This window comes from Pseudomonas sp. LBUM1645, from assembly GCF_059716185.1.
Map to the genome: position 1 here is coordinate 5,689,883 of NZ_CP166811.1, position 56,069 is coordinate 5,745,951.

At 58.4% G+C, this 56,069-nt stretch carries 56 protein-coding genes and 1 pseudogene (2 of these 57 running past the window's edge); 15 read left to right on the forward strand and 42 right to left on the reverse strand.

The genetic code is table 11. The features are described from left to right. Both mprF and ACA079_RS25810 read left to right on the forward strand, forming a co-directional pair. On the forward strand, positions 1–1,284 hold the 3' portion of the coding sequence (gene mprF, locus ACA079_RS25805; RefSeq protein WP_497701422.1) for a bifunctional lysylphosphatidylglycerol flippase/synthetase MprF. The gene continues 1,359 nt to the left of window position 1, outside the view; the window shows 1,284 of its 2,643 coding nt (coding positions 1,360–2,643); the start codon falls outside the window, past its left edge; it ends in the stop codon at positions 1,282–1,284. Beyond that, on the forward strand, positions 1,284–2,579 hold the full coding sequence (locus tag ACA079_RS25810; RefSeq protein WP_497701423.1) for a virulence factor family protein: 1,296 nt from the start codon (positions 1,284–1,286) through the stop codon (positions 2,577–2,579). Before mprF ends, ACA079_RS25810 begins: the two co-directional genes overlap by 1 nt. Before the next feature lie 58 nt (positions 2,580–2,637). Here ACA079_RS25810 and ACA079_RS25815 read toward each other — a convergent pair whose 3' ends face one another. Both ACA079_RS25815 and ACA079_RS25820 read right to left on the reverse strand, forming a co-directional pair. Continuing rightward, a complete protein-coding gene (locus ACA079_RS25815; protein WP_447788580.1) occupies positions 2,638–2,925 on the reverse strand; it encodes a type II toxin-antitoxin system RelE family toxin in 288 nt (95 codons plus the stop codon). A gap of 11 nt (positions 2,926–2,936) precedes the next feature. Next, on the reverse strand, positions 2,937–3,227 hold the full coding sequence (locus ACA079_RS25820; RefSeq protein ID WP_056739231.1) for a Phd-YefM: 291 nt from the start codon (positions 3,225–3,227) through the stop codon (positions 2,937–2,939). Positions 3,228–3,380: 153 nt separating this feature from the next. On the opposite strand from ACA079_RS25820, the pseudogene ACA079_RS25825 reads away from it, so the two are divergent. Then, a pseudogene (locus ACA079_RS25825) lies at positions 3,381–3,461 on the forward strand (DUF3077 domain-containing protein); the annotation flags it as partial. 87 nt (positions 3,462–3,548) lie between these two features. On the opposite strand, the gene ACA079_RS25830 reads toward ACA079_RS25825, so the two are convergent. Then, positions 3,549–5,450 carry a potassium transporter Kup gene (locus ACA079_RS25830; RefSeq protein WP_497701424.1) on the reverse strand — a complete coding sequence of 634 codons (1,902 nt, stop codon included), beginning with the start codon at positions 5,448–5,450 and terminating at the stop codon, positions 3,549–3,551. A gap of 290 nt (positions 5,451–5,740) precedes the next feature. Between ACA079_RS25830 and rimO the strand changes: the two genes are divergently transcribed. The 6 genes from rimO to tsaA all read left to right on the forward strand — a co-directional run bounded on the left by rimO (position 5,741) and on the right by tsaA (position 10,985). Next, positions 5,741–7,078, forward strand: coding sequence for a 30S ribosomal protein S12 methylthiotransferase RimO (gene rimO / locus ACA079_RS25835; protein ID WP_008153968.1), 1,338 nt, complete (start codon positions 5,741–5,743; stop codon positions 7,076–7,078). Between the two features lie 112 nt (positions 7,079–7,190). Then, positions 7,191–7,664, forward strand: a complete 474-nt coding sequence (locus tag ACA079_RS25840) for a GNAT family N-acetyltransferase (RefSeq protein ID WP_497701425.1) — start codon at positions 7,191–7,193, stop codon at positions 7,662–7,664. Positions 7,665–7,855: 191 nt separating this feature from the next. After that, the gene (locus ACA079_RS25845; RefSeq protein ID WP_497701426.1) at positions 7,856–8,566 is read left to right on the forward strand and encodes an rRNA pseudouridine synthase; all 711 of its coding nucleotides are present in this window, start codon (positions 7,856–7,858) and stop codon (positions 8,564–8,566) included. Between the two features lie 75 nt (positions 8,567–8,641). Continuing rightward, positions 8,642–9,112 carry a YehS family protein gene (locus tag ACA079_RS25850; protein WP_497701427.1) on the forward strand — a complete coding sequence of 157 codons (471 nt, stop codon included), beginning with the start codon at positions 8,642–8,644 and terminating at the stop codon, positions 9,110–9,112. Between the two features lie 216 nt (positions 9,113–9,328). Further along, entirely contained in the window at positions 9,329–10,099 is a 771-nt protein-coding gene (locus ACA079_RS25855) for an SDR family oxidoreductase (protein WP_497701428.1), read from the forward strand. 184 nt (positions 10,100–10,283) lie between these two features. Continuing rightward, positions 10,284–10,985 (forward strand): tRNA (N6-threonylcarbamoyladenosine(37)-N6)-methyltransferase TrmO, encoded by a 702-nt coding sequence (gene tsaA / locus ACA079_RS25860; RefSeq protein ID WP_497704380.1) that lies wholly within the window; start codon positions 10,284–10,286, stop codon positions 10,983–10,985. Between the two features lie 169 nt (positions 10,986–11,154). On the opposite strand, the gene fpr is transcribed toward tsaA, so the two are convergent. Then, the gene (gene fpr / locus ACA079_RS25865) at positions 11,155–11,934 is read right to left on the reverse strand and encodes a ferredoxin-NADP reductase (protein ID WP_003443014.1); all 780 of its coding nucleotides are present in this window, start codon (positions 11,932–11,934) and stop codon (positions 11,155–11,157) included. A gap of 149 nt (positions 11,935–12,083) precedes the next feature. Here fpr and ACA079_RS25870 point away from each other — a divergent pair, with 149 nt between their 5' ends. Further along, entirely contained in the window at positions 12,084–13,010 is a 927-nt protein-coding gene (locus ACA079_RS25870) for a LysR family transcriptional regulator (protein WP_008153977.1), read from the forward strand. Here the strand turns inward: ACA079_RS25870 and ACA079_RS25875 are convergent. The 3 genes from ACA079_RS25875 to ACA079_RS25885 form a co-directional block, all read right to left on the reverse strand. Then, positions 13,007–13,369 carry a diacylglycerol kinase gene (locus ACA079_RS25875; protein WP_008010143.1) on the reverse strand — a complete coding sequence of 121 codons (363 nt, stop codon included), beginning with the start codon at positions 13,367–13,369 and terminating at the stop codon, positions 13,007–13,009. The genes ACA079_RS25870 and ACA079_RS25875 overlap by 4 nt on opposite strands. Before the next feature lie 80 nt (positions 13,370–13,449). Then, positions 13,450–14,097 carry a response regulator transcription factor ErdR gene (erdR, locus tag ACA079_RS25880; protein ID WP_046046272.1) on the reverse strand — a complete coding sequence of 216 codons (648 nt, stop codon included), beginning with the start codon at positions 14,095–14,097 and terminating at the stop codon, positions 13,450–13,452. 233 nt (positions 14,098–14,330) lie between these two features. After that, on the reverse strand, positions 14,331–15,065 hold the full coding sequence (locus ACA079_RS25885) for a tRNA-uridine aminocarboxypropyltransferase (protein WP_283183243.1): 735 nt from the start codon (positions 15,063–15,065) through the stop codon (positions 14,331–14,333). Between the two features lie 189 nt (positions 15,066–15,254). Here ACA079_RS25885 and ACA079_RS25890 point away from each other — a divergent pair, with 189 nt between their 5' ends. After that, the gene (locus tag ACA079_RS25890) at positions 15,255–15,680 is read left to right on the forward strand and encodes a PA3611 family quorum-sensing-regulated virulence factor (protein WP_415771065.1); all 426 of its coding nucleotides are present in this window, start codon (positions 15,255–15,257) and stop codon (positions 15,678–15,680) included. On the opposite strand, the gene ACA079_RS25895 is transcribed toward ACA079_RS25890, so the two are convergent. Continuing rightward, entirely contained in the window at positions 15,681–15,875 is a 195-nt protein-coding gene (locus ACA079_RS25895) for a hypothetical protein (protein WP_497701429.1), read from the reverse strand. 365 nt (positions 15,876–16,240) lie between these two features. On the opposite strand from ACA079_RS25895, the gene ACA079_RS25900 reads away from it, so the two are divergent. Then, entirely contained in the window at positions 16,241–17,359 is a 1,119-nt protein-coding gene (locus ACA079_RS25900) for an LOG family protein (protein ID WP_056739214.1), read from the forward strand. A 44-nt stretch (positions 17,360–17,403) separates the two neighbouring features. Here the strand turns inward: ACA079_RS25900 and recX are convergent, their stop codons facing one another. From recX to ACA079_RS25945, 9 genes are all read right to left on the reverse strand, one after another. Next, the gene (recX, locus tag ACA079_RS25905; RefSeq protein WP_046046277.1) at positions 17,404–17,871 is read right to left on the reverse strand and encodes a recombination regulator RecX; all 468 of its coding nucleotides are present in this window, start codon (positions 17,869–17,871) and stop codon (positions 17,404–17,406) included. Positions 17,872–17,879: 8 nt separating this feature from the next. Further along, complete coding sequence (gene recA, locus ACA079_RS25910; RefSeq protein ID WP_150709927.1) at positions 17,880–18,932, reverse strand: recombinase RecA; 1,053 nt, start codon at positions 18,930–18,932, stop codon at positions 17,880–17,882. 83 nt (positions 18,933–19,015) lie between these two features. Continuing rightward, positions 19,016–19,516, reverse strand: coding sequence for a CinA family protein (locus ACA079_RS25915; protein ID WP_497701430.1), 501 nt, complete (start codon positions 19,514–19,516; stop codon positions 19,016–19,018). Positions 19,517–19,596: 80 nt separating this feature from the next. Then, positions 19,597–20,133 carry a lysis system i-spanin subunit Rz gene (locus ACA079_RS25920; protein WP_497701431.1) on the reverse strand — a complete coding sequence of 179 codons (537 nt, stop codon included), beginning with the start codon at positions 20,131–20,133 and terminating at the stop codon, positions 19,597–19,599. After that, positions 20,115–20,678, reverse strand: a complete 564-nt coding sequence (locus ACA079_RS25925; RefSeq protein ID WP_497701432.1) for a glycoside hydrolase family 19 protein — start codon at positions 20,676–20,678, stop codon at positions 20,115–20,117. Before ACA079_RS25925 ends, ACA079_RS25920 begins: the two co-directional genes overlap by 19 nt. Before the next feature lie 220 nt (positions 20,679–20,898). Beyond that, entirely contained in the window at positions 20,899–21,246 is a 348-nt protein-coding gene (locus tag ACA079_RS25930) for a phage holin family protein (RefSeq protein ID WP_497701433.1), read from the reverse strand. Positions 21,247–21,407: 161 nt separating this feature from the next. After that, positions 21,408–21,758 (reverse strand): hypothetical protein, encoded by a 351-nt coding sequence (locus ACA079_RS25935; protein ID WP_497701434.1) that lies wholly within the window; start codon positions 21,756–21,758, stop codon positions 21,408–21,410. A gap of 12 nt (positions 21,759–21,770) precedes the next feature. Next, positions 21,771–21,959, reverse strand: a complete 189-nt coding sequence (locus tag ACA079_RS25940; RefSeq protein ID WP_497704381.1) for a Com family DNA-binding transcriptional regulator — start codon at positions 21,957–21,959, stop codon at positions 21,771–21,773. 521 nt (positions 21,960–22,480) lie between these two features. Next, entirely contained in the window at positions 22,481–23,215 is a 735-nt protein-coding gene (locus tag ACA079_RS25945) for a LexA family transcriptional regulator (RefSeq protein ID WP_033053549.1), read from the reverse strand. 211 nt (positions 23,216–23,426) lie between these two features. On the opposite strand from ACA079_RS25945, the gene mutS reads away from it, so the two are divergent. Together mutS and fdxA are read left to right on the forward strand one after the other, a co-directional pair. Then, complete coding sequence (gene mutS, locus ACA079_RS25950) at positions 23,427–26,006, forward strand: DNA mismatch repair protein MutS (RefSeq protein WP_497701435.1); 2,580 nt, start codon at positions 23,427–23,429, stop codon at positions 26,004–26,006. A 142-nt stretch (positions 26,007–26,148) separates the two neighbouring features. Next, positions 26,149–26,472, forward strand: a complete 324-nt coding sequence (fdxA, locus tag ACA079_RS25955) for a ferredoxin FdxA (protein ID WP_093412508.1) — start codon at positions 26,149–26,151, stop codon at positions 26,470–26,472. Positions 26,473–26,957: 485 nt separating this feature from the next. On the opposite strand, the gene rpoS is transcribed toward fdxA, so the two are convergent. From rpoS to ACA079_RS25995, 8 genes are all read right to left on the reverse strand, one after another. After that, the gene (gene rpoS, locus ACA079_RS25960; protein ID WP_008154012.1) at positions 26,958–27,965 is read right to left on the reverse strand and encodes an RNA polymerase sigma factor RpoS; all 1,008 of its coding nucleotides are present in this window, start codon (positions 27,963–27,965) and stop codon (positions 26,958–26,960) included. Between the two features lie 105 nt (positions 27,966–28,070). After that, the gene (locus tag ACA079_RS25965) at positions 28,071–28,928 is read right to left on the reverse strand and encodes a peptidoglycan DD-metalloendopeptidase family protein (protein WP_497704382.1); all 858 of its coding nucleotides are present in this window, start codon (positions 28,926–28,928) and stop codon (positions 28,071–28,073) included. A 212-nt stretch (positions 28,929–29,140) separates the two neighbouring features. Further along, on the reverse strand, positions 29,141–29,776 hold the full coding sequence (locus ACA079_RS25970; RefSeq protein ID WP_274073596.1) for a protein-L-isoaspartate(D-aspartate) O-methyltransferase: 636 nt from the start codon (positions 29,774–29,776) through the stop codon (positions 29,141–29,143). 41 nt (positions 29,777–29,817) lie between these two features. Beyond that, positions 29,818–30,567: a 5'/3'-nucleotidase SurE gene (surE, locus tag ACA079_RS25975; RefSeq protein WP_033059906.1), complete on the reverse strand. Its 750-nt coding sequence runs from the start codon at positions 30,565–30,567 to the stop codon at positions 29,818–29,820. After that, positions 30,555–31,613 carry a tRNA pseudouridine(13) synthase TruD gene (gene truD / locus ACA079_RS25980; RefSeq protein WP_497701436.1) on the reverse strand — a complete coding sequence of 353 codons (1,059 nt, stop codon included), beginning with the start codon at positions 31,611–31,613 and terminating at the stop codon, positions 30,555–30,557. Before truD ends, surE begins: the two co-directional genes overlap by 13 nt. Then, a complete protein-coding gene (ispF, locus tag ACA079_RS25985; protein WP_010462780.1) occupies positions 31,610–32,083 on the reverse strand; it encodes a 2-C-methyl-D-erythritol 2,4-cyclodiphosphate synthase in 474 nt (157 codons plus the stop codon). The genes truD and ispF overlap by 4 nt, the downstream gene beginning before the upstream one ends. Positions 32,084–32,126: 43 nt before the next feature. Further along, positions 32,127–32,972: an S-formylglutathione hydrolase gene (fghA, locus tag ACA079_RS25990; protein WP_033059910.1), complete on the reverse strand. Its 846-nt coding sequence runs from the start codon at positions 32,970–32,972 to the stop codon at positions 32,127–32,129. A gap of 8 nt (positions 32,973–32,980) precedes the next feature. After that, positions 32,981–34,093 (reverse strand): S-(hydroxymethyl)glutathione dehydrogenase/class III alcohol dehydrogenase, encoded by a 1,113-nt coding sequence (locus tag ACA079_RS25995; protein ID WP_033059912.1) that lies wholly within the window; start codon positions 34,091–34,093, stop codon positions 32,981–32,983. A 107-nt stretch (positions 34,094–34,200) separates the two neighbouring features. On the opposite strand from ACA079_RS25995, the gene ACA079_RS26000 reads away from it, so the two are divergent. Then, positions 34,201–35,097 carry a LysR family transcriptional regulator gene (locus ACA079_RS26000; protein ID WP_497701437.1) on the forward strand — a complete coding sequence of 299 codons (897 nt, stop codon included), beginning with the start codon at positions 34,201–34,203 and terminating at the stop codon, positions 35,095–35,097. A gap of 112 nt (positions 35,098–35,209) precedes the next feature. On the opposite strand, the gene ispD is transcribed toward ACA079_RS26000, so the two are convergent. The 17 genes from ispD to ispC form a co-directional block, all read right to left on the reverse strand. Continuing rightward, a complete protein-coding gene (ispD, locus tag ACA079_RS26005) occupies positions 35,210–35,917 on the reverse strand; it encodes a 2-C-methyl-D-erythritol 4-phosphate cytidylyltransferase (RefSeq protein ID WP_497701438.1) in 708 nt (235 codons plus the stop codon). Next, the gene (gene ftsB / locus ACA079_RS26010; protein WP_008028992.1) at positions 35,914–36,192 is read right to left on the reverse strand and encodes a cell division protein FtsB; all 279 of its coding nucleotides are present in this window, start codon (positions 36,190–36,192) and stop codon (positions 35,914–35,916) included. The genes ispD and ftsB overlap by 4 nt, the downstream gene beginning before the upstream one ends. Before the next feature lie 171 nt (positions 36,193–36,363). Next, positions 36,364–37,653 (reverse strand): phosphopyruvate hydratase, encoded by a 1,290-nt coding sequence (eno, locus tag ACA079_RS26015; protein WP_033059918.1) that lies wholly within the window; start codon positions 37,651–37,653, stop codon positions 36,364–36,366. A gap of 163 nt (positions 37,654–37,816) precedes the next feature. Then, a complete protein-coding gene (gene kdsA, locus ACA079_RS26020) occupies positions 37,817–38,662 on the reverse strand; it encodes a 3-deoxy-8-phosphooctulonate synthase (RefSeq protein WP_033059920.1) in 846 nt (281 codons plus the stop codon). Positions 38,663–38,667: 5 nt separating this feature from the next. After that, entirely contained in the window at positions 38,668–40,299 is a 1,632-nt protein-coding gene (gene pyrG / locus ACA079_RS26025) for a CTP synthase (RefSeq protein WP_033059923.1), read from the reverse strand. Between the two features lie 274 nt (positions 40,300–40,573). Next, a complete protein-coding gene (gene tilS, locus ACA079_RS26030; RefSeq protein WP_497701439.1) occupies positions 40,574–41,887 on the reverse strand; it encodes a tRNA lysidine(34) synthetase TilS in 1,314 nt (437 codons plus the stop codon). Between the two features lie 126 nt (positions 41,888–42,013). After that, entirely contained in the window at positions 42,014–42,961 is a 948-nt protein-coding gene (locus ACA079_RS26035) for an acetyl-CoA carboxylase carboxyltransferase subunit alpha (protein ID WP_497643534.1), read from the reverse strand. Positions 42,962–43,111: 150 nt separating this feature from the next. Next, entirely contained in the window at positions 43,112–46,633 is a 3,522-nt protein-coding gene (gene dnaE, locus ACA079_RS26040) for a DNA polymerase III subunit alpha (protein ID WP_497701440.1), read from the reverse strand. A gap of 83 nt (positions 46,634–46,716) precedes the next feature. Next, positions 46,717–47,343 (reverse strand): ribonuclease HII, encoded by a 627-nt coding sequence (gene rnhB, locus ACA079_RS26045; protein ID WP_161990825.1) that lies wholly within the window; start codon positions 47,341–47,343, stop codon positions 46,717–46,719. Between the two features lie 11 nt (positions 47,344–47,354). Beyond that, complete coding sequence (lpxB, locus tag ACA079_RS26050) at positions 47,355–48,485, reverse strand: lipid-A-disaccharide synthase (RefSeq protein WP_497701441.1); 1,131 nt, start codon at positions 48,483–48,485, stop codon at positions 47,355–47,357. 2 nt (positions 48,486–48,487) lie between these two features. Continuing rightward, the gene (gene lpxA, locus ACA079_RS26055; protein ID WP_497701442.1) at positions 48,488–49,264 is read right to left on the reverse strand and encodes an acyl-ACP--UDP-N-acetylglucosamine O-acyltransferase; all 777 of its coding nucleotides are present in this window, start codon (positions 49,262–49,264) and stop codon (positions 48,488–48,490) included. Next, entirely contained in the window at positions 49,261–49,701 is a 441-nt protein-coding gene (gene fabZ / locus ACA079_RS26060; RefSeq protein WP_017336708.1) for a 3-hydroxyacyl-ACP dehydratase FabZ, read from the reverse strand. Before fabZ ends, lpxA begins: the two co-directional genes overlap by 4 nt. 107 nt (positions 49,702–49,808) lie before the next feature. Continuing rightward, the gene (gene lpxD / locus ACA079_RS26065; protein ID WP_223433361.1) at positions 49,809–50,864 is read right to left on the reverse strand and encodes a UDP-3-O-(3-hydroxymyristoyl)glucosamine N-acyltransferase; all 1,056 of its coding nucleotides are present in this window, start codon (positions 50,862–50,864) and stop codon (positions 49,809–49,811) included. A gap of 2 nt (positions 50,865–50,866) precedes the next feature. Next, on the reverse strand, positions 50,867–51,370 hold the full coding sequence (locus ACA079_RS26070; protein ID WP_010462812.1) for an OmpH/Skp family outer membrane protein: 504 nt from the start codon (positions 51,368–51,370) through the stop codon (positions 50,867–50,869). Between the two features lie 45 nt (positions 51,371–51,415). Next, positions 51,416–53,806, reverse strand: coding sequence for an outer membrane protein assembly factor BamA (gene bamA, locus ACA079_RS26075; RefSeq protein WP_497701443.1), 2,391 nt, complete (start codon positions 53,804–53,806; stop codon positions 51,416–51,418). A gap of 74 nt (positions 53,807–53,880) precedes the next feature. Further along, positions 53,881–55,233, reverse strand: coding sequence for a sigma E protease regulator RseP (rseP, locus tag ACA079_RS26080; RefSeq protein WP_497701444.1), 1,353 nt, complete (start codon positions 55,231–55,233; stop codon positions 53,881–53,883). A 53-nt stretch (positions 55,234–55,286) separates the two neighbouring features. Continuing rightward, on the reverse strand, positions 55,287–56,069 hold the 3' portion of the coding sequence (ispC, locus tag ACA079_RS26085) for a 1-deoxy-D-xylulose-5-phosphate reductoisomerase (RefSeq protein WP_497701445.1). The gene runs 408 nt beyond the window's last position; 783 of the gene's 1,191 nt are visible here — the last part of the coding sequence; its start codon lies beyond the right edge, outside the window; it ends in the stop codon at positions 55,287–55,289.

Sequence of the window (56,069 nt, forward strand, 5' to 3'; positions counted from 1 at the left end):
ACTGCGAGCTTGCTGGGGGTTTTCCGCAGCTCGTTCTATCGCCCCAGCCGTCTGACCGAGGTGCCGTTCTCGCCGCTGTATCTGGTGGCGAGCCTGTGCGTACTCGGTGCGTCGATCTGGCTGTTGCTGTTCGCCTATCAGGACGTCCCGTACAGCCATCAGCTCTGGTGGCAATTCACCCTCGACGCCGATGCCCCGCGTGGCTTGCGCTCGCTGCTCGGCGCCGCCGTGTTGCTGGTAGTGGTGTCCCTGACCTGGCTGCTGCGAACTGCACGCCCGGTGATCCATCTGCCAACGCCCGATGAAATGGGCCGCGCGGTAAAGATCCTCATGGCCTCCGCACAACCGGATGGCGGCCTCGCCCTGACCGGTGACAAGGCGCTGCTGTTTCACCCCAATGACGAGGCGTTCCTGATGTACGCCCGCCGTGGTCGCAGCCTGGTGGCCTTGTATGACCCGATCGGCCCGACCCAGCAACGGGCGGAAATGATCTGGCAGTTCCGCGACCTCTGCGACATCCACCACGCTCGCCCCGTGTTCTATCAGGTACGCGCCGAGAACCTGCCGTACTACATGGACATCGGCCTGACCGCGATCAAGCTCGGCGAAGAAGCCCGGGTCGATCTGCTTCGCTTTGATCTCGAGGCCAAAGGCAAAGAGATGAAAGACCTGCGCTACACCTGGAACCGTGGCACTCGCGATGGCCTGTCGCTGGAGATCTTTGATCCGGGGCAAGCGCCGATGGATGAGCTCAAGGTGATTTCCGATGCCTGGCTGACCGGCAAGAACGTGCGCGAGAAAGGCTTCTCGCTCGGCCGTTTCAGCGATGATTACCTCAAGCATTTCCGCGTCGCGGTGATTCGTTTCGAAGGGCGCCCGGTGGCGTTCGCCAACCTGCTCGAGACTTATGGCCATGAACTGGCCAGCCTCGACCTGATGCGCGCGCACCCGGATGCCCCCAAGCTGACCATGGAGTTCATGATGGTCGGCCTGATTCAACATTATAAAAATCATGGATACGCGCGCTTCAGCCTGGGCATGGTGCCGTTGTCGGGGTTGCAACCCCGTCGTGGTGCACCACTGACCCAGCGTCTGGGCTCGATGGTTTTTCGCCGTGGTGAGCAGCTCTACAACTTTCAAGGCTTGCGCCGTTTCAAAGACAAGTTCCAGCCTGACTGGGAACCCCGTTATATGGCCGTGCCCGCCGGACTCGATCCGCTGGTTGCCCTGGCCGACACTGCTGCCCTGATTGCGGGCGGCTTGACTGGATTGGTGAAACGCTGATGATTCAACGCTCCTTGCGGTACGTACTGGCCACACTGGTAGTGCTGGCCCTGATTCTCGGTGGCGGTTACTGGTACCTGAAACGCCCGGCACCCGAACCGACCCTAGAACAGCTGACGCCGGCCGATGGCGCCGCGATGACCCGTGTCATCCCCGGCAACACACCACGCGCCCAGGTGCTGGTGGCGGTCAATGAAGACCAGAAGCTCAGCAACAAACAGTTGATGACCCTGAGCCGCAGCGGCTCGGCGCAGATTGTTCAGGTGATCCTGCCCAAAGACTGCCTGCTACAAAGTCGCGCCCTGCAATCGGCCCTGAGAGAACTCAAAGGCCCGGCGACCCTGGTCAGCGGCATCGGCCCCGGCGCCGTGCTGGCGTGGCGCTGGTTGTCCGAGCAGAAGGACGACAAGGCTCAGGCCGTCTCCGTCGACCTGGCCCTGGAAAAACCCGGCTGCACGCACCTGCTACCGAAAAGCGCCGCCCACGGTCACTGGCTGGTGGCCTGGAACGACAACCCGGACGACACCAGCGCCGGCTTCGTGCGCGATCAACCCAACGCCGAAACCAGCATCAGCGACTACGACATCAACCTGCCGCAAGTGCTGAACAACGAGCTGCGCAAGATCCTCGTGGGTGGCGATAAAGCCGCTGGCGGCTTGCAGATCCCGGTAGTCGAAGTGCCCGCCGGCCAAGCCAAGGACACCGTGACCCTGTTCCTGTCCGGTGACGGCGGCTGGCGCGACCTTGACCGCGACGTAGCGGGCGAGATGGCCAAGATCGGCTACCCGGTCGTCGGCATCGACACCCTGCGCTACTACTGGCAGCACAAGAGCCCGGAGCAAAGCGCCCTGGACCTCGCCGAACTGATGCAGCACTACCGGCAGAAATGGGGCACCAAGCGCTTCGTCCTGACCGGCTACTCGTTCGGCGCCGATGTCCTGCCAGCCATCTACAACCGCCTGGAGCCATCGGAACAGCAACGGGTCGACGCGATCATCCTGCTGGCCTTCGCCCGCACCGGCAGCTTCGAAATCGAAGTCGAAGGCTGGCTCGGCAACGCCGGCAAAGAAGCCGCCACCGGCCCGGAAATGGCCAAGCTGCCGCCGGAAAAAGTGGTGTGCATCTACGGTGAAGAAGAAGTCGACGAGAGCGGCTGCACCGACAAGACTGCGGTTGGTGAGGCGATGAAACTGCCGGGTGGTCACCACTTCGATGAGAACTATCCGAAACTGGCGCAGCGGTTGGTTGATGTGATCGAGAAGCGTCAAGCGAAGGAGACGGCGGCTCAGGAGTGATCTGAGTCCGCCCACAAAAAAAGCCCTCGCTGCCATAAGGTTGCGAGGGCTTTTTTGGTTAGATACGACGCTCTGCCGCGTCGTAGACCTCTTCGTCACGTCGAGCACCAACGGCAACGATCAATACCTGAATCGCCTTGCCATCGACTCGATAAACAATTCGCGTGTCGCCTGTTCGGATCCGTCTACAGCCTGCAAGACTGGCTCTTAGGGGCTTGCCGCTCTTGTCCGGCTCACCATTGATAATCCGCTCTTCGATGACATCAAGAATGCGGTTCGCCGCTACAGCTCCCAGCAGATCCAGATCCTTCTGAACCTCCGGATGATAGATAACGCCCCAAACCATCCACAGCTCCTTTAGTCTTTCCTGGCGTACCGCGCCCGCATATCGTCGTGGCTGACTGCCTTGTTCTGATCAAAACCGATCAGTCGCTCCCGAGCGGCTGCTTCAACCCTCAGATCTTCAAGTTCATCGAGCATTTCCTGATAAGCATCGACATTGATAATGACCGCTGCTGGCTGATTGTCCTTGAAAATGACCAGCCGCTCGGTGGCTCGGCTGGAAATCTCTTTGAGCCTTGCACTGAACCCCCTGACCATTGCGGTCACCGATATCGCTTGGTCAGCACGCTCCAGTAATGCCGTCATACTCACCTCTCTACGCAATCATGCAAATTTGAACACACAGTTCTACGCAGAGTATTGCGTCGAATTCGACATACGGCAAGCAGCAAAAAACGCGAACTGATCAACCTGCGTGTTTCACGCTTACAAAAATGAACCGAACAATTTGTAAATCCTCTGAGCAAGGCCGTGATTGATGATGTGGTGAAGGTACTGACGCCGCCACCTGCTCGGACAAAGGCCGAATCTAAAAAATAGCAGCCTGAGCGCAATAAAAGGCGCCGAGACACCAGACATAAAAAAGCCCCCGCTACCGCAATGGCAACGGGGGCTTTTTGATGTTGCTTACATCTCTACCTGCGTCCCCAGTTCAATCACCCGGTTCAGCGGCAGATTGAAGAAGCGCAAATTGCCGTTGGCGTTCTGCAACATGAAGGCGAACAGCGCCTCACGCCAGCGGGCCATGCCTTCGAGTTTGGAGGCGATGACCGTCTCGCGGCTGAGGAAGTAGGTGGTGCGCATCGGGCTGAAGTCCAGGTCATCGAGATGACACAGCTTCAGCGCTTGCGGCACGTCCGGCTCGTCGACGAAGCCAAAGTGCAGGATCACCCGGAAGAAGCCTTCGCCGTGGGATTCAACCTCGAAACGCCGTGATGCCGGCACCCGCGGGATGTCTTCGTATACCACCGTCAGCAGCACCACTTGCTCGTGCAGCACCTGGTTATGCAGCAGGTTGTGCAACAACGCATGAGGCACGGCGTCTGGGCGCGCGGTCAGAAACACGGCGGTGCCCTGAACGCGATGCGGCGGTTGCACGGCGATGCTGCTGATGAAGATCGGTAGCGGCAAGCCACCCTCGTCGAGGCGATCGACCAGCAATTGCTTGCCGCGTTTCCAGGTGGTCATCAGCACAAACAGCACGATACCGGCAATCACCGGGAACGCCCCGCCCTGAATGATTTTCGGCACGTTGGCCGCAAAGTACAGACCGTCTACCAAGAGGAAACCGAGTAACAGCGGAACCGCGAGGATCGGAGGCCATTTCCACAGCAGCAATATCACCGCCGACACCAGGACGGTGGTCATCAGCATCGTGCCTGTCACGGCCACGCCGTAAGCCGAGGCCAGCGCGCCGGAGGACTCGAAGCCCAGCACCAACAGGATTACGCCAACCATCAGCGCCCAGTTCACCGCGCCGATGTAGATCTGCCCCTGCTCGGCACTGGAGGTGTGCTGAATGTGCATGCGCGGAATGTAGCCGAGCTGAATCGCCTGACGAGTCAGGGAGAACGCACCGGAAATCACCGCCTGAGAAGCAATGACCGTGGCCAGGGTCGACAACCCCACCAACGGAATCAGCGCCCAGCTCGGTGCCAACAAGTAGAACGGGTTGCGCGCGGCTTCCGGATCACCGAGCAGCAGCGCCCCTTGGCCGAAGTAATTCAGCACCAGCGCCGGCAGCACCAGAATGAACCACGCACGGGCAATCGGCTTGCGACCGAAGTGGCCCATGTCGGCGTACAGCGCTTCGGCACCGGTCAATGCCAGCACTACCGCGCCGAGAATCGCCACGCCCATGCCCGGGTGCACAATGAAGAAGCGCACGCCCCACACCGGGTTCATCGCTTTCAACACTTCCGGATGCTGCATGATGCCGTAGACACCCAGCGCCCCCAACACCACAAACCAAGTCACCATGATTGGCCCGAACAGAATGCCGATGCGCGCGGTACCGTGACTCTGGATCAGGAACAGCGCCACCAGCACGATCAGCGACAGTGGCACCACCCAATGGTCGATACCCTCGAAAGCCAGTCCCAGGCCTTCAATCGCCGAGAGCACAGAGATCGCCGGCGTGATCATGCTGTCGCCATAGAACAGCGCCGCGCCGATCAGCCCACAGACCACCAGGAACCCCCTCAACTTCGGATGCCCGGCCGCCGCCCGCCGAGCCAGGGCGGTCAAGGCCATGATCCCGCCTTCGCCCTGGTTGTCGGCGCGCAGGACGAACATCATGTACTTGATCGACACAACCCAGATCAGCGACCAGAAAATCAGCGCCAGAATCCCCAGCACCCCGTCATGATTGACGGGCACGCCATAGCCACCGGAAAACACTTCTTTGAGGGTGTACAGCGGGCTCGTGCCGATATCGCCATAAACCACCCCGACCGCCGCGACCAGCATGCCGATAGGCTTTGCCGCCGAATGCTCGGCGCCTGCCGCCTGACTACTTGCCTGACCCATCCACCACTCCTACTACCCAGACCGGACTTCTTTGGAAGAAGCACTATGCTTTGCCGTGCAGCATGCGCTGTTTTACATCACGTTACAGACGTTTCATTGACTGTAAAAAATCGGTAAAGCCTAAAGGCGCGAAGCATAGCGCAGCACTCGTCGTATTTCCCTGCATAAAGCTGGTCAAGTGCGCCTCTCATCGCTAGAATTGCGCACTTTTTGACCAGAGGCGCAACATAGCGCCCCGTCTGTCGCCTTGCCGTCTTCGGCTGGAGGCGTCACAAATACCGAGGTTAGACATGTCCACCACTCCTGCGCCGGCCAATCCAAAGGTTGGCTTCGTATCCCTGGGTTGCCCCAAAGCACTGGTCGACTCCGAGCGCATCCTTACCCAGCTGCGCATGGAAGGCTATGACGTTGTGTCCACTTACGAGGACGCCGATGTCGTGGTGGTCAACACCTGCGGCTTCATCGACTCGGCCAAGGCTGAGTCTCTGGAAGTGATCGGCGAAGCCATCAAGGAAAACGGCAAGGTCATCGTGACCGGCTGCATGGGCGTCGAAGAAGGCAACATTCGCAAGGTGCACCCAAGCGTGTTGGCCGTGACCGGTCCGCAACAATACGAGCAAGTGGTCAACGCCGTGCACGACGCCGTGCCGCCGCGTCAGGATCACAACCCGTTGATCGACCTGGTGCCGCCGCAAGGCATCAAGCTGACCCCGCGCCACTACGCCTACCTGAAGATTTCCGAAGGCTGCAACCACAGCTGCAGCTTCTGCATCATCCCGTCGATGCGCGGCAAACTGGTCAGCCGCCCGGTCGGCGACGTGCTCGACGAAGCCCAGCGCCTGGTCAAGGCCGGCGTCAAAGAGCTGTTGGTGATCTCGCAAGACACCAGCGCCTACGGCGTCGACGTGAAATACCGCACCGGTTTCTGGAACGGCGCGCCGGTGAAAACCCGCATGACCGAACTCTGTGAAGCCCTGAGCACCCTCGGCGTCTGGGTTCGTCTGCACTATGTTTACCCGTACCCGCACGTCGACGAGCTGATTCCGCTGATGGCCGCCGGGAAAATCCTGCCGTACCTGGACATCCCGTTCCAGCACGCCAGCCCGAAAATCCTGAAAGCCATGAAACGCCCGGCCTTCGAAGACAAGACCCTGGCCCGCATCAAGAACTGGCGCGAAATCTGCCCGGACCTGATCATCCGTTCGACCTTCATCGTCGGCTTCCCTGGCGAAACCGAAGAAGACTTCCAGTACCTGCTGAACTGGTTGACTGAAGCTCAACTCGATCGCGTCGGCTGCTTCCAGTACTCGCCAGTCGAAGGCGCACCGGCCAACCTGCTGGACGCGGCAATCGTGCCGGACGACGTCAAGCAAGACCGCTGGGATCGCTTCATGGCGCACCAGCAGGCCATCAGCTCGGCTCGTCTGCAAATGCGCGTTGGCCGTGAAATCGAAGTATTGGTCGATGAAGTCGACGAGCAAGGCGCGGTTGGCCGCTGCTTCTTCGATGCCCCGGAAATCGACGGCAATGTGTTCATCGACAACGGCAGCAACCTGAAACCAGGCGATAAAGTCTGGTGCAAAGTGACCGACGCCGACGAATACGACCTGTGGGCTGAACAGATCTAAACGCAAAAAATACGAAAAGCCCTGCTCTCTTGACGAGATGCGGGGCTTTTTTACGTCTATCGTTTTGTGAGGAAAGGATTCTCGACATTCATAGGAAAAGGGGCAGCCGGCCATGCGCCAACATTCGGTCATCCACACGCCGAAACAGAGCGACTACGAAGAACTCACTCAGGTCTGGGAGGCCTCGGTGCGCGCCACTCATGACTTTCTGCCGGACAGCTACATCGAACTGCTGAAGAACCTGGTGCTGACGCGCTACCTCGATGCGGTGATGCTGATCTGCACGAAAGACCCGCGCCAGCGCATCACCGGGTTCGCCGGGGTCGCGGCGGGCAAGATCGAAATGCTCTTCATCGACCCGGCTCACCGCGGTCAGGGCTTGGGCAAGCAGTTGCTACGCTACGCCATGGAACACTTGAATGCCGATGAACTGGACGTCAACGAACAGAACCCGCAGGCGCTGGGGTTCTACTTCAAACAGGGCTTCGAGGTGATCGGTCGCTCGGAAGTCGATGGCATGGGCCAGCCTTATCCACTGCTGCACATGCGATTGCGCCAGACACAACAATTGACACGCAATGGCTGACACAACATGAAACCCTTGTGGGAGCGAGCTTGCTCGCGAAAGCGGTGTGTCAGTCGACAGTACTGCTGACTGATCCTCCGCTATCGCGAGCAAGCTCGCTCCCACATTAAAAGCACATGCGGCAAATGGAGCCGGGATTAACCGGCGCCAGGCAGGTACAATGCCCACCCCTTTTTTGTTACGGCCCTGTCATGACTGACCCGATTCGTCTCTCCAAACGCCTCATCGAACTCGTCGGCTGTTCCCGTCGGGAGGCTGAGCTGTTCATCGAGGGCGGCTGGGTCACCGTGGACGGTGAAGTCATCGACGAGCCGCAGTTCAAGGTCGAGGACCAGAAAGTCGAGCTCGACCCGGAGGCCAAGGCCACTGCGCCGGAACCGGTGACCATCCTGCTGAACGTGCCCGTGGGCATGGATGCGGAAACGGCCATGGCAACGATCAGCGCCGAAACCTTGAGCGAAGAACACCGCTTCAGCAAACGTCCGCTCAAGGGCCACTTCCTGCGCCTGACCGCCAGTACCGACCTGCAGGCCAACGCCAGCGGTCTTTTGGTGTTCACCCAGGACTGGAAGATCCTGCGCAAACTCACTGCCGACTCCGCCAAGATCGAGCAAGAGTATGTGGTCGAAGTTGAAGGCGACATGGTGGCTCACGGCCTCAACCGCCTGAACCACGGCCTGACCTACAAGGGCAAGGAACTGCCGCCGGTCAAAGCCAGCTGGCAGAACGAAAACCGCCTGCGTTTTGCGATGAAGAACCCACAACCGGGCGTCATCGCCCTGTTCTGCCAGGCCGTAGGCCTGAAGGTCGTCGCCATCCGCCGCATCCGCATTGGCGGCGTGTCCATCGGCAAAGTGCCGCTGGGCCAATGGCGTTACCTGTCCGGCAAAGAGAAGTTCTAAGACTTTTCACGCCGCCACACATTTTGGCGCCGCTGTTTATGCGGCGCCCACTGCTGAATATCAGGACTGCACACCATGATTCATAACGACGTACTGCGCAGCGTGCGCTACATGCTCGACATCAGCGACAAGAAAGTCATCGAGATCATCAAGCTCGGCGGCATGGACGTGGCCCTGGAAGACCTGGTGACGTACCTCGACAAGAAAGAGGAAGACGAGGAAGGCTTCGTACGCTGCCCGGATGAAGTCATTGCGCATTTCCTCGATGGCCTGGTGATCTTCAAGCGCGGCAAGGACGAAAGCCGTCCGCCGCAGCCGATCGAAACGCCGGTGACTAACAACATCATCCTGAAGAAACTGCGTGTGGCTTTCGAACTGAAAGAAGACGACATGCACGCCATCCTCAAGGCCTCCGAGTTCCCGGTGTCCAAGCCTGAGCTGAGCGCGCTGTTCCGTAAGTTCGGCCACACCAACTACCGTCCGTGCGGCGACCAGTTGCTGCGTAACTTCCTCAAGGGCCTGACCCTGCGCGTGCGCCCGCAATAACGTGCGAGACGGATCTACTGTGTAGGAGCTGTCGAGAGCAACGAGGCTGCGATCTTTTGACTTTGATTTTAAAAAACAAGATCAAAAGATCGCAGCCTCGTTGCACTCGACAGCTCCTACAAGGCTGTATAGACCCTCATTCCTCGCAAAAATAGTGGCTCCGCTTCCGGCGGCTGACGACTAGGGTGTATTGACCCTCAGCTCTCAGGATTCGCCATGCACCCGTACTTTTCCTTGCAAGGCCGCACCGCTCTGGTGACCGGCGGCACCCGTGGTATCGGCAAAATGATCGCCAAGGCTTATGTCGAGGCCGGCGCCACTGTGTACGTGTGTGCCCGGGATGCCGACGCCTGTCAGCAAACGGCTGATGAATTGAGCGCATTCGGTCGTTGCCACGGAGTGGCGGCCAACCTGGCCACCGAAGAAGGCGTACTTAAATTGGCTACGCAACTGGGCGAGCAGATCACTCATCTGGATATTCTGGTGAACAACGCCGGCACCACGTGGGGCGCGCCGCTGGAGAGCTACCCGGTCAAGGGCTGGGAAAAGGTCATGCAGCTGAACGTGACCTCGGTGTTTAACTGCATACAGCAGTTTTTGCCACTGCTGCGTAAGGCCGGTTCGGCAGCGAATCCGGCGCGAATTATCAATATCGGCTCGGTGGCGGGGATTTCTTCCTTTGGTGAACAGGCTTATGCCTACGGACCGAGTAAAGCTGCCCTGCATCAACTGTCGCGGATTCTGGCGCGGGAACTGGTGAGCCAGCACATCAACGTCAACGTCATCGCACCGGGGCGTTTTCCGAGCAAGATGACTCAGCACATCGGCAATGATGAGCAGGCGTTGGCCGACGATACGGCGTTGATCCCAATGAAACGCTGGGGCCGGGAGGAAGAGATGGCGGCGCTGGCGATCAGTCTGGCGAGTACGGCTGGGGCTTATATGACCGGGAATATCATTCCGCTGGATGGCGGGTTCAGTCTCTAAGATCGGCGGTGCGGCCATCGCGAGCAAGCTCGCTCCCACAGGTTTTATGTCGTACACCAATTTTGTGTTCGCCGGAGAACCCTGTGGGAGCGAGCTTGCTCGCGATGGCGGACTCATGGGCGCCACCGGTCCTGAGGTCGATCGGGTTATCATGCCCGCCCTCACCCCGCCTCGACCCCAGACCATGACCTACAGCGTTTCCCCTATCGGCTTTGTGCGCTCCTGCTTCAAGGAGAAGTTCGCCATCCCGCGCCAGCCACAACTGGCTCCGGCCGCTCGCGGCGTACTGGAACTGGTGGCGCCGTTCGATCAGGGCGATGCGGTGCAAGGTCTGGAACAGGTCAGCCATGTGTGGCTGCTGTTCCTGTTTCACCAGGCACTGGAAGAAAAGCCACGCCTGAAAGTCCGCCCTCCTCGTCTCGGCGGTAACAAATCCATGGGCGTGTTCGCCACCCGCGCGACGCATCGGCCCAATGGCATCGGCCAATCCGTGGTGAAGCTGGACAAGGTTGAGGCCAATCGGCTGTGGATATCCGGCATCGACCTGCTGGACGGGACGCCGATTCTCGATATCAAACCCTACGTGCCTTACGCCGACATCATCGATACAGCCTCCAACAGCATCGCCAGCGCTGCGCCGCAGCTGATTCCCGTGCAGTGGACGGACTCAGCGCTGCAACAGGCTCACGGCCATGCTCAGCGCCTTGAAGAACCGCTGGTGGAGCTGATCGAGCAATGCCTCGCACAAGACCCACGTCCGGCGTACCAGATGCCTACACCCGAACGGGAATACGGTGCACAGTTCTGGGACCTGGACGTGCGCTGGCATTACCCGACGCCAGATTCGATCTGCGTTCTGGAAGTCATCCCCGCCTCCAATTTGTAGGAGCTGTCGAGTGAAACGAGGCTGCGATCTTTTGATCTTGTTTTTAAAAGTCAAAATCAAAAGATCGCAGCCTCGTTTCACTCGACAGCTCCTACAGGGATTGTGTCAGGCATAAAAAAGCCCCCATTGCCTGCACAGGCAATGGGGGCTTTTCAGTGATGCGGTGTGCTTACTTCTCGACGAACGCACGCTCGATCAGGTAATCACCCGGCTCGCGCATCCGCGGCGACACTTTCAGGCCGAAGCTGTTCAACACTTCGCTGGTCTCGTCGAGCATGCTCGGGCTGCCGCACAGCATGGCGCGGTCGTCTTGCGGGTTGATCGGTGGCAGACCGATGTCGCTGAACAGCTTGCCGCTGCGCATCAGGTCGGTCAGGCGACCTTCGTTTTCGAACGGCTCGCGGGTCACGGTCGGGTAGTAGATCAACTTGTCACGCAAGGCCTCGCCGAAGAACTCGTTCTGCGGCAAATGCTCGGTGATGAACTCGCGGTAAGCGACTTCGTTGACGTAACGTACGCCGTGGCACAGGATCACTTTTTCGAAACGCTCGTAGGTTTCCGGGTCCTGGATGACGCTCATGAACGGCGCCAGACCGGTACCGGTGCTGAGCAGGTACAAATGTTTGCCAGGCTTCAAGTCATCCAGCACCAGCGTGCCGGTAGGCTTCTTGCTGATGATGATCTCGTCGCCTTCCTTCAAATGCTGCAGCTGGGAAGTCAACGGGCCATCAGGCACCTTGATGCTGAAGAACTCGAGATGCTCTTCCCAGTTCGGGCTGGCAATCGAGTAAGCGCGCATGAGCGGCCGGCCGTTGGGCTGTTGCAGGCCGATCATCACGAACTGACCGTTCTCGAAGCGCAGGCCCGGATCTCGGGTGCACTTGAAGCTGAACAGAGTGTCGTTCCAGTGATGAACACTGAGGACACGCTCGTGGTTCATGTTGCTCATGTACGTGGGACTCCTGGAGATTTTGTCTGCGCGTGCTCTGCGCCTGCTCTGCAAAAATGAGCTGCTGTGCGCAATTGCATCGCATTCTAATGGCAGCGACAATATCTGTTAACTGGATTATTAAGATAAGGGTTATCGGTTATATCGATATGCGATTTACTCTCCGTCAACTTCAAGTATTCGTCGCCGTCGCCCAGCAGGAAAGCGTATCCCGTGCTGCGGGTCTGCTCAACCTCTCGCAATCGGCGGCGAGCACCTCGATCACCGAGCTAGAGCGTCAGTCCAGCTGTCAGCTGTTCGACCGCGCCGGCAAACGGCTGAGCCTCAACGCCCTCGGCAAACAGCTGTTGCCGCAAGCGGTGGCGCTGCTCGACCAGTCCAAAGAAATCGAAGACTTGCTCAATGGCAAGTCGGGATTCGGCTCTCTGGCGGTCGGCGCGACCCTGACCATCGGCAATTACCTGGCCACCTTGCTGATCGGCAGCTTCATGCAGCGCCATCCGGAAAGCCAGGTGAAGCTGCACGTGCAGAACACTGCCAACATTGTGCAGCAGGTCGCCCACTATGAAATTGATCTGGGTCTAATCGAAGGTGACTGCAGCCATCCGGACATCGAAGTGCAGAGTTGGGTCGAGGATGAGCTGGTGGTGTTCTGCGCGCCCCAGCACCCACTGGCCAAGCGCGGCACGGCGACCATGGAAGAGCTGACCCACGAGGCCTGGATTCTGCGTGAACAGGGCTCTGGCACGCGCCTGACCTTTGACCAGGCCATGCGCCACCATCGCAGCTCACTGAATATCCGACTGGAACTGGAACACACCGAAGCGATCAAGCGTGCGGTGGAGTCCGGATTGGGGATTGGCTGCATTTCTCGCCTGGCACTGCGCGATGCATTCCGCCGCGGCAGCCTGGTGCCGGTGGAGACGCCGGATCTGGATCTGGCGCGGCAGTTCTATTTCATCTGGCACAAACAGAAATATCAGACGTCGGCGATGCGTGAATTCCTCGATCTGTGCCGCGCTTTCACCGCTGGGGTTCAGCGCAGCGACGAGATCGTGCTGCCCACCATTGCTTAAAGCAGGATGACTGCCCAGACCAGCGCAATCATGCTCAAGGCTACGAACTGAGCTGCGCTGCCCATGTCCTTGGCGTTTTTGGACAATGGGTGCAATTCAAGGGAAATGCGGTCGATGGCCGCTTCCACTGCCGAATTGAGCAATTCGACAATCAACGCCAGCAGACATACTGCAATCAACAACGCCTGCTCGACGCGGCTGACGTTCAAGAAGAACGACAGCGGGATCAATATGACGTTGAGCAACACCAGTTGCCGAAAGGCCGCTTCACCGGTGAAGGCTGCGCGCAAACCGTCCAGCGAATAACCGGAGGCGTTGAGGATGCGTTTTAGGCCGGTTTGGCCTTTGAAAGGTGACATAAAGTAGGCAACTGACCAAAAAATGAAGTGGGAAGGCTAGATTAAGCACAGTCAAAAAAGCGTGAACGCGCCGCGCCTTATTAGCTCGAAATTGACTCAAGTTGTTGCAGAAGCAACGCCGCCTGAGTCCGGGTCCGCACATTCAGCTTGCGAAAAATCGCCGTCACGTGGGCCTTGATCGTCGCTTCGGAAACGCTCAGCTCGTAGGCAATCTGCTTATTCAACAAGCCTTCACAGACCATGGTCAGCACACGAAACTGCTGAGGCGTCAGGCTAGCAAGACCTTCGCTGGCGGCCTTGGCTTCGGCGGAAACGCTGACTGCCTCGAACGCCTGGGGTGGCCAGAACACATCGCCATCGAGCACCGCGCGTACGGCTTTCTGGATGACGCTCAGATCACTGGACTTGGGGATGAAGCCGCTGGCGCCGAATTCACGGGACTTGACCATGATCGAGGCTTCTTCCTGGGCCGACACCATGACCACCGGAATCTGCGGATACTGGCCGCGCAACAGCACCAGCCCTGAAAAACCGTAGGCCCCCGGCATGTTCAGGTCCAGCAACACCAGATCCCAGTCGGACTTTTCGTCCAGACGGGTTTCCAGCTCGGCAATGCTTGCCACTTCCACCAGACGGACTTCCGGGCCCAGGCCCAGGGTCAACGCTTGATGCAGGGCGCTACGAAAAAGAGGGTGGTCATCGGCAATCAGGATTTCGTATGTGGCCATTTTTCAAATGATCCTGTTTTTCAAACAACTCGAGGTACAGCCACGGAGCTGTACCAACAGGGCACGTTCAACGCCAATCACGTGGCTATCCACGTAAAGAATACGGCGTATCAAACTTGGCCGCGCCCTAATCGGCGCCAAGCATGCCCAGCGAAGTCGGGGTGGTCAAGGTGCATGGCCAGTACAGTTCTTTGCAGTATGGGCGACAATCAGCGCGTGACAGGGGCGCCGATTTACACAAAAGGCATCAGCTCGGCGTGTGCCGGTGTTGAAACATTCATTTCAAGCTGATGTTTGGCATCAAGGTAATGTTGGCTGAACACGTCGAAATAAGCGTCCAGCGCCGACGCCGCCTCGGTATCACCCGCCAGATCGAGACACAACGCCGCCACTTCGGCCGTGCACAAATGCTCACTGCGGGTCGATCGGCGCAACCGGTACCGCGACAACTTCTCGGGCAACAGGCTCAGAATCGGAAGCCGATCAAAGTAGGGGCTTTTGCGGAAAATCTTCCGGGCTTCTGTCCAGGTGGCATCCAGCAGAATGAACAGCGGACGCTTCGAACTATCGGCATCAACGCTGTTTGTGACACGCTCGGGTTCGACGTACTCACCCGGAAACACCAGATAGGGCTGCCATTGCGGGTCTGCCAGCAGCGCCAGCAATTGCTCATCAACTTCCGTACGCGACCAGATGAACGCATGGTTGTCGCGCACCACATCGGCGATCAGCCAACCGGTGTTGCTCGGCTTGAACACTTCCTTGTTGGTCATGATCAGACACACGCCAGAACGGGCCTCGACCTGCGGGCGCCAGGCGCACAGGCAATGGCTCTCGATCACGCGGCAGGCTCGGCAACGCGGTGCCCTCCAACCTCGGGCCTGAATCGGCTTGATGCCCTCTTCCTCTCGCTCATCGCGCAAGCGGGCTACTGCGTTTGCAGCAAAGCGTGGGGTTGCAGGGTTCATCGCAGGCAACGCCGGCAGGGGAAGAAAATCGACACGAAAAACACTCGGCAGGGCAGAAAGTGCCGGCAGTTTATCAGAGCAGCCGGCGCAAGCCTGTACCGTCCAGGCCTCAGCCCCTATAATTCGCCGCCACTGAACGCACAGTCATGTGACGGGTCGAACCACCAGTCACTGAACCAGGAGAGTTTCATGCTGCGCCTTATCGTTCCCACCGCTGCCGTTTTACTGGCGTCGTCCTTCAGCGCTCAGGCTGCATCCTTGAGTGAGCAGAATCTCAACAGAGAACTGCGAAACGTCGCCACACAAAGCAGTGTTGGTACTCCACGGGCGATCAACGAAGACATTCTTGATCAGGGTTACACCGTCGAAGGCAACACGCTGATCAACCATCTAAGCGTACAAAGCAGCCACGCCAACAAGATGCGTGCCGACCCGAAAGCCGTGTATTTCCAGCTTGGCGCCTCTGTATGCAACAACCCATCGTTCCGCAAACTGATGGCCAAGGGCGCGGTCATGCGTTACGACTTCACTGAGGTGAAGACCAACCGCTCAGTCGGCTCCGCCAGTTATCAGGAATCGGACTGCCCGAAAGCGGCTCCGACCAAGAAGAAGTAATCATCGGGAAGTGGCGCGCCGCTGTTCATCCTCGGCGCGCAGTTCTGCCAATAACGCCTGCAAATAACGGGAACGTCGGTCGGAGCCCTCCAGACGCCGGCAACACTCCTCTTCGAGACTCAAATGATTGGTCTCGGCCGATGACTTCAGTAATCGATACAGTTGCGTATCGATCTCCAGAATGACTCTGGCCATAGCTTCCCGCCTCCCTGCACCTCGCCCTTGCTTGAGCGATAAAATCCTTGAACCGCTTGTACCGTACGCCCTGCCTTTGACGCAAAGTTGTCGTGTCGTGTCTGTAATTTAGTAAATCAGACTGTCAGACACTCGCCTTGCGTTCAGACGAGCGGTGAAAGCACCTTGCAAATCGCCAATAAGCGGTTGCCAGGAAAGACTTTGCGGCGCAATGATCAAGTCAGCGGAAACCCCCGCGAGGGTCTAGATTCATAGTGTTCACGTTCACTTATCAGGGCAGGAAAGGGCTGCCCATTGCACGTCTTGTAGTGCGAATGTTTCCTTCAACCAAGGGAAAAACAGAGCCTGTATGGAAGGAGAAGTTGATGCCTTACCAACCGAATGACCTCCTGAGCCGTCATTTTGAAGAAAGCGGCCACGACCTCATCAGCAAGGTCGAAGAGCAACTCAACCTGGTTTCACCCAACAGCCCGAACATCCCGATCTACCGCGACATGATCCTGACCGTGCTACGCATGGCCCAGGAAGATCACAACCGCTGGAATGCCAAGATCACCCTTCAAGCCCTGCGTGAACTGGAGCACGCTTTCCGTGTTCTGGAGCAATTCAGGGGGCGCCGAAAGGTCACCGTTTTTGGCTCGGCCCGAACACCGATAGAACATCCGCTGTATGGTCTGGCCCGGGAACTTGGCGCCGCGCTGGCGCGCTCAGACCTGATGGTCATCACCGGTGCCGGTGGCGGCATCATGGCGGCGGCCCACGAAGGTGCTGGCTTGGCACACAGCCTGGGATTCAACATCACCCTGCCCTTCGAGCAGCATGCCAATCCCACCGTGAATGGCACTACCAACCTGCTGCCCTTCCACTTCTTCTTTACCCGCAAGCTGTTCTTCGTCAAGGAAGCCGATGCGCTGGTCCTGTGCCCTGGCGGTTTCGGTACCCTGGATGAAGCGCTGGAAGTGCTGACACTGATCCAGACTGGCAAAAGCCCGCTGGTGCCCGTGATATTGCTGGACGCTCCCGGCGGCAAGTTCTGGCAAGGTGCGTTGGACTTCATCCACCATCAACTGGAGGAGAATCGCTACATCCTGCCGACCGATATGAAACTCGTCAGTCTGGTCTACAGCGCGGAAGAGGCTGTGGAGCAGATCAACCAGTTCTACAGCAACTTCCACTCCAGCCGCTGGCTCAAGCATCAATTCGTGATCCGCATGAATCACAAGCTCAGCGACCAGGCGCTCGAACACATGCAGGAGGCATTTGCCGACCTGTGTCTGAGCGATCATTTCCATCAACATGCTTACAGCGGAGAGGAACACGACGAACCGCAGTTCAGCCACCTGGCGCGACTCGCCTTCACCTTCAACGCCCGTGATCATGGACGCCTGCGGGAACTGGTGGACTACATCAACCTGCCGGAAAACTGGGCGCAATCCCAACCCCAGGCGCAACAGCGCTCGCGGGAACCGTCCAAGGTTACGTAAGCAAAAAAAAAACGGCCCGCTATCAAAATAGCGAGCCGTTTCAGTCAATCGTCCATCCCTCGGCCACTGAACAAGCGGCTGATCATTTCCATGGAATATCCCCGATAACTCAGGAACCTGCCCTGTTTGGCACGTTCCCGGGCGTCTATCGGTAAATGCCCGGAAAACTTTCGCCGCCAGGTGTCTTCCAGTTGTTCCTGCCAGTTGATACCGCTCTCGCGCAAAGCAAGTTCGATGTCGGTACGTTGCAGGCCGCGCTGGCTCAACTCTTCGCGAATACGCAAAGGGCCATAACCGGAACGGGAACGGTAGGAAACAAAGCTTTCGAGGTAACGGGATTCGGACAGCAGGCCTTCTTCCGTCAAACGGTCGAGTGCCGTGTCGATCATTTCAGGGAGGGCGCCGCGCTGACGCAGTTTACGCGTCAGCTCGACTCGACCATGCTCGCGTCGCGCGAGCAGGTCCATTGCGGTTCGCCGCACCGCGACGAGTGTATCGAGTACGGCGGTCATCGGATCAATCAGATATCAGCGTCAGCCAGGTCATCAGCAGTCTCTTTGACTGGCGATGCTTTAACGTCCGGCGCTGGGGTCAGCAACTTGTCACGCAGTTGCTTCTCGAGTTTCTTGGCGATTTCCGGGTTGTCCGCCAGGAACTTGGCCGAGTTGGCCTTGCCCTGACCGATCTTGGTGCCTTCATAGGCGTACCAGGCGCCGGACTTCTCAACAAAACCGTGCAGCACGCCCAGGTCGATCATCTCACCATTGAGGTAGATGCCTTTGCCGTAAAGAATCTGGAACTCGGCCTGACGGAACGGCGAAGCCACTTTGTTCTTCACAACCTTGACGCGGGTTTCGCTACCGACAACCTCGTCACCTTCTTTCACCGCGCCAGTACGGCGGATGTCCAGACGAACCGAAGCGTAGAACTTCAGCGCGTTACCACCGGTGGTGGTTTCCGGGCTGCCGAACATCACACCGATTTTCATACGGATCTGGTTGATGAAGATCACCAGGCAGTTGGCGTTCTTGATGTTACCTGTGATTTTACGCAGCGCCTGGGACATCAGACGGGCTTGCAGGCCCACGTGCATGTCACCCATTTCGCCTTCGATTTCAGCCTTTGGAACCAGAGCCGCCACGGAGTCGACGATGATCACGTCAACCGCGTTGGAACGCACCAGCATGTCGGTGATTTCCAGGGCTTGCTCGCCGGTGTCCGGCTGCGAAACCAGCAGGTCGTCGACGTTGACGCCCAGTTTGCCGGCGTATTCAGGGTCGAGTGCGTGTTCGGCGTCGACGAATGCGCAGGTCGCGCCAGCTTTTTGAGCCTGGGCGATCACCGACAGTGTCAGCGTGGTTTTACCGGAGGATTCAGGACCGTAGATTTCAACGATACGGCCTTTTGGCAGACCGCCAATGCCGAGCGCGATGTCCAGACCCAGAGAGCCAGTGGAGATAGCCGGGATCGCCTGACGGTCCTGATCGCCCATACGCATTACGGCACCCTTGCCGAATTGACGTTCGATCTGACCCAGGGCCGCAGCCAAGGCTTTCTTCTTGTTGTCGTCCATTAAAGTCCTCACGTAATCAATAAGGCCTGACGGCCAACACCTGTATAAGTAGCCAGTATTATTCCACAGCGTTTCAGGATCGCCTACCCCTGATTTGAGATTTCTCCAGCGGCATGGCGCAGCAGCCCCTCTAGCGCGGCCTTCACCGTTTGTCGGCGGACCTCGTCACGGTTGCCGGGAAAGTACTGCACCTCGCTGAACACCTGTTCACCAACGCCCCAGGCCAGCCACACGGTGCCCACCGGCTTGCTCGGCGAACCGCCATCCGGTCCCGCCACACCGCTGACCGCCACGGCAAAACGCGCCCGACTTTTCTCCTGCGCGCCTCGGACCATGGCCTCGACCACCTCGCGACTGACCGCCCCCACCGTCGCAAACAACTCGACCGGAACATTCAATTGCTCGGTTTTCTGGGAGTTGGAGTAAGTGACATAACCGGCCTCAAACCATGCCGAACTCCCCGGAATCCGGGTGATCGCCTCGCTGATCCCGCCGCCGGTGCAGGATTCTGCGGCGGTGACGTGGGCATTGAGAACCTGCAAGCGCCTGCCAAGTTCAGCGGCCAGTTGGGTGATTTCTTTCACGGTCATCTCCTGAGCAAGCGGAATGAGAACTACCGTACACGAGCGTAACGCGCTTGCAAGGCGCAGGATCGATCAAAATGTTAGCGAGCGAGGGCTCTGATATAAGCCTGACAGGCCTGCAAGGCAATCAGTGCGCGGTCGCCGGCGTCGGTGATGGCGATAATTCGCTGAGCATGCGCCGGGTCAAGTCGGGCGCGCGCGGTTCCATGATCCACGCGGCTGGCTCCGGAGGCGGTTGGCACTCCACAGACAGAGGCAGTGTCATGGGCATCGAGAAGGACTGACAGGCGCACATCAGCAGTGGCAAGACGATCGCGCAGGCGACCTTGATCACGTCGGGCATCGCTAAGCGCTCGGTAATGGGTTTGTTCACTGGCCGACAGCCGCGGCTCCATCGCCAGGCGCTTGTCCTGCTCGGTTTGTTGCTGTGTTGCGACTGCCAGCGTCAGCTGATTCAGTGCCTCGGCGTGCAGCTTGGCCTGCTCCGCCAGTTGCCGGCCATACCGCCAATCCTGAAACTGCCAGGCCAGCGCCGCCGAGCCACCGGCCAACACAGCCAGAAACACAACAATGCCAATGACGCGGTAAGACATCGGCATCAAGCCGGAGGCTGGCATAACACCGCCCTCGCCCGCGCCCAGAGTTGCAAGCGATCCTGCAAACCGTTCAGGCCGCCGTTGATGCGGCGGGTGATGCTGTTGAACTGGTCGCGATCGGCCAGTTCGTTGAAGCCATTTTGCTCCCAGAACCACGCGGCCGATTCGGCGGCCCACCGGGGCTTTTCCAGAAGCCCTGGCAAAAACAGTAAACGATCATCACCGAAGAGTCCGAGACTGCACTGACGGTAATTGTCGCGACCAGTGATCTGAATCAGGCCTCGGCCACAGTACTTTTGACCGTCGCCATCGGGTTCCGGAGTGTTACCCAAACGGGCTGCCAGAGTGCCAGTGTCGTACTTGCTCAAGTATTGAGCGCTCCCCAACTCACGCACGTACTGCAACTGCCCCGATTCGTGACCGACTTGCGCGAGGAAGGCGGCGATGCGTTTGGGGGTGTTGATGTTGTGGTGGGTCATGGCGGTATTGAGTGCAGAAATAAAAACGCCCGCCTGGGTGCGGGCGCTGGGCATAACGATCTGTAGTTGTTGCTGCGTAACGGTCATATAGCCTCCAGAATGCCGGCGGCGACACAATCGGCAAGACCTGGGCAGTGATCACGCAATTGGGTGATCAGTGGGGTGATCTTCATGGTGTTTTCACCGGGTAATAAAAAACCCGCTTGTTGGCGGGTTTGAGTGAAAGGTACTGGCATTGGGAAACCCGCGTCCCTGCGGGTCGGATGCCGGTCGGCACCGCTGCTCGCCATTCCATTGGGCTTTGTGTTCAGTGGTCCTGGTGGGTATCTCGCGGCGGTACTTCGCAAACGCCAATCCGCTTGGCTGCCCAACGTTCATACAGGCCAATGGCAACATCTGCCCCGGCCATCGCCGTCAGGCAACCGAACGCGCAAGCTGTCCAGATCGACACGCCGGCGGCATACAGCAGCATGATTGCCGAGACCCCGCAGACCATGCAGGCCCCGGATCGCAAAGCCAGACGCCGCAGCAATGACCAGCCACAGGCGCCCTCCTTGTCGGCGCGCCACATTTCGCCGGACACCCCGCCCACCAGGGCGAGGACGATGACGAGCCATATCGGCATGTCCAGCAACGCTTGTTGCTCGTTTGTCATGTCACGCCTCCCGGGGTGTCCATATGCTCTCCTCGCCGCAGGTTGCGACATAAAGAATGAGCCCAGCTTGTCGAGCACGCGGTGCACAGAGCCCCCCATGTGCTCGACTACGTGGTCCTTTTTTCTAAACCAGCCTTCTCGAAGGAAAGTGAGTCGAGTTTTTACGCCTGCGGAAGGGGATCCCAAGTCACGTAGACAAGGGCCGTACTGCCAGAACTGTTCGCAGCCCACAAACCTTGACCGGCCGGAATGATTACCGGGAACGGAAGGGTTGCCGATGCTCCAGGAAACCCGGAGCCCGCAGGAGCAGTTCCACGGCAGGAAAGAATGACAGGCACGGTCCCATCGTAGTAACCAGACGGTGCTTTTACCCCGGTACTCAGGATCCCGTAGATGCCAGAGGTGTGCATCGTTGCCGTACGCACAATCATGCCGGTGGTGTTTTGCGCTGGAGTGAAGAAGGGCTCGTTGAACCGAGCGCCGAATTGAGTACCGATGTTTTGTGGTTCCATTTTTTTTACCTGCTAAGACGAATGATCGGATGCGGAGGATTCCGCTCTAATGTCGCTCACAGGCGATCGCTCGAGGCTCGCGGCCTTCACATGATTCAGCGTCCCGCATCGGGAACACTTGATCTGGAGCTCGGTGTACTCACCCACTCGGGCGAGAAGTCTTTTGCAATGTCCACATCTGCAATTTTTCAACATCTGCAATGCCCTTTTGATGTCTGCCGGATCCTTCCTGTTGTTCGGGCGATGCCGAGACGAGGCTTGAGGCTCTTGACGGTAGGCAGGCATTCCAAAAAGCCCGGCGCTTACCGGCGGCGCTCACCGGGCTTTTCAGAATGCGGTCCTTCGCGTTGATCTTTCGGCGCTACTGGCGCGGTACGGATCGATTCAAATTGTTTTTCCGACCGCGGTCCCTGCCCGCCGGATAACTGCTTGTGGTGCTTTACGCTGCACACCCGGGTCAGTTGCCAACCCTCTGAACCGTTGAGGCCGGTTCATCGCTGCCTTTGTAGGTGGAACTAAAAAGCTTCGTTTCGAGCTGCTTTGTTGAGCGGCTTGAGACAAAGAATATGCATGGATGCATATACAGTCAATGCATGAGTGCATTTATTTATGCGCTGAAAATGCATTAACGCATGAAAGTCCCGAAGGCAAAGGCGCTGAAGGCTTTTCCGCAGACGAAAAAAAACCCGCTCGGTGGCGGGTTTTATCTGACAGCGGTGAGGTTAACGGGCGTACATGCCCCACCAGAAGACGTGACCGAGGATGACAATCTGCTCTTCCTGGATTTCCTGGAAGGTATAGTCCTCGTCCGGATGTTCATCGCGATTGAAGCTGCGCAGGCGGATCCCGGTAGGCAGGCGATAAAGCTGTTTCACCCGCAGCTGGCCGTTATGGTTGATGGCATAAAGGTCGCCATCCACGATATCGCCGATCCCGCACTTGCCGGCATTAACGCCGACGGTGGCGCCGTCGCGCAGTACCGGCAACATACTGTTGCCGCGCACCGTCACGCATTTGGCCTGGTCGAACTGAACGCCGTTGTGACGCAGACTCCGCTTGCCGAAGCGCAGGCTAGAGCGTTCGCTCTCTTCGATGACGAACCTTCCTGATCCTGCAGCCAATTCAACCTCGCGAAGAAAGGGGACTGATACCTCGTCATCATCGACGGGCGTATCGTCGTCCCACAGACTTATGTCCTTGAGTTCCGAATGCAATTGATCGCGCCCGGTGCTGGCTGCCGGCGCGACATCCGCACGGCCCCGCAACTGGTCGGTGCTCACGGCGAAGTACTCGGCGATCTTCGAGATGTGTTTATCCGAGGGGTCGACGATCTTCCCGCTGAGAATCCGCGAGAGAGTGGATTGAGGCACGCCGGTGCGACGGTGAAGCTCCGTGGGGGAGATCCCGTGCTGATCGAGCAGCGCTCTTAGTACGGTAGAAACATTGCGTTTTTGCATAAAGCGCATAGTGCTTGTTCTTTTTGCGGAAGACAAATGCCAAATTGCATAAATTGCGCATATATCGTGCATAGACAGAAGAGGTGTATCGCAGGGCTTTCATGCCTGCGTCGGGTGGACCGCCCATGTTAACCTTGCGCCCATCGCGGAAAAGCCGGGCCGATGCCCCTCCTTTGCCCTACACCTTTCAACGAATTTGCCTAATTATCCGATGAATAAAGCGCTCTCCGATCTGTCCTCCCACACGCCAATGATGCAGCAGTACTGGCGCCTGAAAAACCAGCACCCAGACCAGCTGATGTTCTATCGCATGGGCGACTTCTACGAAATCTTCTATGAAGATGCGAAGAAGGCCGCCAAATTGCTGGACATCACCCTGACCGCCCGTGGGCAGTCGGCAGGTCAGGCGATTCCCATGTGTGGGATTCCTTACCACGCCGCGGAAGGTTACCTGGCGAAACTGGTCAAGCTCGGCGAGTCGGTGGTGATCTGTGAGCAGGTCGGCGACCCGGCGACCAGCAAGGGGCCGGTGGATCGTCAGGTGGTGCGGATCATCACGCCCGGCACGGTCAGCGATGAAGCGCTGCTGGATGAGCGTCGGGACAACCTGATTGCGGCAGTGCTGGGTGACGAGCGTCTGTTCGGTCTGGCGGTGCTGGATATCACCAGCGGCAACTTCACCGTGCTGGAGATCAAGGGCTGGGAAAACCTGCTGGCGGAACTGGAGCGGGTCAATCCGGTAGAGCTGATGATCCCGGACGACTGGCCGAAGGATCTGCCGGCGGAGAAACGTCGTGGGGTTCGTCGCCGCGCGCCGTGGGATTTCGAACGTGATTCGGCGCTGAAAAGTCTTTGCCAGCAGTTTTCCACCCAGGACCTGAAAGGTTTCGGTTGCGAGAACCTGACCCTGGCCATCGGTGCCGCGGGCTGCCTGCTCAGCTATGCCAAGGAAACCCAGCGCACTGCCCTGCCCCATTTGCGCAGCCTGCGTCATGAACGCCTGGACGACACCGTGGTGCTGGACGGCGCGAGCCGTCGCAACCTGGAACTGGACACCAACCTGGCTGGCGGTCGCGACAACACGTTGCAATCGGTGGTCGACCGCTGCCAGACCGCCATGGGCAGCCGCCTGTTGACCCGATGGCTGAACCGTCCGCTGCGGGATCTGACCGTATTGCTGTCGCGCCAGACCTCGATCACCTGCCTGCTCGACGGTTACCGCTTCGAGAAACTGCAACCGCAGCTCAAGGAAATCGGCGACATCGAGCGAATCCTGGCGCGGATCGGCCTGCGCAATGCCCGCCCTCGTGACCTGGCTCGCCTGCGCGATGCGCTCGGTGCATTGCCTGAGTTGCAGGTTGCGATGACCGAGCTGGAAGCTCCGCACATTATTCAACTGGCGAAGACCACCAGCACCTACCCGGAACTGGCGGCCCTGCTGGAAAAAGCCATCATCGACAACCCACCAGCCGTCATCCGTGACGGCGGCGTGTTGAAAACCGGTTACGACGCCGAGTTGGACGATCTGCAATCGCTCAGCGAAAACGCCGGGCAGTTCCTGATCGACCTCGAAGCACGCGAGAAGGCCCGTACCGGTCTGTCGCACCTGAAAGTCGGTTACAACCGCATTCATGGCTACTTCATCGAGTTGCCAAGCAAGCAGGCTGAGTCGGCGCCGGCAGACTATATCCGTCGCCAGACGTTGAAAGGTGCCGAACGCTTCATTACGCCGGAACTGAAGGCGTTTGAAGACAAGGCCCTGTCGGCGAAGAGCCGCGCCCTGGCGCGCGAGAAGATGCTCTACGAAGCACTGCTCGAAGACTTGATCGCCCAGTTGCCACCGTTGCAAGACACCGCCGCGGCACTGGCCGAGCTGGACGTGCTGAGCAACCTTGCCGAACGTGCGCTGAACCTCGACCTGAACTGCCCGCGCTTCGTCAGTGAGCCGTGCATGCGCATCAGCCAGGGTCGTCACCCGGTGGTCGAGCAAGTGCTGACCACGCCGTTCGTGGCCAACGACCTGAGCCTCGACGACAACACCCGCATGCTGGTGATCACCGGTCCGAACATGGGCGGTAAATCCACCTACATGCGCCAGACCGCTCTGATCGTGCTGCTGGCACACATCGGCAGCTTCGTACCGGCAGCCAGTTGCGAGTTGTCTCTGGTGGACCGGATCTTTACCCGGATCGGCTCCAGCGATGACCTGGCTGGCGGGCGCTCGACCTTCATGGTTGAAATGAGCGAAACCGCGAACATTCTGCACAACGCCACCGAGCGCAGCCTGGTGCTGATGGACGAAGTCGGTCGCGGCACCAGCACCTTCGACGGTCTGTCCCTGGCGTGGGCTGCGGCCGAACGCCTGGCGTATCTGCGTGCTTATACGCTGTTCGCCACCCACTACTTCGAGCTGACGGTGCTACCGGAGGCGCAACCGCTGGTGGCCAACGTTCACCTTAATGCCACCGAGCACAACGAACGCATCGTGTTCCTGCACCACGTGCTGCCAGGGCCTGCCAGCCAGAGCTACGGCCTTGCGGTTGCACAGTTGGCCGGTGTGCCGAGCGAAGTGATCGTGCGCGCTCGCGAACACCTGGGCCGGTTGGAAGCGACCGCCCTGCCTCATGAAGTTCCCAAGACTGCCAAAGGCAAACCGGCCGCGCCGCAACAGAGCGACATGTTCGCCAGCCTGCCGCACCCGGTGCTGGATGATCTGGCCAAACTTGATCTGGACGACATGACACCGCGTCGGGCGCTCGAAATGCTCTATACACTAAAGACACGGATCTAACGCACTTGCCTGCAAGCTGTTAGAATCTCGCGCGGTTTGGGATGCTGCTGGCTCATAGCCTGACCAGCAGACTATCGCTCCCAAACCTGGCGACCCCAACGTGAAGGGGCTCCGCTGCCGCCGCCTGAGGAGAAAATTAGAAATGACCTTCGTCGTCACCGACAACTGCATCAAGTGCAAGTACACCGACTGCGTAGAAGTCTGTCCGGTGGACTGCTTTTACGAAGGCCCGAACTTCCTGGTGATTCACCCGGATGAGTGCATCGACTGCGCACTGTGCGAACCAGAATGCCCTGCCGTGGCCATCTTCTCCGAAGATGAAGTCCCGGAAGACATGCAGGAATTTATTCAGCTGAACGTTGAGCTGGCGGAAATCTGGCCCAACATCACCGAGAAGAAAGAATCGATGCCCGATGCCGAAGAGTGGGATGGCGTCAAAGGCAAGATCAAAGACCTCGAACGCTGATTACCCCCGCGTTCTCGAAAAGGCCCCTTGTGGGCCTTTTTGCTTTTCTGCAGGTAAAAAAAAGGGGCGGTTTGACCCGCCCACATTTTTTCCCTATTCCCTGTGTTCCTTTTCATCGTCCTGATGAATCGCTTCCTGCGATGTCCTTTCCCCTCATCCTTGAAGGGCGTGTCTGTCCGTCGACACAGTTCAGATACTAGAGAGTTCCCTACCAAGAGCAATCACCCCCTCTCGCTGAAACTGGCTGTCACAAGCTATTAATATTAAAAAATAAGCATATAAATCAATTAGTTAATCATCTCTCACGTAAGAATATGTACGGCTGCTACCCATGAAATTAGCGAACACTTACGAAAGAGTAAGCAAACACTTACAGCGAGAGACTACAAACCAGAGGGATTACGGAGGGAACTCCCAGCCCGTCTCCCAGGCAATAAAAAACCCCGAACCAGTCGGGGCTTTATAGGGCTTACTCAGCAAATTGCTTATTGAAACAGCGACTCGCTCGACAGGCCATTCTTCTCGAGAATCTCCCGAAGACGCTTCAGGCCTTCAACCTGAATCTGTCTGACCCGCTCCCGGGTCAGGCCAATCTCCAGGCCTACATCTTCAAGCGTGCTGCTCTCGTGACCGCGCAGGCCGAAGCGGCGTATCACCACTTCGCGTTGCTTGTCGGTCAGCTCCGAGAGCCATTGATCGATGCTCTGGGACAGGTCGTCATCCTGCAACAGTTCACATGGATCGGTTGGACGGTCATCGGTTAGGGTGTCCAGCAGGGTTTTATCCGAATCCGGACCCAGCGAGACGTCGACCGAAGAAACCCGCTCGTTCAGGCCGAGCATGCGCTTGACCTCTCCCACTGGTTTTTCCAGCAGGTTGGCAATTTCTTCGGGCGAGGGTTCGTGATCGAGTTTTTGCGTCAGCTCCCGTGCAGCCCGCAGGTACACGTTGAGCTCTTTGACCACATGAATCGGCAACCGGATGGTCCGGGTCTGATTCATGATCGCGCGCTCGATGGTCTGACGAATCCACCAGGTCGCGTAGGTCGAAAAGCGGAAGCCGCGTTCGGGGTCGAACTTCTCCACTGCCCGGATAAGCCCGAGGTTGCCCTCTTCGATCAGGTCCAGCAGCGACAGACCACGATTGACGTAACGCCGGGCGATTTTCACCACCAACCGCAGGTTACTTTCAATCATGCGTTTGCGCCCAGCCGGATCTCCACTTTGCGACAAGCGCGCAAAATGAACTTCTTCTTCGGGGGACAGCAGAGGGGAAAAGCCAATCTCATTGAGGTACAGCTGCGTGGCATCGAGTGCACGCGTGTAGTCAATGTACTTGTGTTGCTTTAACGAGGCGGAGTGTTTGGATTTGGCACGAACGGAAGGTGGAGCAGCCCCTTCATCATTCGACATCGAATCCGTACCGATGCCGGTCTCCATCAGGAGAACCTCATCGTCGATGTCAAACTCCGGCACTTCTTTACTGAGAGCCATTGTTATAGTCCTTTGGTGAGTTCGACCTCAGGCTCAAGCGGCGCCTTTATCCTTGGCAACGCTGGAGCCTGTTCCCTCTACGCGACGGAACAGGCTGGAAAGCGATCAACGACGTGGCAGGAATTGCAGCGGATCTACAGGTTTACCTTGTCGGCGAATCTCAAAATGCAGCTTCACCCGGTCTGTACCCGTTGACCCCATTTCGGCAATTGTCTGTCCGACCTTGACCTGCTGCCCCTCCCGAACCAACAGCCTGCGGTTATGTCCGTAGGCACTGACGTAGGTATCGCTGTGTTTGATGATGACTAATTCGCCGTAGCCCCTTAAGCCACTCCCGGCGTATACCACCGTCCCATCAGACGCAGCTAAAACAGGCTGTCCCAAATCCCCGGCGATATCAATTCCTTTATTCAAACTCCCGTTTGAAGAGAATTTCCCAATGAGAATGCCATTAGATGGCCATCCCCAGCCGGTCGGGGCCGGACCGGCAGGAGGCATCGGAGCGGGGGGCGACTTGCTGGCGACGGACGGTGCAACCACTGCTGTGCTGGTGGTTGCGCCATTCGCCTGGCGCCGGATAACCGTGGTTTTCAGCGACGAAGAAGGTGTTGAATCTATGGAGCTGGCAACCGGCGTCGGCGTTGAACCGGTGCGACCGTCAAAGCGAATCGTCTGACCCGGATGGATCGTATAAGGCGTAGGAATGTTGTTGCGTGCCGCGAGGGCTTTGTAGTCCCAGCCGTAGCGAAAGGCAATGGAGAACAAGGTGTCTTTAGGTCGGACGACGTATTGACCCGTGGTCACTGCCGGACGCTGGGCGACGGCGTTGTTGCGATCGACGACGCGTACTTCGCTCGACTTGTTGCTGGAGCAACCGACCAGCAAGGTGCTCAAGACAAGGCCAGTCACCAGGCGCTGAAAGCTCAATTTACCCATTCGCTGCGCAATGACTGTGAGACTCACCCGCCGCTCCCTTTGTGGTGGCTGAAAATGTGGATTGCCGTGTTCCGGCATTGAAATGTCGCAAGTATAACGAGCCGTGCAGGCTTTACCTTTAATGAAGCGTAATGGCTTCGCGCACACGTTTGCTGCCTGACGATGAATCCCGTTTAACTGATCGATCCCGCTGTAAGACAGGAGCAATCGAAGAGAATTCAGCGCGCTGAAACAAATGCTCAGGCCAGTGGGCCGTTGAGCAATGGCACGAAGCGCACCGACCCGAGAACCCGGCGGGAAAAGCCGTGTTCTTCGCGGATGATCAGCATCAATTGCTGCACCTCACCGGATCCGACCGGTATGACCAGCCGCCCGCCCGGGGCCAGTTGATCAAGCAGGGCCTGAGGTACATCAGTCGCCACCGCGGTTACGATAATGCCGTTGTACGGCGCCAGCGCCGGCCAGCCTTCCCAACCATCACCCCAGCGGAACACCACGTTGCGCAGGTTCAGTTCCACCAGGCGTTCCTTGGCCCGGTCCTGCAGAACCTTGATGCGCTCGACGGAAAATACCCGCTCGACCAGTTGCGACAGCACCGCCGTCTGATAGCCCGAGCCGGTGCCGATTTCCATAACCTTGTCGAGAGGACCTGCTTCCAGCAGCAGCTCGCTCATGCGAGCCACCATATAAGGCTGCGAGATGGTCTGGTTATTGCCGATTGGCAGCGCCGTGTCTTCATAGGCACGGTGAGCCAGCGCCTCGTCGACGAACAGGTGACGCGGTGTACGGCGAATGACTTCCAGCACCTTGGCGTTGGAAATCCCCTCTTCATACAGGCGCTGAATAAGGCGCTCACGGGTCCGTTGTGAGGTCATCCCGATGCCACGACGCAGAATATCGTCTTGTTCACGAGCCATTAGTTCAGCCCCTCCAGCCAGCCATCGAGACTTCTGAAGGCATCATTAAAGGTGCGATCCAGTTGCAGTGGGGTGATTGAAACATAGCCTTGCATCACCGCATGAAAATCGGTACCCGGACCGCCATCTTCGGCATCCCCCGCCGCCGCAATCCAGTAACCGGATTTACCGCGCGGATCGACCACTTTCATCGGCGCTGCAGCACGTGCGCGATGTCCGAGGCGGGTCAGCTGAATACCGCGGATGTGATCCAGCGGCAAATTGGGAATGTTCACGTTCAGTACCGTACGCGGTGGCAGTTCAAGGTCCGCGTGAGCCTCTACCAGTTTGCGCGCAAAGTACGCGGCTGTGGGAAGGTTCTCCACTTGCCGTGAGGCCAACGAAAAGGCAAACGAAGGAAGCGCCAGGAAACGTCCCTCAAGGGCCGCCGCCACGGTGCCGGAATACAACACGTCATCACCCAGGTTGGCGCCCAGGTTGATGCCCGAAACCACCATGTCCGGCTCGCGCTCCAGCAAGCCATTGAGGCCCAGGTGCACGCAATCGGTCGGTGTGCCATTGAGGCTGATAAAGCCGTTGGCCAGGGTTTGCGGGTGTAACGGACGGTCGAGCGTCAGCGAGCTGCTGGCGCCGCTTTTGTCTTGGTCCGGGGCGATAACCACGCATTCGGTGTAATCCGCCAGCGCAGCATAAAGCGCGGCGAGACCGGGTGCGGTTACCCCATCGTCGTTAGAAATCAGAATACGCATGGGCTGTCCGTCTGCCCCACCGGCACCAGATCAACGAGCTCGCGCACCAATACGGTGGCGAAGCATCCGGCCGGGAGGACGAATTCCAGTTGCAGAATGTCAGGCTCGGGATAATGCCACGTCAACCCACCAATGGGCAGCCGCAGGATGCGACGTTCGTGGCTCATACCGGCGTTAATCAACCAATCACGCAAGTCCGCTTCGCGAGTGGCGATTGCCTGCTCCAGTTCATGGACAGCGCCAGTGGCCGGCGAGTCACCTTCGCCCCACTGCGGACCGGTCGGGTGCAGATCGAGAATCGCCAGACGCGGGTCGCTGCACTCGGCTTCACCGGCTGGAAAAAAGCTGCGGCTGTCGGTGAAGGCCAGCAGATCGCCGACCTGGGCTTGCTGCCAGGTGCCATCGGCGACACGCGCCGCCAGCACCTGATTGAATAGAAAACTGCGCGCCGTAGAGAGCAGACGCGAACGCACGTTGCGTTGTTCTGGCAAGGCTTTGCGAGCAGCCCACGCACGGGCATCGACCACGTTACCGCCGTCAAAGCCAAAACGCTGGGCGCCGAAATAATTGGGAATACCTTGCTTGGCGATCAGTTGCAGACGCTCGTCGATCGCCGCTTTGTCGCCAGCGAATTGCGTCAGTCGCAACGTGAAGCCATTGGCCGAGTGAGCACCGCGTTGAAGCTTGCGTTTGTGCCGGCCGGTCTTGAGGATTTTCAGCGTATCGTTTTCCGCCGCCGACAGATCAGGATCAGCCTTGCCCGGCAGCTGCACACTGAACCACTGGCGAGTCAGTGCCTGACGATCCTTGAGGCCCGCGTAACTGACGGTGCGCAATGGCACGCCCGCCGCCTTGGCGATCCGCCGTGCCGCTTCTTCGGTATTCAGGCCGCGCTTTTCCACCCAGATCCACAGGTGTTCGCCGTCGCCACTAAGGGGGATGTTGAGGACTTCATCGACCTGAAAATCTTCCGCCGTCGCTTTCAATACTGCGGTGCCGAGGGCTTGGCCATAGGCCCGTGGGCCGAGCAATTGCAGTTCGTTCATGCGCGCAGCAACAAGGCAACGGAGTGCACGGCAATGCCTTCTTCGCGACCGACAAAGCCGAGCTTTTCGGTGGTGGTAGCTTTCACGTTCACTTGATCCAACTCAACTTGAAGATCCGCGGCAATCAGCGCGCGCATCGATTCGATATGCGGGGCCATTTTCGGCGCCTGGGCGACGATGGTGTTATCGACGTTGCCGACTTTCCAGCCCTTGGCGTGGATCAGTGCGACGACGTGACGCAACAGCACTCGGCTGTCGGCGCCCTTGAATGTCGGGTCGGTGTCCGGAAAATGTTTGCCGATATCACCCAGCGCAGCGGCGCCAAGCAAGGCATCGCTCAAGGCGTGCAGCAGGACGTCACCGTCGGAATGAGCGAGCAGCCCGAAGCCGTGTGCAATGCGCACGCCGCCCAGAGTAATGAAATCGCCTTCAGCGAAACGGTGCACATCATAGCCGTGGCCAATACGCATAAAAAAACGCCCCGATTTTTGTCAGGGCGTGATTCTACCTGCATTAGACGCCTAGGGCGCGTCCATGATGTTGCAAGTGGTCGTCGATGAAACTGGCGATGAAGAAATAGCTATGGTCGTAGCCGGGTTGCAGGCGCAACGTCAGCGGATGACCGGCCAGTTTGGCAGCCTGTTGCAAGGCTTCAGGCTTGAGCTGGGTGGCCAGGAAATCGTCGCGATCACCTTGGTCGACCAGCAGCGGCAGCTTCTCGTTTGCTTCGGCAATCAGGACGCAGGCATCCCACTCGCGCCACTTCGAACGGTCTTCCCCCAAGTAGCGGGAAAAGGCTTTCTGCCCCCAAGGACAGTCCATCGGATTGTTGATCGGCGAGAACGCCGACACCGACTGATAACGCCCTGGATTACGCAACGCGCAGACCAGTGCACCGTGGCCACCCATGGAGTGACCGCTGATGCCACGCTTGTCCGAGGCCGGGAAATGGGCTTCGACCAATGCAGGCAATTCCTGCACGACATAGTCATGCATCCGATAATGCCGGGACCAGGGTTCCTGCGTGGCATTCAGATAAAACCCGGCACCGAGACCGAAGTCCCAGGCGCCATCCGGATCACCCGGCACATCGGGACCGCGAGGGCTGGTGTCCGGTGCAACGATGATCAGCCCCAGCTCGGCGGCCATGCGCATGGCGCCGGCCTTTTGCATGAAGTTTTCGTCGGTGCAGGTCAGGCCGGATAACCAATACAGCACCGGTAGTTTGCCGCCCTGCTCCGCTTGTGGCGGCAGGTACACGGCAAACACCATGTCGCAGCCGAGCACATCGGAGCGGTGCCGATAGCGTTTGTGCCAGCCGCCGAAGCTTTTCTGGCAGGAGATATTTTCCAGGCTCATGACCGACCTCAGAAATGGATGACGGAACGGATGCTCTTGCCTTCATGCATCAGGTCGAACGCCTTGTTGATATCTTCCAGGCCCATGGTGTGGGTGATGAAAGTATCCAGCGGGATTTCGCCGGTTTCAGCCATCTCGACATAGCTTGGCAACTCGGTACGGCCACGCACGCCGCCGAACGCCGAACCGCGCCAGACGCGACCGGTCACCAGCTGGAATGGACGGGTGGAGATTTCCTGGCCGGCACCGGCCACACCGATGATTACCGACTCGCCCCAACCCTTGTGGCAGCACTCAAGTGCAGCACGCATCAATTGGACGTTGCCGATGCACTCGAAGGAAAAGTCGACGCCGCCGTCGGTCATATCGACGATGACTTCCTGGATCGGACGATCGAAATCCTTCGGGTTCACACAATCGGTTGCACCCAACTGCTTGGCGATCTCGAATTTGGCCGGGTTGATGTCGATGGCGATGATCCGCGCAGCCTTGGCTTTGACGGCGCCGATCACCGCCGACAGACCGATGCCGCCGAGGCCGAAAATGGCGACGGTATCACCTGGTTTTACCTTGGCGGTATTGAGGACTGCACCGATGCCCGTGGTGACACCGCAGCCCAGCAGACAGACTTTTTCCAGTGGCGCTTCTTTTGGAATTTTGGCGACGGAGATTTCCGGCAGCACGGTGTACTCGGAGAACGTCGACGTCCCCATGTAGTGGAAAATTGGTTGGCCTTTGTAGGAAAAGCGCGAAGTGCCATCCGGCATCAGGCCTTTACCCTGAGTCGCGCGAATCGCCTGACACAGGTTGGTTTTGCCGGACAGACAGAATTTGCACTGGCGGCATTCCGGGGTGTACAGCGGGATCACATGATCGCCGACAGCGACAGAGGTGACGCCTTCGCCGATTGCCTCAACCACCGCGCCACCTTCGTGACCGAGGATCGACGGAAAGATGCCTTCCGGGTCCGCGCCCGACAGCGTGTAGGCATCGGTATGGCAGACACCGGAGGCAACCACACGCAGCAGGACTTCACCGGCCTTGGGCATGGCGACATCGACTTCAACGATCTCGAGGGGTTTCTTGGCCTCGAAGGCAACGGCAGCGCGCGACTTGATCATGTGGATTCTCCAGTGAATAAAAACGAGACAAGGAGTGTAATACACCGCCTGACGGTGAATAATCCGGACAAAAGCAAAACATTATTGCCATACAGGGATAATCCTTGATGTCCGAAAACCGCTGGGAAGGTATCGACGAGTTCGTCGCCGTGGCCGAGTGCAGCCAGTTCACGGCTGCCGCGGAACGCCTCGGGGTTTCTTCCTCCCACATCAGTCGACAAATAGTACGCCTCGAAGAGCGCCTTCAGACGCGACTGCTTTATCGCAGCACCCGCCGGGTCACGCTGACGGAAGCCGGGCAAACATTTCTGCAACATTGCCAGCGCTTGCAGGATGGCCGCGAAGAAGCGCTGCGGGCGGTCGGTGACCTGACCAGCGAACCCAAAGGTATGCTGCGCATGACCTGCGCCGTGGCGTACGGTGAACGATTCATCGTGCCGCTGGTGACGCGATTCATGGGGTTGTATCCGCAACTGCGCATCGACATCGAACTGAGCAATCGTCAACTCGACCTCGTGCACGAAGGCCTGGACCTGGCGATCCGCCTTGGCCGTCTGCAAGACTCACGACTGGTGGCGGCACGTCTGGCGCCACGGCGGATGTACTTGTGCGCATCGCCGTCCTATCTGGAACGCTACGGCCGCCCACATAGCTTGTCGGAACTAAGCCGCCACAACTGCCTCATCGGCAGCTCGGATATCTGGCAACTGGAACAGAACGGGCGGGAATTTTCCCAGCGAGTGCAGGGAAACTGGCGCTGCAACAGTGGGCAAGCGGTTTTGGATGCGGCGCTACAAGGGGTTGGATTGTGCCAACTGCCTGACTACTACGTGCTGGAGCATCTTAAGAACGGTGAATTGATTTCGCTGCTGGAAGCCCACCAACCGCCGAACACCGCCGTGTGGGCGCTTTATCCGCAGCAACGGCATTTGTCCCCGAAGGTGCGCAAGTTGGTGGATTTCTTGAAGGAAGGGTTGGCTGAAAGGCCGGAGTACAGGGTGTGAGGGTTTGAAGATCAAAAGATCGCAGCCTCGTTGCACTCGACAGCTCCTACAGGTGCCGTACGGTGAACGCGGACAATGTAGGAGCTGTCGAGTGCAACGAGGCTGCGATCTTTTAGCGACGGTTGGACCAGCGCTGGCGCAACCACTCAAGGTCTTCGGGGCGAGTTACTTTGAGGTTGTCGGATCGACCTTCAATCAGGCGTGGCGCCATACCCGCCCACTCCATGGCCGACGCTTCATCAGTGATGACCGCATCGGCCACCAGACTGTCAGCCAACGCCCGATGCAATGCACCAAGGCGAAACATCTGCGGCGTATAGGCCTGCCAGATCACGCTGCGATCCACGGTTTCGACCACACGACCGTGCTTGTCGACCCGTTTGAGGGTATCGCGTGCCGGAACCGCCAGCAGTCCACCGACCGGATCATCTGCGAGTTCACCCAGCAACTTGTCCAGATCATCACGACTCAGATTCGGCCGCGCAGCATCGTGGACCAGCACCCAATCCTCATCGTCAGCACCTTGCGCATGCAAATGCAGCAACGCATTGAGTACCGACCCGGAACGCTCGGAACCACCTTCAACCCGCTGAATTCGCGGATCGCTAGCACACGCCAGGTTCGGCCAATAAGGATCATCAACAGCAAGACTGACCACCAACCCCTTCAGGGAAGGATGATCAAGGAAACAGCCGAGGCTGTGTTCGAGAATAGTGCGCCCGCCCAGTTGCAAGTATTGCTTGGGTCGGTCCGCGGCCATACGGGCACCGACGCCCGCGGCAGGAATTACAGCCCAGAAGGCCGGTAACGAGGGGTTCATTGAGCCAACTGGTAAAGGGTTTCACCGTCCTTGACCATGCCCAACTCATGACGAGCCCGCTCTTCAACGGTCTCCATGCCCTTTTTCAATTCACTGACTTCAGCGTCCATCACCCGATTGCGCTCAAGCAGCCCCTCGTTCTCAGCGTGTTGATCTGCGATCTGCTGAGTCAGTTCGGCCACTTGCGCCAGACTGCCATTACCCACCCACAGGCGGTATTGCAGGCCAGCCAGCAGCAGGAGCAAGACGAGGAACAACCAATTGGGACTGCGCATCGAATATCAGGTATCCAGTGAAAAAAGACAGCCATGCCAAAACTTTGAAGCTTCTGATAGCACGAAGCCTGGAAGAACCAGGCTTGTGCTGATAAGGCATCAGATTAGTGGCAAATCCGTCGCTGTAGCGATTTTTCCGACACAATCCGGTGTCTTTTTACCAATTAACGATTAACCGCGGAATTCGCTGCGACCGTTGTACTTGGCTTTACCATTCAACTGCTCTTCGATACGCAGCAGTTGGTTGTACTTGGAAACGCGGTCCGAACGGCACAGGGAGCCGGTCTTGATCTGGCCAGCCGAGGTGCCCACAGCTAGGTCGGCAATGGTCGAATCTTCGGTTTCGCCGGAGCGGTGCGAGATCACGGCGGTGTAACCAGCGGCCTTGGCCATCTGGATAGCTTCCAGGGTTTCGGTCAGGGTGCCGATCTGGTTGAACTTGATCAGAATCGAGTTGGCGATCTTTTTATCGATGCCTTCTTTCAGGATCTTGGTGTTGGTTACGAACAGGTCGTCGCCAACCAGTTGGACTTTCTCGCCGATCTTGTCGGTGAGGATTTTCCAGCCAGCCCAGTCGGACTCGTCCAGACCGTCTTCGATCGAGATGATCGGGTAACGCTCGGTCAGGCCTTTCAGGTAGTCAGCGAAACCTTCAGCGGTGAACACCTGGCCTTCGCCGGACAGGTTGTATTTACCGTCTTCGTAGAATTCGCTGGCAGCGCAGTCCAGTGCCAGGGTCACGTCGGTGCCCAGCTTGTAACCGGCGTTGGCCACAGCTTCGGAGATCACTTTCAAAGCGTCTTCGTTGGAGGCCAGGTTCGGTGCGAAACCACCTTCATCGCCCACTGCTGTGCTCAGGCCACGGGCCTTCAGAACGGCTTTGAGGTGATGGAAAATCTCGGTGCCCATGCGCAGACCTTCCGAGAAAGACTTGGCGCCAACCGGCTGAACCATGAATTCCTGGATGTCGACGTTGTTATCGGCGTGCTCGCCACCGTTGATGATGTTCATCATCGGAACCGGCATCGAGTAAACACCCGGGGTGCCGTTCAGGTTGGCGATGTGAGCGTACAGCGGCAGGTCCTGGTCCTGTGCGGCTGCCTTGGCGGCTGCCAGGGAAACGGCGAGGATCGCGTTGGCGCCCAGGGAGCCTTTGTTTTCAGTGCCGTCGAGCTTGATCATCGCGTGATCCAGCGCTTTCTGGTCGCTTGGGTCTGCACCTTTCAACAGGTCGCGGATCGGACCGTTGATGTTGGCGACGGCTTTCAGAACGCCTTTGCCCAGGTAACGGCTCTTGTCGCCATCACGCAGCTCGAGCGCTTCACGCGAGCCAGTGGAAGCACCGGACGGCGCGCAAGCACTGCCGATGATGCCGTTATCGAGAAGCACATCCGCTTCCACGGTGGGGTTGCCACGGGAGTCGAGAACTTCACGACCTTTGATGTCGACGATTTTTGCCATTGTTGTAAACACTCCAAAGTTGACGAAAACGCTGTAGGAGCACGGCTTGCCGGCGATGGGGCCCTCAAGGACGCCATCGCTGGCAAGCCATGCTCCTACAAGAGCAGTGCGGCCAGCGGGCCTGAGCATTAATTCGTGCGGTACTTTACCGGAGAAATGAGGATTACGCGGTTTCTACCGTCGGAAAACTCTTCACCAGTTCGTCCAAAGCTTTGAGCTGGGCCAGGAATGGCTCCAGTTTGTCCAGACGCAAGGCGCAAGGGCCGTCGCATTTGGCGTTGTCCGGGTCCGGGTGGGCTTCGAGGAACAGGCCAGCCAACGACTGGCTCATGCCAGCCTTGGCCAGATCGAGGACCTGGGCGCGACGACCGCCGGCGGAATCGGAGCGACCGCCGGGCATTTGCAGCGCGTGGGTCACATCGAAGAACACCGGGTATTCGAACTGCTTCATGATGCCGAAGCCAAGCATGTCGACGACCAGGTTGTTGTAGCCGAAGCTCGAGCCGCGTTCGCAGAGGATCAACTGATCGTTACCCGCTTCCACGCATTTGCTCAGGATGTGTTTCATTTCCTGAGGCGCGAGGAACTGGGCTTTCTTGATGTTGATCACCGCACCGGTCTTGGCCATCGCGACAACAAGGTCAGTCTGGCGCGACAAGAAGGCCGGCAGCTGGATGATATCGCAGACTTCAGCGACGACCGCGGCCTGATCAGGCTCGTGGACGTCGGTGATGATCGGCACGCCGAACGCTTGCTTGATGTCCTGGAAAATTCGCATGCCCTCTTCCAGGCCGGGGCCACGGTAAGAGGTCACGGAGGAACGGTTGGCCTTGTCGAAGCTGGCCTTGAACACGTAAGGGATACCGAGTTTCTCGGTGACCTTTACGTATTCTTCGCAGACCTGCATCGCCATGTCGCGGCTTTCCAGCACGTTCATGCCACCGAAAAGCACCATTGGCTTGTCGTTGGCAATCTCGATATCGCCTACGCGGATGATCTTCTGGGCCATCGGATTTACGCCTTCTTCTGGTGTTGAACCAATGCTGCTTTAACGAAACCGCTGAACAACGGGTGACCGTCGCGTGGTGTCGAGGTGAACTCAGGGTGGAACTGGCAAGCGACGAACCATGGATGATCCGGAGCTTCAACCACTTCTACCAGGGCGCCATCACCGGAACGACCGGTGATTTTCAGACCGGCTTCCATGATTTGCGGCAGCAGGTTGTTGTTCACTTCGTAGCGGTGACGGTGACGCTCGACGATCACGTCCTTGGCGTAGCAATCGTGCACCAGGGAACCTGACTCCAGCAGGCAATCCTGAGCGCCAAGGCGCATGGTGCCGCCCAGATCGGACGTTTCGGTACGGGTTTCGACGGCGCCGGTGGCATCTTCCCACTCGGTGATCAGACCCACGACCGGATGACCGCTGGCACGATCGAACTCGGTGGAGTTGGCGTCTTTCCAGCCCAGCACGTTACGAGCGAACTCGATCACGGCCACTTGCATGCCCAGGCAGATGCCCAGGTACGGAACCTTGTTTTCGCGAGCGTATTGAACGGCAGTGATCTTGCCTTCCACGCCACGCAGACCGAAGCCGCCAGGTACCAGAATCGCGTCGACACCTTCCAGCAGCGCAGTGCCCTGGTTTTCGATGTCTTCGGAGTCGATGTAGCGCAGGTTGACCTTGGTGCGGTTGCTGATGCCGGCGTGACTCATCGCTTCGATCAGCGACTTGTAGGCGTCCAGCAGTTCCATGTACTTGCCGACCATGGCGATGGTGACTTCATGCTCTGGGTTGAGCTTCGCGTCGACCACGGCTTCCCACTCGGACAGATCGGCGCCGCCACATTGCAGGCCGAAACGCTCGACAACGAAATCATCCAGGCCCTGGGAGTGCAGAATGCCCGGGATCTTGTAGATGGTGTCGGCGTCTTCCAGCGCAATCACCGCACGTTCTTCAACGTTGGTGAACTGAGCGATCTTGCGACGCGAGGAGATGTCGATCGGGTGATCGGAACGGCAGACCAGCACGTCAGGCTGCAGGCCGATGGAACGCAGTTCCTTGACCGAGTGCTGGGTTGGCTTGGTTTTGGTTTCGCCGGCAGTGGCGATGTACGGCACCAGTGTCAGGTGCATCAGCATCGCGCGCTTGGCGCCGACTTCGAAACGCAATTGACGGATCGCTTCGAGGAACGGCTGGGACTCGATGTCACCCACGGTGCCACCGATCTCGACCATAGCCACGTCGGCATCGCCGGCGCCCTTGATGATCCGGCGCTTGATTTCGTCGGTGATGTGCGGGATCACCTGAATGGTGGCGCCCAGGTAATCACCACGGCGCTCTTTGCGCAGGACGTGTTCGTAGACACGGCCGGTGGTGAAGTTGTTGTTCTGGGTCATGGTCGTGCGGATGAACCGCTCGTAGTGGCCCAGGTCCAGGTCGGTCTCGGCGCCGTCGTGGGTGACGAACACTTCACCGTGCTGGAACGGGCTCATGGTGCCCGGGTCAACGTTGATGTACGGGTCCAGCTTCAGCATGGTGACCTTAAGTCCCCGCGCCTCCAGGATGGCCGCCAATGAAGCCGATGCGATGCCTTTCCCCAATGAAGAAACAACACCGCCCGTGACGAATATGTAGCGCGTCATGAAAAACCCTAGAAGTCTGCGTTAAAGCGGTCCGAGCCGCCGGGGAAAGCGAAGGAAGGCCGAAGCCCCCGATCACCTGCATTAATCACAGTGCACCTTTCAAAAAAACCGCCGCGTTGGGACAGACCGGAAGATGAAACACCGGTACGTTGCTCGCTACACATTTTTTGGAATCGCCCAGCAAAGACTGCTTGGTAATCGGCAACTCCTGCAATTCAGGCGAATCCACAGAAGTTGTATCAAGAAGGGAGCGTAGTCTACCGGAAAGCCCCTTTCAGCTCAAACCTAGATCTTCGTGCGGTGGCTGCCAATGCAAATTCCAACGGTCCTTTGCACTGCCGTCCAAGCCCCGCAGGTTGGCCACCGCCAGCAATTGCTCGCCGCGGTAGAGCAGCGGCAATCTGCCACGGGCGAACGCCGGCACACCACGCTCATTGAGCAAACGCTTCAGATCGCGATGGCCGCGACCGGGCAGATTCATCACCTCACCTCCCTCACGATAGCGGATATGCAGCAGGCCATCGGGGGTTCGGCCGGTGAGTGTGAGCACGCCGTTGTCCGGCAACACCAGCGATACCGAGGGGTTGGGCCAGTTTCCGACGGCGGGCGACGTGCGCAACCAACTGCCGGACAACCACCAGATACGCCCACCCGCCCGATGCAGTTCGCCATCCGCCAGCCGCCAGATCGGGCAGGCATCGCCGGTGGCATCACGTAAATTCTCCCAACCCGACCAATGGTCACTGTCCGGCAGTCGCGTCAGCGGTTCGAGCCAATGACTTAACGCATTTCGCTGACGAGCAGCGGACAGCGTTTCCAATGCCCCAAGCTCCAGGGACGGCAATCCCAGCCAATCAAAGTCATTGGCAGTGCTCGCGCCAGCCAGGTCGATTTGCGCAAGCTCATCGAGCAATCCCTGCGCTTCACTCAGATGTGCAGCACTGCGGGCCATGGTTGCCAGCGCTTGCGGCCAGCGCTCGGTCAACACAGGGACAACCTGATGCCGCAGGTAATTTCGCGAGAATTGCCGATCCTGGTTCGATGGGTCTTCGATCCAGCTCAGCCGATGCTCCGCCGCATAGGCTTCAAGTTCAGCCCGAGTGACATCGAGCAATGGCCGCAGCAGCTGTCCTTTACCGAGCGGGCGCTGGCGTGGCATCCCCGACAACCCCCTCACCCCTGCCCCACGCAACAGCCGAAACAACAACGTTTCCGCTTGATCGTCACGGTGCTGGGCGGTCATCAACACTTCATTGACCTGAGTCGCCTCGATGAACGCGGCATATCGCGCATCCCGGGCCGCACGCTCAAGGCTGGCGCCGGGTTGAACCTGCACGCGAACAACCTGCAGCGGCACACCCAGCGCATCACAGACCGACTGACAATGATCCGGCCACGCATCAGCCACAGCCTGAAGACCGTGATGAACATGGATGGCACTTAGCGCCGGCAAGGATTCGGTTTTTGCGAGGTGTGCGAGAAGGTGCAGCAGAACGGTGGAGTCGAGACCACCGGAGAAGGCGATGCGCCAGGTTGTGGCATTGCGCCAAGGAGCAAGTTGCTTGAGCAGTTTCGCTTGAAGTGACATGGACACACCAAAACCTGTAGGAGCCGAGCTTGCTCGCGATGAACGATAACGCGGTCGGTCTGTTAAACCGAGGCGTCCCAATCGCGGGCAAGCCTTGCTCCTACAAGGTGATGCAGGAGCGATCGATCAGAGACCGTAGCTCATCAGACGCTCGTAACGGCGAGCCAACAGCGCTTCGTTATCGAACTTCTTCAACATCGCCAGCTGCGAGCTCAGCTCGGCACGGATCGATGCAGCTGCAGCTGCCGGATTACGGTGCGCGCCGCCCAAAGGCTCGCCGATCACTTTATCCACAATACCCAGGCCTTTCAGGCGCTCGGCAGTGATGCCCATGGCTTCGGCAGCGTCCGGCGCTTTCTCGGCGGTCTTCCACAGAATCGAAGCGCAACCTTCCGGCGAAATCACCGCGTAAGTCGAGTACTGCAGCATGTTCAGTTGATCGCAAACGCCGATCGCCAGAGCTCCACCGGAACCACCCTCACCGATCACGGTGGCGATGATTGGGGTTTTCAGGCGTGCCATGACGCGCAGGTTCCAGGCAATCGCTTCGCTCTGGTTGCGCTCTTCAGCGTCGATACCAGGGTAAGCACCCGGGGTGTCGATGAAGGTCAGGATCGGCATTTTGAAACGTTCGGCCATTTCCATCAGGCGGCAAGCCTTGCGGTAGCCTTCCGGACGCGGCATGCCGAAGTTGCGGCGAACTTTCTCGCGCACTTCACGGCCTTTCTGGTGACCGATGATCATCACCGGCTCGTCGTCCAGACGGGCAATGCCGCCGACGATCGCAGCATCGTCGGAGAAGTGACGGTCGCCGTGCAGTTCGTCGAACTCGGTGAAGATGTGTTCGATGTAGTCCAGGGTATACGGACGTTTCGGGTGACGCGCCAGACGCGCGATCTGCCAGCTGGTCAGCTTGCCGAAGATGTCTTCGGTCAGCGTGCTGCTTTTGTCCTGCAGGCGGGAGATCTCATCGCCGATATTCAGCGAATTGTCATTACCGACCAAGCGCAACTCTTCGATCTTGGCTTGCAGGTCGGCGATCGGCTGTTCGAAATCTAGAAAATTCGGGTTCATAGGCGTCCGTCTTGGGTCGACATCCAAGAGAGCTTGGGCCGGCCGGTTGTCTATTCGCGCCCTACCTTAAGGGAGAGGCGCGTTCAGGTCGAGATTAAAAATTGGGTCGAGATCAGAGCTGCTCCCTTTTGGAAGAGCGGCACCTGACCGTCAACGGTATTGGAGGAAGACGTTGTCTCGCCCGAACTGGTCACGCAGGGCTTGAATCAAGGCATCCGCCGGGTCAATCCGCCAGGTCTCACCGAACTGCAGCAAGGCCTTCGCATCAGGACTGGTGTACTCCATCGTGATCGGGCACGCACCGCGGTGACGCTTGAACAACTCCCCCAGCCAGCGTAGCTGATCACCTTTCAAATCCTGGGTCTGCAGCTTCAAGCGCAGGCTTTCGGCCAGGTTGGTGCGCGCATCTTCCATGCTCATCACCCGCTTGACCCGCAGCCGCAAGCCACCGGAGAAGTCGTCATTACTGACTTCGCCTTCGACCACCACCATCGCGTCGGTCTGCAACAGCGACTGCGCCGAATGGAATGCTTCGGCGAACAGCGAGGCTTCGATCCGCCCGGAGCGGTCGTCGAGGGTGATGAAACCCATCTTGTCGCCCTTTTTGTTCTTCATCACCCGCAGAGCAATGATCATGCCCGCGACAGTCTGGGTATCACGGGCCGGTTTCAGGTCGATGATGCGCTGACGGGCGAAACGGCGGATCTCCCCTTCGTATTCGTCGATCGGGTGACCGGTCAGGTACAGGCCCAGGGTGTCTTTCTCCCCTTTCAGGCGTTCCTTGAGGGTCAGTTCCTTGGCCTTGCGGTGGTTGGCGTAGACATCAGCGTCTTCTTCGACGAACAGACCGCCAAACAGGTCGACATGACCGCTGTCGTGGGTACGCGCGGTTTGTTCGGCCGCCTTGATCGCCCCTTCCATGGCGTTCAGCAGGACCGCGCGGTTGCGGTCAATGTTGGCCTGATAGGCTTTCTGCTCGTCATGGAAGTAAGGACCCAGACGATCCAACGCACCGCTGCGGATCAAACCGTCCAGGGTGCGCTTGTTGATACGTTTGAGATCGACACGGGCGCAGAAATCGAACAGATCCTTGAACGGACCTTCCTGACGCGCCTCGGTGATGGCTTCCACCGGACCTTCGCCCACACCCTTGATCGCGCCGAGGCCGTAAATAATCCGGCCTTCGTCATTCACCGTGAACTTGAACTCCGAAGTATTCACATCCGGCGCGTCGAGGCGCAGCTTCATGGTGCGAATTTCTTCGATCAAGGTCACGACCTTGTCGGTGTTGTGCATATCCGCCGACAGTACCGCGGCCATGAATGGCGCCGGGTAGTGCGTTTTCAGCCATGCGGTCTGGTATGACACCAGGCCATAAGCGGCGGAGTGGGATTTGTTGAAGCCGTAACCGGCGAACTTCTCTACCAGGTCGAAAATGTTACCGGCCAGGTCGGCGTCGATATTGTTGGTCTTGCAACCATCAATGAAACCGCCGCGCTGCTTGGCCATTTCTTCGGGTTTTTTCTTACCCATGGCTCGACGCAGCATGTCCGCACCGCCGAGGGTGTAACCGGCCATGACCTGGGCAATCTGCATCACCTGTTCTTGATACAGGATGATGCCGTAAGTCGGAGCCAGAACCGGCTTGAGGCCTTCGTACTGGTAGTCCGAGTGCGGGTACGCGAGTTCGGCGCGACCGTGCTTACGGTTGATAAAGTCGTCCACCATGCCCGATTGCAATGGGCCCGGACGGAACAGGGCCACCAGTGCGATCAAGTCTTCCAGGCAGTCGGGCTTGAGCTTTTTGATCAGCTCTTTCATACCGCGCGACTCAAGCTGGAACACCGCGGTGGTTTCAGCTTTTTGCAGCAACTGGTAAGTCGGTTTGTCATCCAGCGGGATGAACGCGATATCCAGCGGCGGCTCATCGACCTTGGCGCGATCGCGGTTGATGGTTTTCAGCGCCCAGTCGATGACCGTCAGGGTCCGCAGTCCGAGGAAGTCGAACTTCACCAGACCCGCGGCTTCAACGTCATCCTTGTCGAACTGGGTGACCAGACCATCACCGGCCTCATCGCAATAAATCGGCGAGAAGTCAGTCAGCTTGGTCGGGGCAATAACAACACCACCGGCGTGCTTACCGACGTTACGCACAACGCCTTCCAGCTTGCGGGCCATTTCCCAGATTTCGGCGGCTTCTTCATCGACCTTGATGAAGTCACGCAGGATTTCTTCCTGCTCGTAGGCCTTTTCCAGGGTCATGCCGACTTCGAACGGAATCATCTTCGACAGACGATCCGCCAATCCGTAGGACTTGCCCTGCACCCGCGCCACGTCACGGACCACAGCCTTGGCCGCCATGGAACCGAACGTGATGATCTGGCTTACCGCGTTGCGGCCATATTTCTCGGCCACGTAGTCGATTACACGGTCGCGACCGTCCATGCAGAAGTCGACGTCGAAGTCGGGCATGGATACCCGTTCCGGGTTAAGGAAACGTTCGAACAGCAGGTCATATTCCAGCGGGTCGAGGTCGGTGATCTTCTGCACGTAGGCCACCAGCGACCCGGCACCCGATCCACGGCCTGGACCTACCGGCACGCCGTTGCTCTTGGCCCACTGGATAAAGTCCATAACGATCAGGAAGTAACCGGGAAACCCCATCTGGATAATGATATCCAGCTCGAAATTCAGCCGGTCGACGTAGACCTGACGCTTGGTTTCGTAGTCTTCGGTGGTGTCCTTGGGCAGCAGAACGCTGAGGCGATCTTCCAGACCATCAAAGGAAACCTTGCGGAAATACTCGTCGATGGTCATGCCATCGGGGATCGGGAAGTTGGGCAGGAAGTGAGTGCCCAGCTTCACGTCGATGTTGCAGCGCTTGGCAATCTCGACGGTGTTTTCCAGCGCTTCGGGAATGTCGCTGAACAACTCAGCCATTTCCTCAGCGCTTTTGAGGTATTGCTGATCGCTGTAATTTTTCGAACGCCGCGGATCGTCGAGGGCACGGCCCTCACCGATGCAAACGCGGGTTTCGTGAGCGGCGAAGTCTTCCTGCTTGATGAAGCGTACGTCGTTGGTCGCGACCAGCGGCGCACCGATTTTTTCAGCGAGGGCTACGGCACCGTGCAACTGTTCTTCGTCGTTGGGGCGGTTGGTGCGCTGGATTTCCAGGTAGAAGCGATCCGGGAACACGGCCATCCATTCGCGTGCCAGGTTTTCCGCTTCGGCCGGGTTGCCACTGAGCATCGCCAGACCGATCTCGCCTTCTTTCGCCGCCGACAGCATGATCAAGCCTTCGCTGGCTTCGGCCACCCACTCACGCTCGATGATGACCGAGCCATTGCGCTGACCATCGATGAAGCCGCGGGAAATCAGTTCGGTGAGGTTGCGATAACCCACGGCGTTCATCGCCAGCAGGCTGATCCGGCTCAGAACGTTATCCGGATCCTTGTTCGACAGCCACAGGTCGGCGCCACAGATCGGCTTGATCCCGGCGCCCATGGAGGCTTTATAGAATTTGACCAGGGAACACATATTGTTCTGGTCGGTGACCGCTACGGCAGGCATGTTCATGCCGACCAGGGTCTTGACCAGCGGTTTGATCCGCACCAGACCGTCGACCAGGGAATACTCAGTGTGCAGGCGTAGATGAACGAATGAAGCCGGCATAGTGATCCTGTCTAGAAACTAGAAACGTGAAGACAACAAGGCCCGGATTGTACCGGGCCTTGGCAAAAACATCAGCCTTGCGACTAACTCTCGATCAGGTTTTCCCGCGCCTCGTAAGCCAGGCGTACCGGGGCGAACGAGCGGCGGTGAATCGGCGTTGGCCCCAAGCGGGCCAGCGCCTCCAGGTGCACGGGCGTCGGGTAGCCTTTGTGGCCACCGATGCCGTACCCCGGGTAAATCAATTCGAACGCTGCCATCTCGCGGTCGCGGCTGACCTTGGCCAGAATCGACGCTGCCGCGATGGCCGGTACCTTACCATCGCCCTGCACCACCGCTTCGGCGCGCATCGACAGTTTTGGGCAACGGTTGCCATCGATCATCGCCAGTTTCGGCGTGATGTGCAGACCTTCGACGGCGCGTTGCATGGCCAGCATGGTGGCGTGCAGGATGTTCAACTCGTCGATTTCTTCGACTTCGGCGCGAGCAATGCACCAGCTCAGGGCTTTTTCGCAGATCTCGTCGTAGAGTTTTTCGCGGCGTGCTTCGGTGAGCTTCTTCGAGTCGTTCAGGCCCAGGATCGGACGGTTCGGATCGAGGATCACCGCGGCTGTCACCACCGCACCACAAAGCGGGCCGCGACCAACTTCGTCAACGCCGGCGACCAAATCTTCAACTTCGGCGACCAGGGTGAAGTCCAGGCCCATCTGAATGCTTGCTTTGCTCATTGTGTTTTGCCGATCAGGTTCAGTACCGCATCCGCCGCCTGATTGGAGGCGTCCAGACGTAAGGTACGGTGAATTTCATCGAAGCCGCGGGTCTGTTCTTCACCGCCTTCGATCAGTGGCGACAGTGTCTGGGCCAAGGCTTCAACGGTCGCATCGTCCTGCAACAACTCGGGCACCAACAAGCGCTGGGCCAGCAGGTTCGGCAACGAGATGTAGGGACTTTTCACCATGCGCTTGAGAATCCAGAACGTCAGCGGCGCCAAGCGGTACGCGACCACCATCGGCCGTTTGTACAACAACGCTTCAAGCGTCGCGGTTCCGGACGCGATCAGCACAGCGTCACAGGCTGCCAGGGCCAGATGGGATTTACCGTTGAGCAATGTTAGCGGCAGATCTCGGCCCGCCAGCAGCTCTTCAAGTTGCTTGCGGCGCTCAGGGCCAGCGCAAGGCATGACGAACCGCACACCAGGGCGCAGGGCTCGCAGACGCTGGGCCGTATCGAGGAACAAGGCGCCGAGCCGGCCAACTTCGCCACCGCGACTGCCGGGCATCAGAGCAACCAGCGGCCCGTCGGGCAAGCCGAGTTCAGCCCGCGCGGCGGCACGATCGGCTTCAAGCGGGATGGCGTCAGCCAGGGAATGCCCGACAAACCGCACCGGCACGCCCTTCTCTTCATAGAATTTCGCTTCGAACGGGAACAGCGTCAGCATCAGATCGCAGCCTTCGCGAATCTTTAGCACCCGTTTCTGCCGCCACGCCCAAACCGACGGGCTAACGTAATGCACGGTCTTGATCCCGGCCTGACGTAGCTTGAGTTCGATATTGAGGTTGAAGTCCGGGGCATCGATACCGATGAACACGTCCGGCTTCTCGGCGATCAGGTCGGCAACCAGTTTCTTGCGGCGTGCCAGCAACTCGCGCAAGCGGCCCAGCACTTCCACCAGGCCCATGACCGAAAGACGTTCCATCGGGAAATACGAGGTCAGGCCTTCGGCCTGCATCAGCGGACCGCCGACACCGATGAACTCGATTGCCGGGTGCTGAGCCTTGAGTGCGCGCATGAGACCCGCGCCAAGGATGTCGCCGGAAGCCTCACCCGCCACCAGCGCTATACGCAGATTAGCCATGATTAACGAGTGATGCCGCGGGTCGAAGACTGGATGGAATCACGGAACACCGCGACTTCCGGGAACTGATCCGAAGGCTCGGCCAGTTCGGCGAGTGCCTGTTCGACTGTCAGGCCCTGGCGATAAACCACCTTGTAGGCACGACGCAGCGCGTGGATCGCATCTTCGCTGAAACCGCGACGACGCATGCCTTCGAAGTTCATGCTGCGGGCTTCGGCCGGGTTGCCGAACACCGTAACGTACGCCGGGACGTCCTTGCCGATGGCGGTGCCCATACCGGAAAAGCTGTGGGCGCCGATATGGCAATACTGATGAACCAGGGTAAAACCGGACAGGATCGCCCAGTCTTCAACGTGCACATGGCCCGCCAACGCGGTGTTGTTGACCAGGATGCAGTTGTTGCCGATGACGCTGTCGTGGCCGATGTGGGCATAGGCCATGATCAGATTGTGATCACCCAGGGTCGTTTCAGAACGGTCCTGAACGGTCCCACGGTGAATCGTCACGCCTTCACGGATGACGTTGTGGTCACCGATGACCAGGCGGGTTTCTTCACCTTTGTATTTCAGATCGGGCGTGTCCTCGCCTACCGAAGAAAACTGGTAGATGCGGTTGTGCTTTCCGATTCGGGTCGGGCCTTTGAGAATCACATGCGGCCCGATCACTGTCCCCTCGCCGATTTCCACACCTGCACCGATGATCGACCAAGGGCCGACCTCGACGCCGTCGGCCAGGATAGCCGTCGGATCGATGATTGCGCGAGGGTCAATCAAACTCATAGTTTGCGTTCCGCGCAGATGATTTCAGCAGAGCAGACAGGCTTGCCATCGACCGAAGCCTGGCACTCGAACTTCCAGATCTGACGCTTGCAGCTGATGAAGCGGGCTTCGAGGATCAACTGATCGCCTGGGGTGACGGGCTGGCGAAAACGCAGCTTGTCGGACCCGACGAAGTAGTAGAGCGTGCCGTCGGCAGGCTTCACGTCGAGCATTTTGAAGCCAAGGATGCCGGCAGCCTGAGCCATCGCTTCGATGATCAATACGCCCGGCATGATTGGATGCGCGGGAAAGTGACCATTGAAGAAGGGTTCGTTGATGCTGACATTCTTGTAGGCGCGAATGCGCTTACCTTCCACATCCAGTTCCACGACCCGGTCCACCAGCAGGAACGGGTAACGGTGGGGCAGGTATTCGCGAATCTCGTTGATGTCCATCATTTCGGGGGGAAGCCTATGTAAAGATTGGGAGGCGCGACTGACGCGCACCCCTCTAGCAAATCAAGGAGGCAGTCTAGCGGCTGTGCACACTTGATATGGAAATGGTATCAGCCATCTGATGAAGCATTACCGTCAGGGGTCACTTCCCCTACACGCTTTTCCAGCTGTCGCAACCGCCGCGCGATGTCGTCGAGCTGACGGATACGGGCCGCGCTTTTGCGCCATTCGGCTGCCGGTTGCATGGCTGTACCGGAAGAATAGGAACCCTTTTCGGTAATCGAGTGGGTCACCATGGTCATCCCGGTGATGAAAACGTTGTCGCAAATTTCGATATGCCCCACCAGCCCTACGCCACCGGCGAGCATGCAATGCTTGCCGATTTTGGTGCTGCCGGAGATCCCCACACACGCCGCCATGGCGGTGTGATCACCGACCTGCACGTTGTGGGCGATCTGAATCTGGTTGTCGAGCTTCACACCGTTACCCAGAACGGTATCGGCCAGTGCACCGCGATCGATAGCGGTATTCACGCCAATCTCCACGTCGTCACCAACCAGCACACCACCGATCTGGGCGATTTTCTGCCAGACACCTTTCTCGTTGGCAAAACCGAAACCTTCGCCACCGAGCACAGCACCCGATTGAATCACCACCCGTTTACCGATGCGAACATCGTGGTACAGCGTGACTCGCGGGGCCAGCCAGCCGCCCTCGCCAATCTCGCAGCGGGCACCGATGAAGCAGTGCGCGCCAACGGTCACGCCCGCAGCAATACGCGCGCAGCTTTCGATCACCGCAAAAGCACCAATGCTCGCCGCTGGGTCGACCACTGCATCCGCTGCCACAACCGCTGTCGGATGAATACCGGCAGCCGCCTTTGGCTTGGGATCGAACAGATGGGATATCCGCGCGTAGGCCAGATACGGATCAGGCACCACCAGCGCATTACCAGCAAAACCTTCAGCGTCAGCGGCCTTCAGCAACAGGGCTGCGGCCCGGCTGTCAGCCAGGTATTTACGGTATTGAGGGTTTGCGAGAAAGCTCAACTGAGCTGGGCCAGCCTCTTGCAAAGTGGCTAGCCCAGTGATTTCTTTCTCCGGGTCGCCACGCAGTGTGGCGCCGAGGAACTCGGCCAATTGGCCGAGCTTTATAGTCGCTGTCATGGTTACTTCAGCTGATTCATGCGCTCGATAACCTGGCGAGTGATGTCGTACTGAGGTTTGACATCAATCACTGCGCCACGCTCGAAGACCAGGTCAAAAGCACCTTTCTTGATGACTTCTTCCACAGCGCTGTCCAGTTTCGGCTTGAGCTGTTTCAGCATTTCACGGTCGGCAACGGCTTTGGCTTCATTCAGTTCCTTGGACTGGAACTGGAAGTCACGGGCCTTCTGCTTGAACTCGAGTTCCAGGCGTTCACGCTCACCTTGCTGCATCTTGTCGCCGCCGGCCATCAGACGGTCCTGGATGCCTTTGGCACTGCTTTCCAGAGTCTTGAGTTTGCTCAGCTGTGGGCCGAACTTTTTCTCGGCATCCACGGCGTACTTCTTGGCCGCGTCGGATTCCAGCAGAGCCATTTGATAGTTCAGAACGGCGATTTTCATGTCGGCAAAAGCCGGACCTGCTACCAGTACGGTCGCCAGGAGAACCAATTGAGTCAACTTACGCACGATGCACTCCTACAAAATCCATTGTCGTTATCTTGGGTCAGACGCTTAGAACGTCTGGCCGAGGGAGAATTGGAACACTTGAGTCTCAGCGTCATTCGGTTTCTTGACCGGCATAGCCAACGCGAAGCTCAGAGGACCCAGTGCGGTAACCCAGGTCACGCCTACGCCGACGGAGCTGGCCATGTTGCTCAGGCTGATGTCGTTACACTCTGTCTGAGCGGTTGAACCGACATTCGCGTTCGTCGTTTTTTCGCACTTGGAGTCGAATACGTTACCCACATCCCAGAATACCGAAGTACGCAGGGAACGCTGATCCTTGACGAATGGCAGCGGGAACAGAACCTCGACACCACCCTGGATCAAAACGTTACCACCGAACGGCAGCGGATCCTGGTCCGGGTCGGCGAGCGTGCCGGTGTTACCCGTCACAGCAGCACCGCGACTTGGTGTACTGCGAGGACCGAGGGTGCTGTCCTTGAAGCCACGAACCGAGTTGAAACCACCAGCATAGTAGTTTTCATAGAACGGCAAGCCATCGGTAGAACCATAACCATCGCCATAGCCCAGTTCCGTGTGCAGGCGCATGGTGTAGTTTTCAGACAATGGCTGGAACAACTGGCCACGGTAATCAAGCTTGAAGAACGACAGGTCGCTGCCAGGCGTGGTGGTTTCCAGTGTCAGGCTTTGGGAATGACCACGGGTCGCCAATACGCCTTTGTTCAGTGTGGATTCGGACCAGCCGGCCGAAGCCTTGAAGTTCAGGTAGCTGTCGCCTTCCTTGTTAACGAAGTCGAAGATCTCGTCAACGGTGTATTGACCGGTCTTGATCTTGTCTTGTTGCGCGGTAAAGCCGAAGGTCAGACGCGAAGTCTCGCTGATCGGATAACCGACGCTCACGCCTGCACCCAGGCTGTCTACGGCATAGCTGGCTACATCGACGTCGAGGTCGTCGTAGTCGGTGGTGCGATAGAACGCGTTGTAACCCAGGCTCACGCCATCAGCAGTCCAGTACGGGTCGACGTAACCGAAGTTATAGCGGCTCTGGTATTGACTGCGGGTCAAGCCGATGCTGACTTTGTTACCCGTACCCAGGAAGTTGTTCTGGGTGATCGAACCACCGAGGATCAGACCGGCGCTCTGCGCAAAACCGACGCTGGCGGTAATCGAACCGGAAGCCTGTTCTTCAACGCTGTAGTTCACGTCTACCTGGTCGTCGACGCCCGGCACGGCCGGTGTTTCGACGTTGACTTCCTTGAAGAAGCCCAGACGTTCAAGACGAGTCTTGGATTGGTCGATCAGGTAAGTCGAAGCCCAGCCACCTTCCATCTGACGCATTTCACGGCGCAGCACTTCGTCTTCGGACTTGGTGTTGCCACGGAAGTTGATGCGGTTCACGTAAGCACGCTTGCCCGGATCGACGGCGAACGTGATGTCGACGGTGTGGTCTTCATCGTGAGGCTGAGGCACGCCGTTGACGTTGGCGAAGGTGTAACCCTCGTTACCCAGACGGCGGGTGATCAGTTCGGACGTGGTGGTCATCAACTTGCGCGAGAACACCTGGCCTTTCTGGACCAGCAGCAGAGACTTGACCTGGTCTTCAGGGACTTTCAGGTCGCCGCTCAGCTTGACGTCACGGACGGTGTACTTCTCGCCTTCATTGACGTTGACGGTGATATAGACGTGCTTCTTGTCCGGGGTGATGGACACCTGGGTCGAAGCGATATCCATGTTGATATAGCCACGGTCCAGGTAGTAGGAGCGCAGACGCTCCAGGTCACCGGAAAGTTTTTCACGAGCATACTTGTCATCGTTCTTGAAGAACGACAGCCAGTTGGTGGTCTTGAGTTCAAACAGGTCGATCAGGTCTTCATCAGGGAAGACGGTGTTACCCACCACGTTGATGTGCTGGATAGCAGCAACGGTGCCTTCGTTGATATTGACCTTCAACGCAACGCGGTTACGCGGCTGCGGCACCACTTCAGTGTCGACGGTAGCCGAGTAACGACCCTGAGCGACGTATTGGCGCTGCAGCTCGTTACGCACACCTTCGAGGGTGGCGCGCTGGAAGATCTCGCCTTCGGCCAGACCGGATTGTTTGAGGCCTTTCATCAGGTCTTCAGTGGAGATCGCCTTGTTACCCTCGATCTCGATACTGGCGACCGACGGACGCTCGACTACCGTGATGACCAGGACGTTGCCATCGCGGCCCAGCTGGATATCTTGAAAGAAACCGGTTTTGAACAACGCACGAGTGGATTCCACCAGGCGACGATCATCCGCCTGTTCACCGACGTTCAACGGCAAAGCACCAAAGACGCTACCCGCGGAGACCCGCTGGAGGCCATTGACGCGAATATCAGAGATAGTGAAGGACTCGGCGTGAACTTCGGCGATCATCAATACGGTGAGAACCGCAGTTAGCAGCAGACGTTTCATGAAGTCCTTTCTTATTCCAACTGGCAATAAACAAACTGCCGCAAAATGCGGCAGATTCGCAATTCAGCGAAGCGTTACAGTCGACCCAGATCATTGACAAGAGCAAGCAACATCACCCCGATCACCAAACTGATACCGATCTGTATCCCCCAACCCTGCACCCGATCCGACAAGGGGCGACCACGCGCCCACTCGATCAGATAAAACAACAAATGCCCCCCATCCAGTACAGGAATGGGCAACAAATTCAGAACTCCCAAGCTAATACTCAGATAAGCAAGGAAATTCAGGAAATCAGCGACACCCGACTGGGCAGAAGCGCCCGCCACTTTAGCAATGGTTATCGGTCCACTCAAGTTTTTTACCGAGAGCTCACCGAACAACATTTTCTTGAGCGAATCGAGGGTCAGTACGCTCATGGTCCAGGTGCGTCGAGCACCCTCCCCAATCGCTGCCACAGGACCATAACTAACTTCGCGAATCATCTCTGGCGGCCAATCAACTGCCTTCACCCCAGCCCCCAGATAACCACTGGGTGCCTTCTTCTCGCCGCGAGCGGCCAGCGTCACAGGGACGTCGATTTGAGCACCATCACGCTCGACGCGCAGCATGATTTTGGTATCAGGGTGCATACGGACCGTGTCCACCACCTGCTGCCAGTCATCAAGCGACTTGCCGTCCAGAGCCAACAGTCGGTCACCGGTCTTCAGGCCAGCAGCCTGTGCCGGGCCTTTCGGATCAAGTTCGGCCAGGACCGGTGGCAGCGCCGGACGCCAAGGGCGCAAACCCAGCGAACGAATCGGATCCGGCTCATCGGCACCCTTGAGCCATTTATCCAGCATCAGCTCACGGGGCGAATCCACTGTGGAACCCTGATCACGGACCAGCAACTGCAGGGAACCGCTCTCCCCAAGACGACGGACCAACTGCAGGTTCACCGCGGCCCAGCCGGAAGTTGGCTCGCCATCGATGGCAATGATTTCCTGGCCCGCGTTCAAACCAGCCTTGGCGGCGATACTGCCGGATTCGACTGCACCAATGACCGGGCGCACTTGCTCGCTGCCGAGCATGGCGAGCACCCAGAAAAAAATCATCGCCAGTAAAAAGTTGGCAATCGGACCCGCCGATACGATAGCGATACGCTGGCGGACGGATTTGCGATTGAAGGATTGATCAAGCTGATCGGCCGGCACTTCGCCTTCGCGCTCGTCGAGCATTTTCACGTAACCGCCCAGCGGGATCGCGGCGACGACGAACTCAGTGCCTTTCTTGTCGTGCCAGCGCAGCAACGGCATACCGAAGCCTACGGAGAAACGCAGCACTTTGACCCCACAGCGACGTGCGACCCAAAAATGGCCGAATTCGTGGAAGGTGACCAGCACACCCAAAGCCACCAGGGTGCCGACAATCATATAGAGCGCGCTCATCTACTTTCTCCGCAATCCTGTCCAGTGCCGCATGGGTCAACGTATTGCAGCACTTACCGCCCGTGACGACTCAACCATTGTTCGGCCAGTAATCGCGCTTTCGCGTCGGCCGTGAACACTGCCTCGAGATCGTCAACCGCAACTACGGGCTCGAGATTCAACACTTCTTCGATGATACTCGCGATTTCCGGGTAGCGAACCCGCCCGTCGAGAAAGGCCGCGACCGCCACTTCATTCGCCGCATTAAGCATGGCCGGCGCGCTATTGCCGGATTCGGCTGCCTGACGCGCAAGACGCAAACATGGGAATCGCTCTTCATCAGGCGCCTGGAAGTCCAGCCGCGCAATTGCAAACAGGTCCAGCGGCGCAACACCCGAATCGATCCGCTCCGGCCAGGCCAGCGCGTTGGCGATCGGCGTGCGCATGTCAGGGTTACCTAACTGGGCCAATACCGAACCGTCGACGTAATCGACCAGCGAATGAATCACGCTTTGAGGATGAATCACCACTTCGACCTGGGACGGCTTGGCATCAAACAGCCAGCAGGCTTCGATCAGCTCCAGCCCCTTGTTCATCATGCTGGCCGAATCCACCGAAATCTTGCGCCCCATGGACCAGTTCGGGTGGGCACACGCTTGCTCAGGGGAAACATGCACCAGCTCAGCCATAGGTGTCTGTCGGAACGGACCGCCAGAGGCCGTGAGTAAAATCCGACGCACCCCGACGGCACTCAGCCCACGAGCGAAATCCTGTGGCATGCACTGGAAAATCGCGTTGTGCTCGCTGTCGATCGGCAGCAACACCGAACCACTCTTGCGCACCGCCTGCATGAACAG

What these genes read in the sequence shown, in the direction of transcription:
- erdR (WP_046046272.1), bottom strand. Translation starts at nt 14,097, where the DNA reads ATGGCCACATACGAAATCCTGATTGCCGATGACCACCCTCTTTTTCGT.
- tilS (WP_497701439.1), bottom strand. Translation starts at nt 41,887, where the DNA reads ATGTCACTTCAAGCGAAACTGCTCAAGCAACTTGCTCCTTGGCGCAAT.
- ACA079_RS25890 (WP_415771065.1), top strand. Translation starts at nt 15,255, where the DNA reads ATGCTGCGCCTTATCGTTCCCACCGCTGCCGTTTTACTGGCGTCGTCC.
- ACA079_RS25935 (WP_497701434.1), bottom strand. Translation starts at nt 21,758, where the DNA reads ATGGAACCACAAAACATCGGTACTCAATTCGGCGCTCGGTTCAACGAG.
- ispF (WP_010462780.1), bottom strand. Translation starts at nt 32,083, where the DNA reads ATGCGTATTGGCCACGGCTATGATGTGCACCGTTTCGCTGAAGGCGAT.
- ACA079_RS25930 (WP_497701433.1), bottom strand. Translation starts at nt 21,246, where the DNA reads ATGACAAACGAGCAACAAGCGTTGCTGGACATGCCGATATGGCTCGTC.
- tsaA (WP_497704380.1), top strand. Translation starts at nt 10,284, where the DNA reads ATGACCTACAGCGTTTCCCCTATCGGCTTTGTGCGCTCCTGCTTCAAG.
- rseP (WP_497701444.1), bottom strand. Translation starts at nt 55,233, where the DNA reads ATGAGCGCGCTCTATATGATTGTCGGCACCCTGGTGGCTTTGGGTGTG.
- lpxA (WP_497701442.1), bottom strand. Translation starts at nt 49,264, where the DNA reads ATGAGTTTGATTGACCCTCGCGCAATCATCGATCCGACGGCTATCCTG.
- recX (WP_046046277.1), bottom strand. Translation starts at nt 17,871, where the DNA reads ATGACCGCCGTACTCGATACACTCGTCGCGGTGCGGCGAACCGCAATG.
- recA (WP_150709927.1), bottom strand. Translation starts at nt 18,932, where the DNA reads ATGGACGACAACAAGAAGAAAGCCTTGGCTGCGGCCCTGGGTCAGATC.
- bamA (WP_497701443.1), bottom strand. Translation starts at nt 53,806, where the DNA reads ATGAAACGTCTGCTGCTAACTGCGGTTCTCACCGTATTGATGATCGCC.
- ACA079_RS25815 (WP_447788580.1), bottom strand. Translation starts at nt 2,925, where the DNA reads ATGGTTTGGGGCGTTATCTATCATCCGGAGGTTCAGAAGGATCTGGAT.
- fdxA (WP_093412508.1), top strand. Translation starts at nt 26,149, where the DNA reads ATGACCTTCGTCGTCACCGACAACTGCATCAAGTGCAAGTACACCGAC.
- truD (WP_497701436.1), bottom strand. Translation starts at nt 31,613, where the DNA reads ATGAACGAACTGCAATTGCTCGGCCCACGGGCCTATGGCCAAGCCCTC.
- mutS (WP_497701435.1), top strand. Translation starts at nt 23,427, where the DNA reads ATGAATAAAGCGCTCTCCGATCTGTCCTCCCACACGCCAATGATGCAG.
- ACA079_RS25820 (WP_056739231.1), bottom strand. Translation starts at nt 3,227, where the DNA reads ATGACGGCATTACTGGAGCGTGCTGACCAAGCGATATCGGTGACCGCA.
- ACA079_RS25995 (WP_033059912.1), bottom strand. Translation starts at nt 34,093, where the DNA reads ATGATCAAGTCGCGCGCTGCCGTTGCCTTCGAGGCCAAGAAACCCCTC.
- ACA079_RS25840 (WP_497701425.1), top strand. Translation starts at nt 7,191, where the DNA reads ATGCGCCAACATTCGGTCATCCACACGCCGAAACAGAGCGACTACGAA.
- eno (WP_033059918.1), bottom strand. Translation starts at nt 37,653, where the DNA reads ATGGCAAAAATCGTCGACATCAAAGGTCGTGAAGTTCTCGACTCCCGT.
- rimO (WP_008153968.1), top strand. Translation starts at nt 5,741, where the DNA reads ATGTCCACCACTCCTGCGCCGGCCAATCCAAAGGTTGGCTTCGTATCC.
- ACA079_RS25925 (WP_497701432.1), bottom strand. Translation starts at nt 20,678, where the DNA reads ATGACCGTTACGCAGCAACAACTACAGATCGTTATGCCCAGCGCCCGC.
- ACA079_RS25945 (WP_033053549.1), bottom strand. Translation starts at nt 23,215, where the DNA reads ATGCAAAAACGCAATGTTTCTACCGTACTAAGAGCGCTGCTCGATCAG.
- surE (WP_033059906.1), bottom strand. Translation starts at nt 30,567, where the DNA reads ATGCGTATTCTGATTTCTAACGACGATGGGGTAACCGCACCCGGTCTC.
- ftsB (WP_008028992.1), bottom strand. Translation starts at nt 36,192, where the DNA reads ATGCGCAGTCCCAATTGGTTGTTCCTCGTCTTGCTCCTGCTGCTGGCT.
- ACA079_RS25875 (WP_008010143.1), bottom strand. Translation starts at nt 13,369, where the DNA reads ATGTCACCTTTCAAAGGCCAAACCGGCCTAAAACGCATCCTCAACGCC.
- ACA079_RS25885 (WP_283183243.1), bottom strand. Translation starts at nt 15,065, where the DNA reads ATGAACCCTGCAACCCCACGCTTTGCTGCAAACGCAGTAGCCCGCTTG.
- ACA079_RS25920 (WP_497701431.1), bottom strand. Translation starts at nt 20,133, where the DNA reads ATGCCAGCCTCCGGCTTGATGCCGATGTCTTACCGCGTCATTGGCATT.
- ispD (WP_497701438.1), bottom strand. Translation starts at nt 35,917, where the DNA reads ATGAACCCCTCGTTACCGGCCTTCTGGGCTGTAATTCCTGCCGCGGGC.
- lpxB (WP_497701441.1), bottom strand. Translation starts at nt 48,485, where the DNA reads ATGGCTAATCTGCGTATAGCGCTGGTGGCGGGTGAGGCTTCCGGCGAC.
- dnaE (WP_497701440.1), bottom strand. Translation starts at nt 46,633, where the DNA reads ATGCCGGCTTCATTCGTTCATCTACGCCTGCACACTGAGTATTCCCTG.
- ACA079_RS25870 (WP_008153977.1), top strand. Translation starts at nt 12,084, where the DNA reads ATGCGATTTACTCTCCGTCAACTTCAAGTATTCGTCGCCGTCGCCCAG.
- fghA (WP_033059910.1), bottom strand. Translation starts at nt 32,972, where the DNA reads ATGAGCCTGGAAAATATCTCCTGCCAGAAAAGCTTCGGCGGCTGGCAC.
- ACA079_RS25850 (WP_497701427.1), top strand. Translation starts at nt 8,642, where the DNA reads ATGATTCATAACGACGTACTGCGCAGCGTGCGCTACATGCTCGACATC.
- ACA079_RS25845 (WP_497701426.1), top strand. Translation starts at nt 7,856, where the DNA reads ATGACTGACCCGATTCGTCTCTCCAAACGCCTCATCGAACTCGTCGGC.
- rpoS (WP_008154012.1), bottom strand. Translation starts at nt 27,965, where the DNA reads ATGGCTCTCAGTAAAGAAGTGCCGGAGTTTGACATCGACGATGAGGTT.
- fabZ (WP_017336708.1), bottom strand. Translation starts at nt 49,701, where the DNA reads ATGATGGACATCAACGAGATTCGCGAATACCTGCCCCACCGTTACCCG.
- ACA079_RS25970 (WP_274073596.1), bottom strand. Translation starts at nt 29,776, where the DNA reads ATGACCTCACAACGGACCCGTGAGCGCCTTATTCAGCGCCTGTATGAA.
- kdsA (WP_033059920.1), bottom strand. Translation starts at nt 38,662, where the DNA reads ATGGCCCAGAAGATCATCCGCGTAGGCGATATCGAGATTGCCAACGAC.
- lpxD (WP_223433361.1), bottom strand. Translation starts at nt 50,864, where the DNA reads ATGACAGCGACTATAAAGCTCGGCCAATTGGCCGAGTTCCTCGGCGCC.
- ACA079_RS25830 (WP_497701424.1), bottom strand. Translation starts at nt 5,450, where the DNA reads ATGGGTCAGGCAAGTAGTCAGGCGGCAGGCGCCGAGCATTCGGCGGCA.
- ACA079_RS26000 (WP_497701437.1), top strand. Translation starts at nt 34,201, where the DNA reads ATGTCCGAAAACCGCTGGGAAGGTATCGACGAGTTCGTCGCCGTGGCC.
- ACA079_RS25810 (WP_497701423.1), top strand. Translation starts at nt 1,284, where the DNA reads ATGATTCAACGCTCCTTGCGGTACGTACTGGCCACACTGGTAGTGCTG.
- ACA079_RS25900 (WP_056739214.1), top strand. Translation starts at nt 16,241, where the DNA reads ATGCCTTACCAACCGAATGACCTCCTGAGCCGTCATTTTGAAGAAAGC.
- ACA079_RS26035 (WP_497643534.1), bottom strand. Translation starts at nt 42,961, where the DNA reads ATGAACCCGAATTTTCTAGATTTCGAACAGCCGATCGCCGACCTGCAA.
- pyrG (WP_033059923.1), bottom strand. Translation starts at nt 40,299, where the DNA reads ATGACGCGCTACATATTCGTCACGGGCGGTGTTGTTTCTTCATTGGGG.
- ACA079_RS25895 (WP_497701429.1), bottom strand. Translation starts at nt 15,875, where the DNA reads ATGGCCAGAGTCATTCTGGAGATCGATACGCAACTGTATCGATTACTG.
- ACA079_RS25855 (WP_497701428.1), top strand. Translation starts at nt 9,329, where the DNA reads ATGCACCCGTACTTTTCCTTGCAAGGCCGCACCGCTCTGGTGACCGGC.
- fpr (WP_003443014.1), bottom strand. Translation starts at nt 11,934, where the DNA reads ATGAGCAACATGAACCACGAGCGTGTCCTCAGTGTTCATCACTGGAAC.